The organism is Fodinibius sp. AD559, assembly GCF_052712805.1.
Map to the genome: position 1 here is coordinate 57,672 of NZ_JBQPVW010000009.1, position 57,671 is coordinate 115,342.

At 43.0% G+C, this 57,671-nt stretch carries 50 protein-coding genes and 1 tRNA gene (2 of these 51 cut by a window edge); 22 read left to right on the top strand and 29 right to left on the bottom strand.

Features of this window, described 5'->3' with window-relative positions:
- Window positions 1–1,364 carry the 3' portion of an ABC-F family ATP-binding cassette domain-containing protein gene (locus ACQ4LT_RS14100; RefSeq protein WP_445666701.1) on the top strand. It extends 682 nt beyond the left edge of the window, so 1,364 of the gene's 2,046 nt are visible here — the last part of the coding sequence; the start codon falls outside the window, past its left edge; the stop codon is at window positions 1,362–1,364.
- Window positions 1,365–1,441: 77 nt separating this feature from the next.
- Here the strand turns inward: ACQ4LT_RS14100 and ACQ4LT_RS14105 are convergent, their stop codons facing one another.
- Window positions 1,442–1,870: a VOC family protein gene (locus ACQ4LT_RS14105; RefSeq protein ID WP_445666702.1), complete on the bottom strand. Its 429-nt coding sequence runs from the start codon at window positions 1,868–1,870 to the stop codon at window positions 1,442–1,444.
- Window positions 1,871–1,947: 77 nt separating this feature from the next.
- Between ACQ4LT_RS14105 and ACQ4LT_RS14110 the strand changes: the two genes are divergently transcribed.
- A complete protein-coding gene (locus ACQ4LT_RS14110; RefSeq protein ID WP_445666703.1) occupies window positions 1,948–2,703 on the top strand; it encodes an alpha/beta hydrolase family protein in 756 nt (251 codons plus the stop codon).
- A gap of 80 nt (window positions 2,704–2,783) precedes the next feature.
- A complete protein-coding gene (locus ACQ4LT_RS14115; protein WP_445666704.1) occupies window positions 2,784–3,350 on the top strand; it encodes a superoxide dismutase family protein in 567 nt (188 codons plus the stop codon).
- Window positions 3,351–3,453: 103 nt separating this feature from the next.
- On the opposite strand, the gene ACQ4LT_RS14120 is transcribed toward ACQ4LT_RS14115, so the two are convergent.
- Complete coding sequence (locus tag ACQ4LT_RS14120; protein WP_445666705.1) at window positions 3,454–4,926, bottom strand: glycine--tRNA ligase; 1,473 nt, start codon at window positions 4,924–4,926, stop codon at window positions 3,454–3,456.
- Between the two features lie 181 nt (window positions 4,927–5,107).
- Here ACQ4LT_RS14120 and asd point away from each other — a divergent pair, with 181 nt between their 5' ends.
- Window positions 5,108–6,166 (top strand): aspartate-semialdehyde dehydrogenase, encoded by a 1,059-nt coding sequence (asd, locus tag ACQ4LT_RS14125; protein WP_445666706.1) that lies wholly within the window; start codon window positions 5,108–5,110, stop codon window positions 6,164–6,166.
- Window positions 6,167–6,233: 67 nt separating this feature from the next.
- On the opposite strand, the gene ACQ4LT_RS14130 is transcribed toward asd, so the two are convergent.
- Window positions 6,234–6,641: a hypothetical protein gene (locus tag ACQ4LT_RS14130; protein WP_445666707.1), complete on the bottom strand. Its 408-nt coding sequence runs from the start codon at window positions 6,639–6,641 to the stop codon at window positions 6,234–6,236.
- A 269-nt stretch (window positions 6,642–6,910) separates the two neighbouring features.
- On the opposite strand from ACQ4LT_RS14130, the gene ACQ4LT_RS14135 reads away from it, so the two are divergent.
- From ACQ4LT_RS14135 to ACQ4LT_RS14145, 3 genes are all read left to right on the top strand, one after another.
- Entirely contained in the window at window positions 6,911–11,800 is a 4,890-nt protein-coding gene (locus ACQ4LT_RS14135; RefSeq protein WP_445666708.1) for a lamin tail domain-containing protein, read from the top strand.
- A 100-nt stretch (window positions 11,801–11,900) separates the two neighbouring features.
- A complete protein-coding gene (gene murI, locus ACQ4LT_RS14140) occupies window positions 11,901–12,722 on the top strand; it encodes a glutamate racemase (RefSeq protein ID WP_445666709.1) in 822 nt (273 codons plus the stop codon).
- A gap of 5 nt (window positions 12,723–12,727) precedes the next feature.
- The gene (locus ACQ4LT_RS14145) at window positions 12,728–13,960 is read left to right on the top strand and encodes an NAD(P)/FAD-dependent oxidoreductase (protein ID WP_445666710.1); all 1,233 of its coding nucleotides are present in this window, start codon (window positions 12,728–12,730) and stop codon (window positions 13,958–13,960) included.
- A gap of 278 nt (window positions 13,961–14,238) precedes the next feature.
- Here ACQ4LT_RS14145 and ACQ4LT_RS14150 read toward each other — a convergent pair whose 3' ends face one another.
- Both ACQ4LT_RS14150 and ACQ4LT_RS14155 read right to left on the bottom strand, forming a co-directional pair.
- The gene (locus ACQ4LT_RS14150; protein ID WP_445666711.1) at window positions 14,239–15,567 is read right to left on the bottom strand and encodes a PhoH family protein; all 1,329 of its coding nucleotides are present in this window, start codon (window positions 15,565–15,567) and stop codon (window positions 14,239–14,241) included.
- Between the two features lie 110 nt (window positions 15,568–15,677).
- Window positions 15,678–16,472, bottom strand: a complete 795-nt coding sequence (locus ACQ4LT_RS14155; RefSeq protein WP_445666712.1) for a TrmH family RNA methyltransferase — start codon at window positions 16,470–16,472, stop codon at window positions 15,678–15,680.
- A 151-nt stretch (window positions 16,473–16,623) separates the two neighbouring features.
- On the opposite strand from ACQ4LT_RS14155, the gene amaB reads away from it, so the two are divergent.
- Window positions 16,624–18,153: an L-piperidine-6-carboxylate dehydrogenase gene (gene amaB / locus ACQ4LT_RS14160; protein WP_445666713.1), complete on the top strand. Its 1,530-nt coding sequence runs from the start codon at window positions 16,624–16,626 to the stop codon at window positions 18,151–18,153.
- 88 nt (window positions 18,154–18,241) lie between these two features.
- Here the strand turns inward: amaB and ACQ4LT_RS14165 are convergent, their stop codons facing one another.
- Window positions 18,242–19,183: a DUF3078 domain-containing protein gene (locus tag ACQ4LT_RS14165; RefSeq protein WP_445666714.1), complete on the bottom strand. Its 942-nt coding sequence runs from the start codon at window positions 19,181–19,183 to the stop codon at window positions 18,242–18,244.
- Between the two features lie 87 nt (window positions 19,184–19,270).
- The gene (locus ACQ4LT_RS14170; protein WP_445666715.1) at window positions 19,271–19,738 is read right to left on the bottom strand and encodes a phosphoribosyltransferase family protein; all 468 of its coding nucleotides are present in this window, start codon (window positions 19,736–19,738) and stop codon (window positions 19,271–19,273) included.
- 159 nt (window positions 19,739–19,897) lie between these two features.
- On the opposite strand from ACQ4LT_RS14170, the gene ACQ4LT_RS14175 reads away from it, so the two are divergent.
- The 8 genes from ACQ4LT_RS14175 (at window position 19,898) to ACQ4LT_RS14210 (ending at window position 26,864) form a co-directional block, all read left to right on the top strand.
- Window positions 19,898–20,191, top strand: a complete 294-nt coding sequence (locus tag ACQ4LT_RS14175; protein WP_445666716.1) for a hypothetical protein — start codon at window positions 19,898–19,900, stop codon at window positions 20,189–20,191.
- Window positions 20,184–21,377 (top strand): DUF2851 family protein, encoded by a 1,194-nt coding sequence (locus ACQ4LT_RS14180; RefSeq protein ID WP_445666717.1) that lies wholly within the window; start codon window positions 20,184–20,186, stop codon window positions 21,375–21,377. Before ACQ4LT_RS14175 ends, ACQ4LT_RS14180 begins: the two co-directional genes overlap by 8 nt.
- Before the next feature lie 52 nt (window positions 21,378–21,429).
- Window positions 21,430–21,500: transfer RNA gene (locus ACQ4LT_RS14185), tRNA-Gln, on the top strand.
- A gap of 68 nt (window positions 21,501–21,568) precedes the next feature.
- Window positions 21,569–22,501 (top strand): ribose-phosphate diphosphokinase, encoded by a 933-nt coding sequence (locus ACQ4LT_RS14190; RefSeq protein WP_445666718.1) that lies wholly within the window; start codon window positions 21,569–21,571, stop codon window positions 22,499–22,501.
- A gap of 17 nt (window positions 22,502–22,518) precedes the next feature.
- Window positions 22,519–23,232 (top strand): 50S ribosomal protein L25, encoded by a 714-nt coding sequence (locus tag ACQ4LT_RS14195; RefSeq protein ID WP_445666719.1) that lies wholly within the window; start codon window positions 22,519–22,521, stop codon window positions 23,230–23,232.
- A 27-nt stretch (window positions 23,233–23,259) separates the two neighbouring features.
- On the top strand, window positions 23,260–23,817 hold the full coding sequence (gene pth / locus ACQ4LT_RS14200; protein WP_445666720.1) for an aminoacyl-tRNA hydrolase: 558 nt from the start codon (window positions 23,260–23,262) through the stop codon (window positions 23,815–23,817).
- 36 nt (window positions 23,818–23,853) lie between these two features.
- On the top strand, window positions 23,854–26,055 hold the full coding sequence (locus ACQ4LT_RS14205; protein WP_445666721.1) for a sodium-translocating pyrophosphatase: 2,202 nt from the start codon (window positions 23,854–23,856) through the stop codon (window positions 26,053–26,055).
- 140 nt (window positions 26,056–26,195) lie between these two features.
- A complete protein-coding gene (locus tag ACQ4LT_RS14210) occupies window positions 26,196–26,864 on the top strand; it encodes a hypothetical protein (RefSeq protein ID WP_445666722.1) in 669 nt (222 codons plus the stop codon).
- Window positions 26,865–27,024: 160 nt separating this feature from the next.
- On the opposite strand, the gene ACQ4LT_RS14215 is transcribed toward ACQ4LT_RS14210, so the two are convergent.
- Window positions 27,025–27,768, bottom strand: coding sequence for an SAM-dependent methyltransferase (locus tag ACQ4LT_RS14215; RefSeq protein ID WP_445666723.1), 744 nt, complete (start codon window positions 27,766–27,768; stop codon window positions 27,025–27,027).
- Window positions 27,769–27,998: 230 nt separating this feature from the next.
- Here ACQ4LT_RS14215 and ACQ4LT_RS14220 point away from each other — a divergent pair, with 230 nt between their 5' ends.
- The 4 genes from ACQ4LT_RS14220 (at window position 27,999) to rnhA (ending at window position 32,054) form a co-directional block, all read left to right on the top strand.
- Window positions 27,999–29,252, top strand: coding sequence for an OmpP1/FadL family transporter (locus tag ACQ4LT_RS14220; protein WP_445666724.1), 1,254 nt, complete (start codon window positions 27,999–28,001; stop codon window positions 29,250–29,252).
- A 20-nt stretch (window positions 29,253–29,272) separates the two neighbouring features.
- Window positions 29,273–30,652, top strand: coding sequence for an SGNH/GDSL hydrolase family protein (locus ACQ4LT_RS14225; protein ID WP_445666725.1), 1,380 nt, complete (start codon window positions 29,273–29,275; stop codon window positions 30,650–30,652).
- Window positions 30,653–30,769: 117 nt separating this feature from the next.
- The gene (gene pyrF, locus ACQ4LT_RS14230) at window positions 30,770–31,609 is read left to right on the top strand and encodes an orotidine-5'-phosphate decarboxylase (protein WP_445666726.1); all 840 of its coding nucleotides are present in this window, start codon (window positions 30,770–30,772) and stop codon (window positions 31,607–31,609) included.
- Window positions 31,602–32,054, top strand: a complete 453-nt coding sequence (gene rnhA / locus ACQ4LT_RS14235) for a ribonuclease HI (protein ID WP_445666727.1) — start codon at window positions 31,602–31,604, stop codon at window positions 32,052–32,054. Before pyrF ends, rnhA begins: the two co-directional genes overlap by 8 nt.
- Before the next feature lie 150 nt (window positions 32,055–32,204).
- Here rnhA and tsaD read toward each other — a convergent pair whose 3' ends face one another.
- From tsaD to ACQ4LT_RS14295, 12 genes are all read right to left on the bottom strand, one after another.
- The gene (gene tsaD, locus ACQ4LT_RS14240) at window positions 32,205–33,209 is read right to left on the bottom strand and encodes a tRNA (adenosine(37)-N6)-threonylcarbamoyltransferase complex transferase subunit TsaD (RefSeq protein ID WP_445666728.1); all 1,005 of its coding nucleotides are present in this window, start codon (window positions 33,207–33,209) and stop codon (window positions 32,205–32,207) included.
- Between the two features lie 139 nt (window positions 33,210–33,348).
- Complete coding sequence (nadA, locus tag ACQ4LT_RS14245) at window positions 33,349–34,290, bottom strand: quinolinate synthase NadA (protein WP_445666729.1); 942 nt, start codon at window positions 34,288–34,290, stop codon at window positions 33,349–33,351.
- Between the two features lie 21 nt (window positions 34,291–34,311).
- Window positions 34,312–35,175 (bottom strand): carboxylating nicotinate-nucleotide diphosphorylase, encoded by an 864-nt coding sequence (gene nadC, locus ACQ4LT_RS14250; RefSeq protein WP_445666730.1) that lies wholly within the window; start codon window positions 35,173–35,175, stop codon window positions 34,312–34,314.
- 11 nt (window positions 35,176–35,186) lie between these two features.
- Entirely contained in the window at window positions 35,187–36,773 is a 1,587-nt protein-coding gene (gene nadB / locus ACQ4LT_RS14255; protein ID WP_445666731.1) for an L-aspartate oxidase, read from the bottom strand.
- Between the two features lie 246 nt (window positions 36,774–37,019).
- Window positions 37,020–38,993 (bottom strand): molecular chaperone DnaK, encoded by a 1,974-nt coding sequence (gene dnaK, locus ACQ4LT_RS14260; protein WP_445666732.1) that lies wholly within the window; start codon window positions 38,991–38,993, stop codon window positions 37,020–37,022.
- 164 nt (window positions 38,994–39,157) lie between these two features.
- On the bottom strand, window positions 39,158–39,583 hold the full coding sequence (locus ACQ4LT_RS14265; RefSeq protein WP_445666733.1) for an Hsp20/alpha crystallin family protein: 426 nt from the start codon (window positions 39,581–39,583) through the stop codon (window positions 39,158–39,160).
- Window positions 39,584–39,721: 138 nt separating this feature from the next.
- Window positions 39,722–41,008, bottom strand: a complete 1,287-nt coding sequence (gene aroA, locus ACQ4LT_RS14270) for a 3-phosphoshikimate 1-carboxyvinyltransferase (RefSeq protein ID WP_445666734.1) — start codon at window positions 41,006–41,008, stop codon at window positions 39,722–39,724.
- 3 nt (window positions 41,009–41,011) lie between these two features.
- The gene (locus ACQ4LT_RS14275) at window positions 41,012–44,002 is read right to left on the bottom strand and encodes a tetratricopeptide repeat protein (protein ID WP_445666735.1); all 2,991 of its coding nucleotides are present in this window, start codon (window positions 44,000–44,002) and stop codon (window positions 41,012–41,014) included.
- A 101-nt stretch (window positions 44,003–44,103) separates the two neighbouring features.
- On the bottom strand, window positions 44,104–44,772 hold the full coding sequence (locus tag ACQ4LT_RS14280) for a CBS domain-containing protein (RefSeq protein WP_445666736.1): 669 nt from the start codon (window positions 44,770–44,772) through the stop codon (window positions 44,104–44,106).
- Between the two features lie 24 nt (window positions 44,773–44,796).
- Window positions 44,797–46,086: a GTPase HflX gene (gene hflX, locus ACQ4LT_RS14285; protein WP_445666737.1), complete on the bottom strand. Its 1,290-nt coding sequence runs from the start codon at window positions 46,084–46,086 to the stop codon at window positions 44,797–44,799.
- Window positions 46,087–46,119: 33 nt separating this feature from the next.
- Window positions 46,120–46,707 carry a hypothetical protein gene (locus tag ACQ4LT_RS14290; RefSeq protein ID WP_445666738.1) on the bottom strand — a complete coding sequence of 196 codons (588 nt, stop codon included), beginning with the start codon at window positions 46,705–46,707 and terminating at the stop codon, window positions 46,120–46,122.
- A gap of 1 nt (window position 46,708) precedes the next feature.
- The gene (locus ACQ4LT_RS14295) at window positions 46,709–48,841 is read right to left on the bottom strand and encodes a BatA domain-containing protein (RefSeq protein ID WP_445666739.1); all 2,133 of its coding nucleotides are present in this window, start codon (window positions 48,839–48,841) and stop codon (window positions 46,709–46,711) included.
- Between the two features lie 112 nt (window positions 48,842–48,953).
- Here ACQ4LT_RS14295 and ACQ4LT_RS14300 point away from each other — a divergent pair, with 112 nt between their 5' ends.
- Window positions 48,954–51,617 (top strand): hypothetical protein, encoded by a 2,664-nt coding sequence (locus tag ACQ4LT_RS14300; protein ID WP_445666740.1) that lies wholly within the window; start codon window positions 48,954–48,956, stop codon window positions 51,615–51,617.
- Window positions 51,618–51,626: 9 nt separating this feature from the next.
- Here the strand turns inward: ACQ4LT_RS14300 and ACQ4LT_RS14305 are convergent, their stop codons facing one another.
- Window positions 51,627–52,523 (bottom strand): TIGR01777 family oxidoreductase, encoded by an 897-nt coding sequence (locus ACQ4LT_RS14305; RefSeq protein ID WP_445666741.1) that lies wholly within the window; start codon window positions 52,521–52,523, stop codon window positions 51,627–51,629.
- 78 nt (window positions 52,524–52,601) lie between these two features.
- Between ACQ4LT_RS14305 and ACQ4LT_RS14310 the strand changes: the two genes are divergently transcribed.
- Entirely contained in the window at window positions 52,602–53,063 is a 462-nt protein-coding gene (locus ACQ4LT_RS14310; RefSeq protein WP_445666742.1) for a MauE/DoxX family redox-associated membrane protein, read from the top strand.
- Here the strand turns inward: ACQ4LT_RS14310 and ACQ4LT_RS14315 are convergent.
- The 8 genes in view from ACQ4LT_RS14315 to ACQ4LT_RS14350 are tightly spaced (at most 22 nt apart) and all read right to left on the bottom strand, a layout consistent with a single transcriptional unit that may run on beyond the window.
- The gene (locus ACQ4LT_RS14315) at window positions 53,060–54,085 is read right to left on the bottom strand and encodes a dipeptide epimerase (protein WP_445666743.1); all 1,026 of its coding nucleotides are present in this window, start codon (window positions 54,083–54,085) and stop codon (window positions 53,060–53,062) included. The two genes, ACQ4LT_RS14310 and ACQ4LT_RS14315, sit on opposite strands and share 4 nt — an antisense overlap.
- On the bottom strand, window positions 54,072–54,893 hold the full coding sequence (locus ACQ4LT_RS14320) for a phosphatidate cytidylyltransferase (protein ID WP_445666744.1): 822 nt from the start codon (window positions 54,891–54,893) through the stop codon (window positions 54,072–54,074). The genes ACQ4LT_RS14315 and ACQ4LT_RS14320 overlap by 14 nt, the downstream gene beginning before the upstream one ends.
- Before the next feature lie 7 nt (window positions 54,894–54,900).
- Window positions 54,901–55,170, bottom strand: a complete 270-nt coding sequence (locus ACQ4LT_RS14325) for a putative signal transducing protein (RefSeq protein WP_445666745.1) — start codon at window positions 55,168–55,170, stop codon at window positions 54,901–54,903.
- 2 nt (window positions 55,171–55,172) lie between these two features.
- On the bottom strand, window positions 55,173–56,114 hold the full coding sequence (locus tag ACQ4LT_RS14330) for a lysostaphin resistance A-like protein (RefSeq protein ID WP_445666746.1): 942 nt from the start codon (window positions 56,112–56,114) through the stop codon (window positions 55,173–55,175).
- A gap of 22 nt (window positions 56,115–56,136) precedes the next feature.
- Entirely contained in the window at window positions 56,137–56,712 is a 576-nt protein-coding gene (locus ACQ4LT_RS14335; RefSeq protein WP_445666747.1) for a DUF4199 domain-containing protein, read from the bottom strand.
- Window positions 56,713–56,733: 21 nt separating this feature from the next.
- A complete protein-coding gene (locus ACQ4LT_RS14340; protein ID WP_445666748.1) occupies window positions 56,734–57,183 on the bottom strand; it encodes a DUF2085 domain-containing protein in 450 nt (149 codons plus the stop codon).
- Between the two features lie 7 nt (window positions 57,184–57,190).
- Complete coding sequence (locus tag ACQ4LT_RS14345; protein WP_445666749.1) at window positions 57,191–57,625, bottom strand: acyl-CoA thioesterase; 435 nt, start codon at window positions 57,623–57,625, stop codon at window positions 57,191–57,193.
- A gap of 11 nt (window positions 57,626–57,636) precedes the next feature.
- Window positions 57,637–57,671, bottom strand: the 3' portion of a protein-coding gene (locus tag ACQ4LT_RS14350) for an acetyl-CoA carboxylase carboxyltransferase subunit alpha (protein ID WP_445666750.1). 931 nt of this gene lie beyond the right edge of the window; 35 of the gene's 966 nt are visible here — the last part of the coding sequence; the start codon falls outside the window, past its right edge — the gene reads right to left on this strand; the stop codon is at window positions 57,637–57,639.

Consider the following 57,671-nt stretch of genomic DNA (forward strand, 5'->3'; position numbering starts at 1 on the left):
GGATTGAGCAATTTTTGAATGGCTACGAGGGTGCAGTCATTATTGTATCCCACGACAAAGCTTTTCTGAATAAAATTACCACACGCACGCTGGCGCTGGAACGGGGGGATCTGCACGATTATGCCGGGAATTATGATTATTACGAGGAGAAACATGCTGAGCGAAAAGAGCATCTGCGCAAGGCCTATGAAAACCAACAGCAGGAGATCAAGGAAATCCAGGAATTTATTGACAAGTTTCGCTATAATGCCAGCAAAGCCGCACAGGTGCAGAGTCGCATCAAGCAGCTGGAAAAAATGGATAAAATTGAGCTCGATGAGCGCGAAGAGGAGATCTTCTTCGAATTTCCTCCGCCCGAGCGCAGCGGCGCTGTCGTGATGAAGCTCAAAAATGTCCGTAAGCAATACGATGATAACGTTGTTTTTGATGATCTCTCCTATTCCATCGACCGTGGGGATAAAATTGCGGTTGTGGGTCCCAATGGCGCGGGAAAATCTACGATGATCCGCATACTTGCCGGACTTGAGGGTTTTGATGCCGGTGAACGTGAACCCGGTCATAATGTGACGACCTCCTACTTTGCCCAGCACCAGGCCGATGAGCTGGATCTTGATAAAACAGTCTTTGAAATCATGCGAGAAGCCGCGCCTAAAACCGATGAAACACGTCTACGTACTATTTTGGGATGCTTCCTTTTTCAGGGCGATGACGTGTTTAAAAAAGTATCAGTATTATCGGGCGGAGAAAAAAGCCGTCTTGCCTTGGCGCGCATGCTGGTACAACCGGCCAACTTCCTGATTTTTGACGAGCCCACCAACCACCTTGACATGCAATCCAAGGAGATCCTGCAGCAGGCGCTCGATCAATATGAAGGTACATATATGATCGTTTCACACGACCGCGATTTCCTGGATCCCATCGTAGACAAAGTGCTGGAAGTACGTCCGAATGAAACTAATACCTTTTTTGGCAATGTTTCATACTATCTGGATAAAGTGGAAGAACGAGAAGATACCGATAAGACTGAGAACCAACAAAATAACAGTTCGAATTCTTCCAATAACGGATTATCGCGCAAGGAAGAACGACGGCTGGCGGCACAGCGGCGGCAGAAAAAGCATGACAAGCTGAAACCATTGAAAAAGAAGATTGATCCGCTGGAAGAGGAAATTGAGAAACTCGAAGAGCGGAAAGATGAGATCGAAGATCTAATGGCCCAGCCGGACTTCTATGACGACGAAGTGCAGGTCAAGAAAATTTCAATGGAATACGAAAAGCTCAAAGGAAGGCTCGTTGAGATCTATGCTGAATGGGAGGATTTGGCAACGAAGATGAGTAAAATTGAAGAGGAGTTTAGTGAATAGTAGTGAGTTATGAGTATTGAGTAGTGAGAAAACTACCGTCTCAATACTCACTTCTCACTACTCATGACTACCAGCCATTACGTTGCAAAAATCTGGTCTTTATTTCGAAAAGCTTTGAACTCGAGCGCATTCCCGCTGGGGTCCTTGAAGAACATCGTAGCCTGTTCGCCGGGTTTGCCCTCAAATCGAACGTACGGCTCAATAATAAAATCAATTCCTTCGTTTTCCAGTCGCTCGGCAAGCTCCTCCCATTGCTCCCATTCCAAAATTAATCCAAAGTGCTTAGCCGGTACCGCGTGTCCGTCCACATCGTTCATGCTCGACTTACCGGCTTCTTCGGGACTTAGATGTGCAACAACCTGGTGTCCCCAAAAATCAAAGTCGATCCAATGATCCGAACTCCGCCCGGTATCACAGCCGAGAACATCCCGATAAAAAGTAAGGGTTTCTTCCAGATTGGAAACCGGAAATGCCAAATGAAAAAGTGGTGTGGGTTGATCTGTCATAGTAAGAAAATTCTTTTATATCTTATCTGTTATCTGAATGAATTCACAAGCAACAAAATATAAATCAATGAGGACTCATGCGATCAGAAAAAATCACGTTTAAAGGAGCCTTTGGAGACCAACTTGCAGCCCGGGTAGATCAACCTGAAGATAAAACCAAAAGTTATGCCCTTTTTGCCCACTGCTTTACCTGCTCAAAGAATTTTAAAATTATTAAAACCCTCAGCAAAACACTTACCACACACGGTATTGGCGTATTTAGGTTTGATTTTACGGGACTCGGAGAAAGTGAGGGCGATTTCGCCAATACCAATTTTTCATCCAATGTCGATGACCTTATTGCCGCATCAGAATATATGGAATCACATTTACAGAGCCCAGCTGTTCTAATCGGGCATTCGCTGGGCGGGGCAGCTATGATTCAGGCGGCTTCCCGAATTGCATCCTCAAAAGCGGTAGCAACTATTGCCGCTCCCAGTAGTCCCAACAGCATCAAAGAAAAGTTTGGGGCCAAGCTCGATACGATAAAAACCGAAGGTAAAGCAACTGTTACGCTGGCTGGACGTGATTTTACTATCAAAAAACAGTTTTTAGATGATCTGGATAAAAACAACATGGACGAGAAGATTAAAAACCTGGATCGCCCTCTTATGGTTTTCCATTCACCGGTAGATAACATTGTCGGAATCGACAATGCGGCTCACATCTACAAAATAGCGCGTCATCCCAAAAGCTTCGTATCTCTCGATGATGCAGATCATTTGCTCAGCAATGAAGAAGACGGCATCTTTGTAGCTGAAATAATTGCCGCCTGGGCGGATCGTTATTTTTAACTTTCATTGAATGCCAATACATTAGCTCTTGTTTAAAAGAATGGATTGAAACATTAACTCAAATAAAAACACATTTACTCATGCAATTATTAAAAAAGTATTTCCTGTCATTTGTATTGCTCTTTTTCGCTATAGGGTGTGCCCAGCAAGAGATGGAACAAGAGGAAACGACAACTGAGCCGGAAACTAATTTCACTAAAGCTGTTGCAGTTGTTCATCCCACTGATAATGGGGACGTGACCGGAACCGTCACCTTCCAACAAGAAGGAGATAGCGTGCGCGTTCAAGGTGAGTTTGAAGGTCTGAGTACAGGCAAACACGGATTTCATATTCATCAATACGGCAATTGCACAGCCGGTGATGGTACTTCTGCAGGCGGCCACTACAATCCTACAGGCAACGACCATGGATCACCAACGCAAGATAATCGCCACATGGGTGATATGGGTAATCTCGTGGTAGCTGATGGAGGTTCTGCCAGTATTAATTATGTTGATCCCAAAATTGAATTAAACGGTCCTAACAGTATTATTGGACGTGGAATTGTAATTCATGGTGGTGAAGATGATTTTGAATCACAGCCTTCAGGTGCTGCCGGACCACGAATGGGATGTGGAGTTATCGGTGTAGCTAATCCCGATGCTTAATCTCTATTTCGCTTAAATAAAAAGGAGTTCACTTTTGAAGTGAACTCCTTTTCTTATTTTAACTATTCTCCTGTATCAAGCGCAGAAACTTAACACTTCAAATCTATTCCGGTTTCCATCTCTTCATCTTCTCATCAATCACTTCTTTAAGCCGACTGACAGGAACACGATCCTGCGTCATATCATCGCGATAGCGGATCGTCACCGTATCTTCACCTTCCGACTCAACCCCATCAAAATCAACGGTAATACAGAACGGTGTGCCCGCTTCATCCTGGCGACGATAACGCTTACCTATTGATCCGGATTCATCATAAAGCACGTTGTAATCCTCGCGTAGATCATCCGTAATCTTATGCGCCAAATCCTGTAGCTTATCTTTTTTAATCAGCGGAAATATTCCGACTTTCGTTGGCGCCAACTGCGGATTCATCTTCAGTACCGTCCGGGTATCACCATCCACTTCCTCCTCTCGGTAGGCATCACACATCACCATCATGACCGTGCGATCAAGACCAATTGAAGTCTCAATTACATAGGGAACATATTTTTCCTGCTTCTGCTGATCGTAATACTCCAGCTTTTTGCCCGAATACTCCTTGTGCTGACTTAAGTCAAAATCAGTGCGATTATGCACACCTTCAACCTCTTGCCAGCCAATCGGATATTCATATTGAATATCGGCAGCCTGTTCGGCGTAATGGGCCAATTTATCTTCGGGATGTGGGTGCGTGCGGAGCTTGCTTTCACGAATTCCCAATTTCTTATGCCATTCAAGACGCTTGTTAAGCCAGTGATCATAACTTTCTTCGTCAGTCCCCGGCTCTACAAAATATTGCATCTCCATCTGTTCAAACTCCCGCATGCGGAACACAAACTGCCGGGCAACAACCTCATTTCGAAATGCCTTTCCAACCTGGGCAATACCAAACGGCACTTGTTGACGAGCTGTATCCATCACATTTTTAAAATTCACAAAAATCCCCTGAGCCGTCTCTGGACGAAGATAGACCGCATCGTCACCATCACCGCCGGAAGAAGTTGCCCCAAACTGCGTCTTAAACATCAGGTTAAACTGTCGCACTTCGGTCCATTCAAACGCACCGGATTCCGGAGCGCGAATCTCTTCATCCATTATAATTTTGTACAGATCTTCGCAAACCCCTTCGCGTGATCCCGCCGTATCGAGCTGCTCTTGCAGTTCATCCGCCTTATCTGCTTTACCATCACTACGTAGCTTTGCAATATGATTTTCAATCAGCATATCCGCCCGATAGCGTTTATTTGACTGCTTGTCATCAATCATGGGATCATTAAATCCATCCAAATGACCGCTGGCCTCCCACACTTTGGGATGCATAAAAATAGCTGAATCAAGCCCCACAATATTGTCATGACGCTGGGTCATCTCTTTCCACCAGAAATCGCGGATGTTCCGTTTGAGCTCTGTGCCCAACGGCCCATAATCGTAGACGGCTCCGAGTCCGCCATAAATTTCAGAGGATTGATAAATGAAAGCGCGGGACTTTGCTAACGATACAAGCGTATCTAAACTATCGAGTTCGGTAACTGACATGAACGTGCTAATGTTTGGGTTCAATAATGATTTTAAGATGCCCAAAGATAGAAAAAATTACTGCTTTAATTAATTATCCTTTTATCCGTATTTTAGGTGCTTTTGAAAAGCTTAATTGGGAATGCTTTTCCCATGAATTCCATTGACAAACCTAAACTATAGTTCAAAACAAAATCTATTTATGCATTCATATCAGGTTGGTCTACTCGGTGCTACCGGGGCCGTCGGACAAAAATTTATTCGCTTGCTCGAAAATCATCCTTGGTTCACCCTGAAAGTATTGGGAGCCTCAAAACGATCTGCCGGCAAAAAGTACAAACAAGCTGCCCACTGGATTGAAAAGACCGAACTGCCCTCGAACGCAGCGGAACTTACCGTTCAAGAATGTGATCCAGATAAATTCAAAGGAGTAGATTTCGTTTTCTCTGGACTTGATTCATCCGTAGCCGGAGATATCGAGCAAACTTTTGCTAAAGCAGGCATTCCGGTAATATCCAATGCGAAAAACTATCGCATGCACGATCAAGTGCCACTGCTCGTTCCCGAAGTGAACCCCGAACACGCTAAGCTGATCAAAAAGCAATCTTTTGATCCTAATGGTAATGGCTGGATTGTCACTAATCCTAACTGTGTTTCCGTACCGCTTTCAATGTCGCTAAAACCACTGCACGATGCCTTTGGCATTGAATCGCTTGTGGTTACCTCCATGCAATCCGTTTCGGGTGCTGGCTATCCCGGCGTTTCCAGTATGGATATCGTAGCTAACGTCGTGCCGTATATTGGTGGAGAAGAACCCAAAGTACAGACCGAAGCGACAAAAGTATTAGGTACACTGTCGGATAACTCGATCAATTTTAATGATTTTACTATTCAGGCCACAGCTGTGCGCGTCCCTACAATCGAAGGACATCTCCTTTCGGTATCGGTGAAACTGAAAAATCCACCATCCACTATAAAAGAAGCCGAACAAGCATTTACTGACTGGCAGAATCCCATTGCTAATCTGGATCTGCCCTCATCTCCGGCAAATCCCGTACGACTGTACAAAGAAGATCGCTATCCCCAACCCCGTCTTCATGCTGATCGCGAAGGCGGCATGCAAACAGCAGTGGGACGACTTCGAAAAGGTATGGTCATGGACTTAGGATACGTAACCATGGCCCATAATACTATCCGAGGTGCAGCAGGTGGAGCTATATTAAATGCTGAACTCTTAGCTGCAAAAGGATATATAAGTTAATTTTCATTCTTTAAACTTTATCCCTGCCAGAAATTTAAGTTCCGGCAGGGATTTATCATTTCAAACCTTACCCTTCCGTATTCTCACCATCCAATTCTTTAAGCTTGTGCTCAGAAAGATGAACCCGGGCTGACGAAACGGCATTTTGAGCATCATCGCGATCGGAGCGTTTAATCTTTAACTTCAACCTTCCCTGCTCGCTTCCCGGCAAGGTTTCAAATACTTTCATTGATGTCCCTTCCAGAATAATTTTTGCACTCCACCACCCTTTTTCAAAACGGATATCATCCAGATCAGCATAGGTGATCATAGCCGATTTAACACCGGAAGTTATTAATCCCACAATACTATCCTCAACTTCAAACTCCAGATAAAGTCCATCTTCTTTTACTTTTAATAATCCCTTTGCAACCTGGAAGCCATAATTAATATTCGGTATTTCAACGGGTACCGATGGGTTGGATGAGTAATTCATTAGGAGTGTTTTGGATTTATAACTAACGGTAAAAAGTATATAAAAAATTATCGAAAAAACTTTGTAAGGATTTACTATCTCAACGGTCTTACTAACAGAAACGCGTAAAAGCGTATAAGCCGTTGAAATAGAGAGCAATATCAAATGTCCTTCCGGGGTGAAACTGTTGAGAGCAGTTTCACCCTCTTTTTTTGTATCGGATGCTTTTTCTTGCCATTATTATTTTTCTCTATTATTCTTCTGGCAGACTATTCATCAAGAAAATCGGTATGATATACAAAAGCACGTTGGTTTTCCTTTTTATTGGGATTTTCATTTCTATTACATCATCTACCTTCGCTCAATCAGTCACCATTGATGAAGATTTCTCAGATGGGGACTTTACAAATAATCCTACTTGGACTGACGGTGAATCCAAACATACCGTAAATACCTTAAATATGCTTCAGCTGGATGCTCCCAGTGAAAGTGCTGAAGCTGTAATCCATACGGTCTCAACAGCCGCTTATGGAGAATGGGAAGCATATATTGAACTTGGTTTTAATCCATCAAGCAGTAATCTGTCAAGATTCTATATTGTAGTTGATAACCAAGATATGAAAGGTGATATAGATGGATATTTTGTTCAAATAGGTGATACTGATGATGAAGTGAGCCTCTATCGCCAGGATGGCAACAGTACAACAAAAATTATAAATGGAACTGATGGTATTGTTGATACTGATCCTGTAACTGTTCGTGTTCAGGTAACCAGAGATCTCAATGGAAATTGGGAGCTTTTTGCTGATCCCACCGGAAGCACCTCATATACCTCTCAGGGAACTGCAAAAGACAATACCTATGCCCAAAGTGAATTCATCGGTCTATTCAGTGATTATACCAGCACCCGATCCAATCTGTTTGAATACGATGATATAAAAGTCACTAAAGTTAATCCGCCACTGGATATACAAAATGTTACAGTCGTAGATAATCAAACTATTAATATCTCTTTTAATCTTGATGTTGATCCAACAACTGTTCAAACATCAGACTTTAGTATTAAGCCTAATATTGGAAATCCCAATATCACCAGTACTTCAGACAATGTCGTTCAACTCACATTTAATAATCCTATCCCCGGCGGAAAATATACCCTAAATGTCAGCAATATTGCTGACAACGAAGGCAACACCATCGATCCTAATACTGAGTATAAATTTCAATTTTTTGACTCCTATGCCCAAGGAGATATCATCATCAACGAATTTGTTTACGATTATCCGACAACAATCAATGAAGAATACATCGAGATCCGAAATACCAGCAGCAAATATCTAAACCTTGCCAATTGGCAAATAGTAGATAATAACAGCAGTTCCAGTTTAGGTTCGGATCCCATCGCCGTAGAACCCGACAGCTTCTTAGTTGTTTCAGCAGACACTACTGAACTACTTAATATATTCGGTAATCGAGCTTACCATCAGGCAAGCTTTCCTGCTCTCAATAATACAACACCTGATGCAGTACAATTAATTACCAATACTGGTGCTAAAGCAGATTCTCTAACTTATAACTCCGACTGGGGCGGCACGAATGTGGCACTGGAACGACGATCAGCATCAACGCCAAGTATTTACCATGAAAATTGGGGCAACTCTCCCAATCCTAACGGGGGGACACCGGGTACAACCAATGAGGTGACCAAAGATAATACACCTCCCAAACTCACTAATATAAATATCATATCTATCCAAACGCTACAAGCCGTTTTTGATGAGCGCTTGGGTCAACCCGGCAACTATAGCATCACCAACAACAGTATTTCATCAGTAAATCAAACGGCAGCTAATACCATCGAGCTCTCTCTGGGGTCCGGCCTACAAAATGCACAGGATTACACATTATCCATCGGAGATGCAGAAGATATTTTCGGCAATACAATATCTCCAACCGATACCTCTTTCACCTATTATGAACCGTCACCTGTGGATTCGGGAGATGTCGCTATCAATGAATTTATGTTTGCCCCGCCGGCAAACAGCTCTGAATATATCGAGCTCTACAACCATTCCACTAAATCTCTCGACCTGCAGGAATGGACGCTCAGTGATAACCGTGAAAGCTTTGAAGGGACAATTTCCAACGATCAATTTATTGTGCCGCCGGACAGTTTTGTGGTCATTGCCCCAGACAATACTATTGAATCAGAATATCCGAATATTGCTCTGATTACTATGGGAGATTTCCCCGCCCTTAATAACGGTGGCGACAAAATTATCATCCGGGACCAAAACGGTACGTTATTAGACTCTCTGACCTACACTTCAGATTGGGGCGGTGAGGAAATAGCCCTGGAACGCCGCACCATTAATATTTCAAGCTCTTATCAAAGTAATTGGGGCAATGCACCCAATTACTTTGGTACTCCGGGATCATCAAACGACATTGAACCTGACACCGAAGCTCCAACAGTTGAAAATTTTGAGATCCGAAGTAATACGGAATTAGCAGTAATATTTTCGGAACAGCTGGATGGAAATTCAGCAGAAGAAGTCAACAATTACTCTATATTAGGTTCGCTTTCTGTAGAAAATGCACAATTTTCATCTCCCGACACTGCCCTTTTATCGCTCAACAATTCGTTGCAAAATGCAACGACATACACTCTTGGCGTAGAAAACATTGCAGATCTGTTTGGTAATATAATGTCTGCTACCGATACCTCCTTTACTTATTATAAAGTATCCAATGCCGACTCTGGTGATGTCTTTGTTAATGAATTTACTTTTGTCCCTCCATCCGGAAGTACCGAATACATCGAAATTTATAATCTTTCTAACGAATCATTTAATCTTCAGGGATGGACCTTAAGCGATAATCGCGGTATTTACGAAACTATTACTAACTCACGTTTTATAATACCTCCAGATAGCTTCATAGTAATAGCACCTGACAATACGCTATTAACCAATCATCCCGATATTGCGCTGATAACAATGAGTAGCTTTCCAGCCCTTAACAACGGCGGTGATCAAATTATCATACGAAACCAAAATGGAATCCTTCTGGATTCGTTGCAATACACTCCCGACTGGGGAGGCGACGAGATAGCACTTGAACGACGTACTACAGATATTTCCGGAATATTTCGTGAAAACTGGGCCAATGCTCCCAATGGATTTGGTACTCCGGGATCCCAAAATGAAGTACTTCAGGATCAAACTCCGCCTTCTTTTGAAAATCTAATTAGCATTGGTAACAACAAGATTGAACTTAGATTTTCAGAAAAAATAGCTCCATTATCAGCAACAGATAAACAAAATTACCAGCTTTCCCCGTCTGTTGGAATTCAATTGATATCAGCACAAAATAAAGCGGTAACCCTATTCTTAGAACAGGAACTTACTGACGGACAAACCTATGAAGTGACAGCTTCAAATATCTCTGACATCTTTGATAATACGTTATCAAGTGCAACCCAAGACCTTAAATACCTCAAAATTGATAATGCCCGATCGGGACAAATCGTTATTAATGAAATATTGTATAACCCGGGAGTCCAAGGAACGGCCGATTTCATTGAACTTTATAATACCACGGATAACAATTTCGATTTAACCGAATGGGTGGTGGGCGATTACAGCACCGAAACAACCATCGAAGATCCCCTGCAACTTGAAGCCGGTGAATATCTTGTACTTACTGGCAATCAAAATTTTGCGGCCGAAATCCCCAATGGGGTAGCAATAAGCGGATTTCCATCCTTAAATAATAACACGCCTGATGATATTTATATCAGAAATAAAAACGGTGTAACGATTGATTCCTTGCGCTACTATCAGAGCTGGGGCAGTGATACCGATGGATCTTCTCTTGAACGAAAAGACCCATTAGCGGCTTCAAATGATGCCTCAAACTGGCAAACCAACAACTCTGATAACGGCATTTCGGCGGGCATCCAAAATGTTTCCTTCCAGAAGGATACCGATTCTCCGAAGATGATTTTCTCGAAGGTACTGGGGAATGGCGATTATAAAATCCAGTTTAATGAATTTATCCGTCTAACCGACGATGCTGCTTTTTATGCCGGAGAAGAACGTCTTTCAATTACTGACTTTGACTCAACCAATGCTGATGTCATTTCCCTGTCTTTTCCTACTTCTAAGAGTAATACCACCAATGCTAATAACACGACCATTCGGGCAGAAAATTTTAGTGATGTAAAGGGAAATAGGACCACAAGTTCCGAGATTTCGGTAGCTCAACCGTTACAAAAGGGGGATCTGGTTATCAACGAAATTATGTTTAATCCCCTGGCCGATTCTGATGACAATCAGCCCGATCAAACTGAGTATATTGAGCTGCGCAATACTCGGGATTATGCCATTTCTCTTGAAGGGCTATTTCTACATGACGAGCCTGACGAACACGGAGATATCCGCGACATACGACCGGTATCTACAACAGCAAAATGGGTTCCGCCGCAGGGACATGTGCTCGTCCATGCCGATGAGAGTACAAATTTTAAAGAAAGTCAAACCGCTACCTTTTTCAATCTTGAATCACCTAACAAGCAATCAATTATGCGGGCAGACCGCTCCAGTCTTAGCTTAGCTTCGTCAGATGATGCCATTTACGTAGCCGACAGTACGGGTACCACCATCGATTCCGTTTTTTATGATGAAAGCTGGCACAATCCCAATATTATTGATACTCGGGGCATTGCTCTGGAACGTATTGCACCTGGTGGCCCCAGCAATGATGACACAAACTGGGGATCCAGCGTAACTGAAAAAGGCGGGACACCCAATTCGGAGAACTCCATCTATCAGGAAAATGCTCAGATTCGCCAGGAAACAGGTATTAGTTTCAATCCCAATCCTTTTTCCCCGGATGATGACGGTTATGAGGATAATCTATTTATCAACTACAAACTTGATCACCAAGACTACCTGATCAAGGTCCGCATTTATGATCGCTACGGACGCCTGGTGCGCACATTGGCTGACGGAAAACAAGCCGGGTTTGAAGGACAGCTTATTTGGGATGGGCGAAAAGACGACAACAGTCGCAATCGTATTGGCATTTATATTGTTATTTTCGAAGCCCATGATAGTGCCTCAGGAAGTGATCTGAGCTTCAAAAAAACAGTGGTACTTGCCCGGAAACTTAATTAGGGATTGGAAATTTGAAATTTAGAATTAGGAAGTTGGATATTTTTCTTAGTTTTAGATCATTTACAGAAATTCCGAATTCTTGATCTCTTATTTTTATTAAATGAGTTCTGCTCCAATTGGCATTTTTGACTCCGGCTTCGGTGGACTGACGGTCATGAAGGATATCGTCAGCGAACTACCGCAATATGACTATCTCTATCTCGGTGATAACGCACGATCTCCCTATGGAACCCGCTCTTTCGAAACGATTTACCACTACACGCTGGAATGCGTTACATATCTTTTTGACCAAAATTGCCACTTGGTCATCCTGGCCTGTAATACCGCCTCGGCCAAGGCGCTTCGAACTATCCAACAAAAGGATTTACCAAATATTGATCCCGAACGAAGAGTACTTGGTGTTATCCGTCCCACTGCCGAAGTCATCGGCAACTATTCTGAAACCGGGCATGTGGGTATTCTCGGGACCAGCGGTACTGTGAACTCCAGATCATATGTATTGGAGATTAAAAACCAGTTCCCGGAATTGACAGTCCACCAAGAACCTTGCCCCATGTGGGTGCCACTTGTGGAAAACCAGGAATATGACAGTGAAGGTGCCGATTATTTCGTACAGCAATATATCGATAGGATCTTATCTCAATCCAAAGAAATAGATACCCTGCTACTGGCTTGTACGCACTATCCCTTGCTAATTGATAAAATAAAACAGTTTGTTCAAGACGATATCACAATTCTAAGCCAAGGTGAGATTGTCGCTAAGAGCCTCGCTGATTATTTGATCCGACATCCGGAAATTGAGGAAAAGTGTTCTCAAAACGGGACACGCAGATTCCTTACTACCGATTCGACCGAAGATTTTGATGCTCATGCCAACGTTTTCTGGGGCGACAAAATAACTTCTGAGTTCATCGATCTTTAAAAAATATGCCAACAACCAACAAACTTGCTGTTATTGGCGGTGGAGCTGCCGGATTTTTTGCTGCCGTCAATGCAGCACGCCTCAACCCCGATCTCAACGTCACTATTTTTGAAAAAAGTCGGGAGGTCCTTTCCAAAGTTCGTATTTCGGGCGGCGGACGCTGCAATGTGACTCACCACTGCTTCGACCCGGAAGTAATGTCCAGAGCTTATCCCCGGGGATCACGTGAACTCCGCTGGGCTTTTGAACAGTTTCAACCAGCCGATACGGTTTCCTGGTTTGAGGATCACGGGGTAGAGCTCAAAACAGAGAGCGACGGACGCATGTTCCCCACTACCGATGATTCGGCAACGATTATCAATTGTTTAAAGAGAGAAGCAGATAAGTACAACATCGACGTTCTTAACCGGTATCGCGTTGAAGCAGTAAAACCCACGGACGGCAGCCAATTTACGTTGTCTATTCGAGATCATGAATCCCAAATGTTTGATACCGTAATAATTGCTACGGGTGGTTCTAATCGCCGCAGCACATACCAGTGGCTCGAAGATCTGGGGCATTCTATTGTAGAACCGGTACCTTCTTTATTTACGTTCAATTTCAAAAAAAATATTTTTGAAGATCTGGCCGGCATTTCGGTGGCTAATGGATCTGTCAGTATTGAAGACACCTCCTATCAGCACGAAGGGCCCATCTTAATCACCCACTGGGGACTAAGCGGTCCGGCCGTGTTAAAAACGTCAGCCTGGGCAGCGCGATATCTCTATGAACAAAACTATGATTTTACTATTCGGGTCAACTGGCTGTATCCCCTTAATCTCCAAGAGGTTCAGCGAAAGCTTAAAAAGCTTCGAGATACCAATGCCCGCAAAACAACGCAGAAACAAGACACTTTTCCTATTCCTAACCGTTTGTGGAATCGCTTCTTGGAACTGGCTGATATTGATCCCAAAACAAGATGGGCTGACCTCTCAAACGAGAACATTCATCATCTTACCGAACAGCTTGCAAATGCAAGCTATGACATTGAGGGAAAGACCACCTACAAAGAAGAGTTCGTCACCAGTGGCGGCATTCCACTGGATGAGGTGAATATGGGAACGATGGAGAGCAAAAAAGTACCTAATCTTTATTTTGCCGGAGAAGTGCTAAATATTGACGGCATCACCGGCGGGTATAATTTTCAATCAGCCTGGACCACCGGCTGGATTGCTGCCCAGAATATTGGATCAGAATAACCACTTATTTTCATTGATCGAATAAAAACGAAAACAAAGATTTCTCACTACGTTCGAAATGACTCTGAATTTTAAAGTAGCATGTCATTTCGACCAAAGGTCTGTGCGTTTCAGACCGACGTGGAGAAATCTATTAGGGCACAATTTAACAGGGGAACAAAAAGCTATTTTATTAATTATATTTTGCAGCCATGATAGATGTCTCGACTACGCTCCGCTCAACATGACAATTCTTTTAAAATACCTCAAGTGCCACAAGTATTAAGTATAAATGTTGTTTACAATAACTTACTGGCCAGGTTTGCCAGCTCAGATCGCTCTCCCTTCTCCAGGTTAATGTGCGCATAGAGTTCACTATCATGCATGCGGTCCACCAAAAATGACAGACCGTTGCTCTGGGTATCCAAATAAGGCGTATCGATCTGGAAGATATCACCCGTAAAAATGATCTTCGTGTTTTCGCCCGCGCGGGTAATAATCGTTTTCACTTCGTGCGGCGTCAGGTTTTGAGCCTCATCCACAATAAAAATCACGTTCGACAAACTGCGTCCCCTAATATACGCCAGCGGTATAATGCGCAGCTTATCATTTTCCAGCATATCATCTATCTTTTGAAATTTTTTGCTGCTCTCCGGAAACTGATTCTTGATAAACGACAAGTTATCCCAGAGCGGCTGCATGTAGGGATCAATTTTGGAGCTGATATCACCTGGCAGATAGCCGATATCATTATTACTCAACGGCACAATGGGACGAGCCAGGAATATCTGATGAAAATTGCGTCGCTGTTCCAGCGCGCCGGCCAGTGCCAGCAGTGTTTTTCCCGTGCCCGCCGCACCGGTAATAGTCACCAGTAAATTATTAGGATTCAAAATAGCGTTCAGTGCAAAAGTCTGTTCCGCATTCCGCGGTGTTACGCCATAGGCCGTTTTCTTTTGTACCAGCTCTACCGAATCATTTTCCTTATTAAAATATCCCAGCGCCGATCCGGATTGCCCTTTCAGAATAAAAAACTGATTGTTATTGGGTTTCTCATCCTGTAAATCGGTATAAGGTAACTTTCCCTCTTCATACATCTTATTAATGATGGTATCGTTGCAGGCAACCTCTTTCTTGCCCTGATACAAGTGGTCAAGATCCTTGATCTGTATCGTCTCATAATCCTCGGCATCAATATTCAGCGACCGCGCTTTAATCCGAAGATTGATATCCTTCGAAACCAGAATCACCTTCTTATCCGGCTCCTCCTCCATCAGCTTAAGCACCGAGTTTAAAATGCGGTGGTCGTTCTTCTCATTTCCAAACACTTTTGAGGCATCAAGCTCGCTATCCTCATTACTAATAACCCGCAGTTTACCGTGCGTTTCTCCATTCAGGGGAATCCACTTCTGTAGTAAATTCTTGTCAGATATCTTATCAAGATAGCGGCTAAACTCACGGGCATGCAGATTTATGACATCATTCCCCTTTTTGAACGTATCGATCTCCTCGAGCACCGTAATAGGAATAGCAATATCATTTTTCTGGAAATTCTTTACCGCCTCAGAGTCATACAATAATACCGAAGTATCCAGAACATAAATTTTGTCTTTCTTGGATTTAGCCATACCAGAATAATTTAGATTGGAATAAACAGCCACACCGCAAATGTTTCTAACAGGTTATTGAATAAGCCAGCCAGAATCAATAGCTCACAATCATTCCTTATAACAAAATTTTAGGTTTTTCCGGATAAGTCATACAGTGCAATTGATGCAGCAATTGCCGCATTCAGACTCTCTACATTTTGCTGCCCCACCGGCGACGGAATGCGCACACTACTCCGATCCGCCGTTATCAGTTCATCACGAATGCCGTGGCCTTCATTTCCTACCACAATTACTCCCTTTTTTATGGATGATATTTCATGCAATGCCTTTGACTCGGCGCCGGCATCCAACAAAAAAACGGACCAGTTATGCTGTTCCAGCGTATCAAAAACCTCGGACAATTCCCCATTCATAAATGGTATCGTACCCGTTGCCCCTGCTGTCCCCCGCACAAGTTTGGGGTGAAACATATCCACCGTTCCCTTGCCCGACACAATGCCCGAAATTCCAAACCATCCCGCTGTACGAATTATCGTACCCAGGTTCCCCGGGTCCTGCAATCCATCGAGTGCAACAATCAGCCCCGATTTTTCAGCTAATCCCTCAGCAGTAGCCTCCGGAGGCATCTCACACAGGGCTAACACTCCCTGCGGGGTATCAGTATCCGACACTTCTACAAAAAGTTCTCGCGACAAAGTCGCAACCTCCAATTGATCTATCACATTTTTCCAGTCGGGCTGCTCCCAATACTGCTGGCTTTCATCAAAAAACAGTGCCCGTATTTGTATCTCTTGATTCGCAATTACCTGCTGTACTGCACGAGCCCCTTCTAAAAGAAAAAGACGCTCTTTATAGCGATACTTTTTGCGATTTAATTTTCGAAGAAGCGTCTGTTGACGATTAGATGCCGTTGATATATTCAATGTTTAGTTGCTCGGTTCTTATTAGCATTAAAATGGTTGATAAAAAATCGCACACCAAATATTAGATAAAATTATTTTTGAACTCAGCTTCATATCACGAAAATGATCCTTATTTTACTATCAAAATTTAACAAAACATGAAACCAAAGCTATGGATTTTCTCAAGAAATTAGGTATCGAAGGTACAAACCTGGGCACCAGTACCGGACAAAAGTTTTTTGGATCAGGAAGTGAAGAAACAATATCAAGTCGCACGCCGATTGACGGCTCCCAAATAGCCGACACTACTGTAACTTCCCGCGAAGATTACGATAAAGTGGTGGCCAAAGCGCAAGAAGCATTTGAAGAATGGCGGATGGTTCCTGCCCCAAAACGCGGTGAAATTGTCCGTCAAATAGGACTCGAACTGCGCAAACATAAAGAAGATCTCGGACGCCTGGTTACCTACGAAATGGGCAAAATATATCAAGAAGGACTCGGCGAAGTACAAGAGATGATCGATATCTGTGACTTTGCCGTGGGACAATCGCGCATGCTGTATGGAAAGACGATGCAGTCTGAGCGTCCCAAGCACCGCATGTACGAACAATGGCATCCACTGGGTATCACTGGTATTATTTCGGCCTTCAACTTTCCGGTTGCTGTCTACAGCTGGAACGCCATGATTGCCGCCGTCTGTGGAAATGTGATGATCTGGAAAGGATCCGAAAAAACACCACTGTGCGGCATTGCCGTCCAAAATATTATTGCCAAAGTATTAAAACGAAATGATCTGCCCGAGGGAATTTTTAACCTCATTACCGGCGGACGCGAAGTGGGTGAATGGATGACGGAAGATGAGCGCATTCCTCTTATTTCAGCAACCGGTTCTATTCGGATGGGTAAAGAAGTAGCTAAAACTGTTGGTGCTCGACTCGGCAAAACGATTCTTGAACTTGGCGGCAACAACGCGATCATTGTCTCCGAAAATGCCGATCTCGAAATGGCCGCCCGAGCAACGGTCTTTGGATCCGTAGGAACCTGCGGGCAACGCTGCACTTCTACCCGGCGCCTTATTGTCCACGAAAACGTTTTTGATGAACTGAAAAATCGCCTTGTTGAAATTTACAAAGATGTAAATATCGGCAATCCGTTGGATGAAGATACGCTGGTCGGTCCACTTATTGATAAGCAAGCAGCCGAGAACATGCAACAGGCTCTTGAGGAAGTTCAAGAAGCTGGTGGTGAAATTGTTTACGGTGGAGAAATATTGGAAAAGAAGAAGCTTAACGGAGGACATTATGTAAATCCCGCTATCGTAATTGCCGAAAACGAATACGATATTGTACAGGAAGAGACGTTTGCGCCAATCCTATATTTAATTAAATACAGCGATCTCGACGAAGCCATTGCCAAACACAACGGTGTTCGGCAAGGACTTAGCTCATCCATGTTTACGCTGAATATGAGAGAAGCTGAAACCTTCTTGAGCGCCCGCGGCTCGGATTGCGGTATTGCCAATATCAATGTGGGAACCAGCGGTGCTGAAATCGGCGGGGCTTTTGGAGGCGAAAAAGAAACCGGTGGCGGACGCGAATCCGGATCCGATGCCTGGAAAGCTTATATGCGTCGACAAACAAACACCATCAATTGGAGCGATGAGATGCCGTTGGCCCAAGGCATTGAGTTTGATGTAGAATAGGTTTCACTCATCGAAAATAACTTATACTAAAACAAAAAAGCCCCGAAATCGGGGCTTTTTTGTTACAAATATATATTTTGTGATTTTTTTAGAAAATACTGTACGAAAATCCGGCAGAAAGTACCTGCTTAATTTGCACCTCGCGATTAAAATCGCTGTCATATACCATCACAAACTGGAATGACATATTCAGGTAGTCATTAACTTTGCCAATCAACTCATTTGAAAAGTTAACATCGGTATTATCCACATGGCGCTGCAGGTTTGTAAATGTTTCCACTGTACTGATAAGACGAACATTTGATACAATTTTCTTTTCAAAATTCATCGCCAGTGAATATCCCGGCTCAAAGCGAAAACTTTCACCCGGTTCAAGTCCATATCGTGTAGACAAGGTGGTATCCGAAACAATAGTTTGTTTCATCGCCATACCGGCCTCAGCGGTAAAATAATCTTTCGGTTGAAATGAAATACCCGCTATCTGTGTAAAATAAGCCGGTGCGAAAAAGCGGGAAATTACTACCGGCGGCTCCTCAGCATAATCATAACCCTGATCAAATTGAGTACTGAAATTTATGTTCCCAAAAGCACTCCAACGCTCATCTTCAAAAATATAGCTGAACTTGTTATTTATAGCGATACGATCATTGGTCTTGCGAGTTCCCTCATCTTCTATTTGTGACTTACCGTATTTAAGGTTCGTATCCAGTGCATAAGCAAACTGGCCTTTTCGATATCTTGCATTAAAAACAGTGGAAGCAGTAACACTTATCGTATTTACCCCACCCTGGCTCCAGTTATCGTAGGATGCTTGGGAACCGCTTAAATCACTAACCCAGTCAACCTGCCATCCCCTCAATGTGTCTGCAACGACAACTCTGCTGTTAACATCAGACATATCCCGTACCGAAATATCAGAATCATTCTCCAGCAATCTACTTATTTCAATAGCTTCCTGACTTAAGACCGGCGAAGTAATCAAAAAAAATATACTGAGGAGGAGAGCAACAAAAGCGAAAAATTTATTCATGAAACTATAGAGAATTGTACTACCTGGGGTTATAAATTTAATGCATCAAATATATTGACATTTTTTCCTCTATAAAAGTTTCACTATTCAAGATTTTGTCAGCTTAACATTTTGTAGCTTTTTATTTTTTACGACCACCGAGACATGCTCATTCAATTTTGTAGGGAGCTCCATACCATAAAATTCGGCTTTTATAGGAAATTTACGATGACCGCGATCAACTAATACCGCAGTGTGTATCTCTGAAGGACTCATATAGTTTGAGATAGTATTTAGTGCCTTAAACATCGTCTTTCCCGAGAAAATAACATCATCCACAATAACAGGATAGCAATTTTTCGGTAGTTTTATGTCTTCCAAAACATTGTGTGTGCTTTTATCTTTCAAGGGGAGTTGAAAGAACCGCACCTTGCCATTAAACACAGGAGTTAAAATATTAGCCAGAGTGGTGGCAACTACATATCCCCGATCATTAATACCAAAAAGATCAATGGGACTATCCTCCGCATTATGCTCTGCAATTTCGTGTGCCATTCGGTTTAGGGATCGTAACATTCTTTCCCTGTTCATCAATACTAACTCTGATCCGGAACTCATTAACTTTCCCTTTTAATTAAAAATAAACAGTTGTAAATAATTTATAATAAACAAACAGCTTTGTACATTATTTATAATGAAAACAAAGTGACTTTAAAAGAAAAAGAGAGGTATATTATGAGTCGTAAAAGAAACTTGCTGTTATTTACCACCTCTTTTTTAGGCGGACTGGCTGCCGGCTTCCTGTTAACTCCAAGAAAAGGAGGACAAAACAGAACTTGGTTATCGGAAAACGTATTAGAACTAAAGCGATGGACTAAATCACAACACCGGACCGCCAAACGAAAAGGATCACAAGAAATTAATAAACTTGGAAAGAGTATCCAGCAAGGCATTCAACAAAATATCCCCGATCTTTACGAGGCCACCGATGGTATCCCGTTAAGCGATGATGATATTCTAAATGAATAAATCAACCCCTCCATATCACGAGAAGTTGCTGCACTGGATCTGGGCAAACCGCCATTTCAACTTTCGTAATATCAAAACAATTGACGACCAACAGATTCGGATATATGATACAGGGCGAATTAATAAGTCAGATGGCCCCGACTTTTTATCTGCGGAAATTACCGTCGATAATCTCCGATGGTTTGGAAATGTTGAGTTACATTGGTCGCTATCCGACTGGCGGGCTCACAACCACCACACTGATCCTAATTTTAATAGCGTCATTTTACACGTCGTTTTTAATTCTACCGAAAGCCACAGCCACAGGAGTGATGAAACACAGATCCCCACTCTTTGTTTAACTCCATACCTTTCCCAGCCATTACAGTCTTTCCTGGAACAATATCAGAGCAAACCCAAACTACCCTGCGCAGGTCAGCTTTCTTTTATATCGGACGAAGCTTTTGCCCAGCAGCTGCAAAAAGCCCACAAAGAATATTTTGAACAGAAAGTGGATGATCTACTGACTTTTTATGATGCATCGTTACCTCCATCAAAGGCATGGACTAAAATGCTTACTATTGGTCTCTTCGACGGCCTTGGGATATCCCATAATCGACATCAAATGCGCAAGCTGGCTAATCTTCTCTACGAAGAAAGCACCGATACTTTTTCTAAAAATGCGTTTCGCATCCGGGCTTTAAAACTTTCGGAGATCAATGCTGAAAGCAAAGACGACACCCAAAAAATCATCAACTGGAATCATAAAGGATGCCGTCCCGGCAACCATCCACGGCTCCGTATACAACAAGGTGCAGAGCTCTTTTGGCACATTTACGAACGTCCGTTCGAAGAATGGTTGCAGGATAATCCCCGGGAGTTGTGGGAAAAATTGCTCGATAATGTACAAACAAAACCCGGTCTTGGCCAGGAACGGGCATCTATTCTTTTTGGAACTGTATTTTTGCCTTCAATGTATTTCTTGGGAAATCTATTATTAAAAGAGGGCCTTAAGAATCGTTGCTGGTCGCTTTGGCAAGAACATGAGGCTCATATTCCCTCTTCACTGTTTAAACTTTTTGATAATGCCGATATTTCTCCTTCTCTATATAAGAAAAAGCTCGGATCTATCTATCAACTGCGATCCTATTGTCGTCCCCGCAATTGCCAGGAATGTAAAGTTTTTAAAAGTGTAATTTCTTCTTGATTCAGAACGTGTAAATTCATATCATCTGCATCTGTTGAAAAAGGCATGAGATTGCCCGGTCGTCTAATGGCAGGACAGCGGTTTTTGGTACCGTCAGTGGGGGTTCGAGTCCTCCCCGGGCAACAAATTACAAAGGATGACTTTATAGCCATCCTTTTCTGTTTTTTATAACTTCCTGAAAACTCGCTTCGTTGGATACGCCCTTAGCCATATTTGCCGGACGCAGCAATCTTGCTCTTTCAAGAGCTATTGCTGAAAAATACGGTACTGATTTAGGTGAAGTTACTATTAAGCCGTTTTCAGACGGTGAGCTCTATGTAAAGTATGAACAGAGCATTCGCGGCGAAGATATTTTCGTGGTACAATCCACCCCGCCGCCGGGCAACAACATCATGGAGTTACTATTACTCTTGGACGCTGCAAAACGGGCTTCGGCAAAGCGAGTAACAGCTGTAATTCCCTATTTTGGATATGCCCGTCAAGATCGCAAAGATCAGCCGCGTGTTTCTATTGCCTCTAAGTTGATGGCAAATCTACTTACCGAGGCCGGCGCTGATCGTATTTTAACAATGGATCTGCACGCAGCACAAATTCAGGGATTTTTTGACATTCCGGTTGACCATTTATATGCCAGCCGATTATTTATTGATTATTTCAACGACCATCCGATTGAAAATCTGGTCGTTGTTGCTCCCGATGTGGGAAGCCTGAAAATGGCCAGAGCATATGCCAAACGTTTGGGAGCTCGGCTTGCTTTTATTGATAAAAGGAGGCCTAAACAAAATGTAGCCGAGGTAATGAATATTGTCGGTGAAGTTGAAAACAAAAATGTGCTGATCGTCGATGATCTTATTGACACAGCAGGCACATTAACAAATGCCGCTTCCGCACTGAAAGATCGCGGAGCACTTAATATTATAGCAACATGTACGCACCCTATTTTATCAGGGCCTGCGTACCAACGAATTGAAGATTCACCTATTGATCAACTGTTGGTTACCGATACGGTGCCGCTTCGTAAACCTTCGAGCAAGATTAAGGTTTTGAGCGTAGCGGGTATTTTTGCTGAAGCAATACAGCGTATCCACACCAACGATACAATAAGTGCACTTTTTGACGATTAAATTAACGTTTTAGGATTATGATTACTCCAGAAGTAGTAGATTTAGAAGCAAAGAAACGAGAAACAGGCCGTAAAGCCGCTGACGCCCTTCGGGATGCCATGCGCGTACCATGTGTCATGTATGGACCTGAGGTTGAAGAAAACGTACATTTTTCGATCGATGAGCTGGAATTTGAAAAAATACTGAGCGAAAGCAAGCGTCAGATACTGAACATCACGGTTGATGGTGAGGAGTACAAGACACTTCTTAAAGACGTGGAATTTCATCCACTGACAGATCGTCCCGTTCATGCAGACTTTTATGTAATGGACGAAGATCACAAAGTAACATTAAGTGTGCCCATCAAGTTAGAAGGTACTCCTGTTGGTGTTACAGAAGGCGGCGGTCGTATTTTCCAACCAATGCATATCTTGCGCATTCGCGTTAAGCCCGATCTTATTCCTGGAGCTTACACGGTTGATGTTAGTGAATTAGAAATTGGGGATTCCTTACACGTCCGTGATCTCGAGCTTGAAGGAATTATTCCGCTCGACGATCTGGGACGAACGCTGGTAACCATTCGTCCTCCAAAATCCGAAGCGCTCCTTACTTCTTCACTTATTACCGAAGAACCAGAAGAAGAGCTCGAAGAAGGCGAAGAGGCACTCGAAGAAGGCGAAGAACTTGCAGAAGGCGAGGAAGCCGAAGAGGGCGAAGAAACCGAAGGCGACGAAGAAGAAACCGAACAATAGTATTGACCAAACCAGCGTAACTGCTTTATGCCGTTAATTATAGGTCTGGGAAATCCCGGAAGTAAGTACGCTGGCACCCGTCATAATATAGGTTTTGAATTTATCGATAAACTGGCAACATCGTTGTCAGTACGAATGGGGCCTGGGAAAGGCCCTTTTCATGTGGGAAAAGGAAATCATGCAGGACATTCGATTTACCTGGTTAAACCCACTACCTATATGAATAACAGCGGTGATGCTGTACGCCAGGCAGTTAATTGGTATAAAGAAGATGTTGGCAACTGCCTGGTTTGCTACGATGACTTGGATCTGGATGTAGGAACTATTCGTTTGCGTCCGGGAGGAAGTGCAGGCGGACATAACGGAATAAAAGATATTATCAATAAATTAGGGACAAATTCTTTTCCCCGACTGCGTATCGGGATTGGAAATGACTTTCCAAGAGGACAACAAGTACAACATGTACTTTCCCCCTTTTCTGATGATGAGCATACGACTATTGAATCAACCTTGGACAATGCGGTGGATGCCGCTCTCTGTTTTGTCAGAGAAGGCATTGATCAGGCAATGAACAAGTTTAACTAATCAACTACTAACTTATCCTAATAAACTAAAGCTGACATGAATACCTTAATAACCTACTTAATACCGGTTAGTGGTATACTTGCGCTACTGTATACCTTCTTAAAATCGTCTTGGGTTAATAAACAAGACACCGGCACTAAAAAAATGGCGACCATCAGCTCACACATACAACGTGGAGCGATGGCTTTTCTGAAAGCTGAATATAAAGTACTGTCAATATTTGTAATCTCCGTAGCCATTCTATTGGGAGTTACTGCCAATGCAGAAACATCCCACTGGCTTGTATCGGTTTCTTTTGTTGTGGGAGCATTCTGTTCCGGTTTGGCCGGCTTCATTGGTATGCGCGTTGCTACAAAAGCAAATGTTCGTACTACTAATGCCGCCCGCGAAAGTCTTGGCAAGGGATTAAATATTGCTTTTGCAGGCGGTTCCGTTATGGGACTCGGCGTTGTAGGATTAGGTGTTCTGGGTCTTGGACTTCTCTTTCTCATATTCGGTGATATGTTTGGAACCGGTAACGCAGCAAGTGTCAATAAAGTATTGGCTATTGTTACCGGATTCTCTTTCGGCGCTTCCTCTATTGCCCTATTTGCTCGTGTAGGCGGCGGTATTTATACCAAAGCAGCCGATGTTGGTGCCGATCTTGTAGGAAAAGTTGAAGCAGGTATTCCCGAAGATCACCCTTTAAATCCCGCTACTATTGCCGATAATGTTGGAGACAATGTTGGCGATGTTGCCGGAATGGGAGCCGATTTATTTGAATCGTATGTAGGATCTATTATCGGTACTATGGTATTAGGCGCTGCATTTATGGCTAACCCGGAATGGGCAGATAACTTCAATGGTCTTTCTGCTGTACTCCTTCCACTTGTTTTGGCAGGTACCGGAATTTTAACTTCCATTCTCGGAACATTCTTCGTCCGTGTTAAGGAAGGTGGAAACCCACAAACCGCATTGAATATTGGTGAATTTGTATCGGCTGCCGTAATGCTTGTAGCTTCTTATCTGCTAATCCAGTGGATGCTTCCTACAAGCTGGACCCATACCACTATTTTTGGTGATGAAATTGCCATTACAAGCATAGGTGTTTTCTGGTCAACAATATTTGGGTTAGCGGCAGGATTACTTATTGGACTAATAACCGAACACTACACCGGAACTGGTACAGGACCTGTAACCGGAATTGTAGAACAATCTTCAACCGGTGCTGCTACAAATATTATTGCGGGTGTTGGCGTAGGAATGATTTCTACTGCCATTCCCATCGTAATTATTGCTACTGCAATGATTGCTTCATACGAATTTGCCGGTCTATATGGTATAGCTATCGCTGCAGTAGGAATGCTCTCCAATACCGGTATTCAACTGGCTGTTGATGCCTACGGACCTATTTCTGACAACGCAGGCGGTATTGCTGAAATGTCGGAATTGCCCGACGAAGTACGCGAACGCACTGACAAGCTGGATGCTGTTGGTAACACCACGGCAGCCATCGGAAAAGGATTTGCCATTGGCTCTGCTGCGCTTACAGCGCTTGCATTGTTTGCCGCATTTATCACTTCTTATAATGCAACACACGAAGTGGCATTAACCGGTATTAATATCACCCAACCCAAGGTTATGGGGGCTCTTTTCATAGGAGCAATGTTACCCTTCTTATTCTCTGCACTTTCCATGAAAGCGGTAGGACGTGCTGCTATGTCAATGATTGAAGAGGTTCGACGTCAGTTCAACGATATTCCAGAACTGCGCGCCGGACTTGATGCCATGTCCCGAAACGAAGGCACCAAGATGGAAGACTGGTCTGAAGAAGATCAGGATACCTTTGAAACGGCTATTGGAAAAGCTGAGTATGAAAAATGTGTTGAAATTTCTACCACGGCTTCACTCCGTGAGATGGTTGCTCCCGGCGTTCTTGCTGTGGTCGTACCGGTCGCTTTCGGATTCCTTGGCGGAGCCGAAATGCTCGGCGGACTACTTGCCGGCGTTACCGCTTCTGGTGTGCTAATGGCACTTTTCCAATCAAATGCCGGCGGTGCATGGGATAATGCCAAGAAAATGATTGAAGAAGGTTATGAGTACAACGGAGAAATGCTTAAAAAAGGCTCCGATGCTCACAAAGCTTCTGTTGTTGGTGATACCGTAGGCGATCCGTTCAAGGATACCTCAGGTCCCTCACTCAATATTCTTATTAAGCTTATGTCGGTTGTTGCTCTTGTAATTGCAACAATGATCTAAGTTAAGATAGTTAAGATTCTAAAGCCCTGTCCCGACTTCTTGGGATGGGGCTTTTTTATTTGAGTTTATTGGGTGATACGTAATGCCTATCTTTTCCCATAATAAGACTTTTTGCGGAATACGAAACATGCATCACTTTTATGGATATCTTTAAGCTATTCTTCAATCACGACCTTCGTCTGGATAAGCTGGCCAAACGCAATGCCAATAAAACCAAAGAAGAGGTTGAGGCTACACTTGATGATTTTATGCAACCGGATCCCACCTATTCCAAATTTTACATCACCGGCACCCTGCTTGAAGACGAAAAGTTTGGGATCAACGTACTTTCAAAAAGTAACGCAATACTTGATAACCTCGGTTCTGCCTTCAAGAACTTTCAGTTTACCTCCACTACAAACAAATCATTTGATTCCTTTAGAGAAGGATTGGAAACTATTCATATTGGAGAAGCTTTAGTAATATCAAATAACAGCGAGTTACCTGAAATAGATTTAGCATCCCTATCTCTCGATACCGAATCAAAAGTGGGACATAAAAAAGATGAAATAAGAACGGTGATTGAGTCGGGAGCCTATCTCTTATATAAAGAACCTGCCCATCATGGATTTGACCTCCATTTATTTTCTGAGGAAAACATTTATCCGGTTCTTTTCAAAGCGTTCAAACCTTTGGTTGATAAAGAATTTCGATTTTTCAGCATCAATAACAAACGTATGCGATCAGAGCGACATTTCTACTTCGAAACATGGACATTAGATAATCCACCGCACGGTGCCGAAGAGGTTTTCTCTGAAACTATTCTATAAAAAGTTCGATAGGAAATATTTTCACTGATCTTTTTGATGGAGAGGGGGAATCCGGTATTCGTATACAGAGTACGGTATTTCAGCTCGCCTTTTCCCAATAGGGTATTTTCAACAGATAACATCCATCCCAATCCGAGGCAAATACCATTTTAGCCACCACTTATTTTGATAATCTACTAATTATCAGCAGTCGTGGACTCGTTTGGGGATCAAAGTCGCTGCCTTGGTAATCCCCGTTTACATCAATAATCTCCAGGTTCCTTTTATCCATCTCCTCTTTAAACCAATCTAACCCATACAATTTCACACGCTCCCAGTAAACACGCGGTTTATCCAATTTGTCGCCTGCAAATGCAATATCTTTGTGGATAGCTCCATTTTTGACGTAGCGCTTAATCTCATATCTAATCTCCTGAAACTCTCCCTCTTCCTCAGGCACAAAATCCTGCTTTACTTTTTCAGCATTTAAATAGTCGAGCACAAAAAGTCCCTCCTCTTTTAGCATTTTTGTAACACTATCCAGCACAGAAGCATTTTCCTCATCACTTTTAAAATAGCCAAAAGTCGTAAATAAATTTACGACAGCATCAAATTGCCGGGGCAATGGATCTCGCATATCACGAACTTCAAACTGCGTATTTTGCAATCCCAGTTCTTCTGCTTTCTCTTTAGCTGTTTTTATCGCTTCCGGTGACAAATCAATACCGGTGATCTCATAACCGCGCTTTGCCAGATTGTGGGAATGCCGTCCCCGGCCACAACCCAAATCAAGAATAGAGTGATATTGCTCTGATAACAGCGTTTCTTCTAAAAAATCAATTAGCTGTTCTGCTTCTTTCTCATCCCGATCCGCATACAGTTTTTCGTAAAGGGGACTGTCAAACCACTCTTCAAACCAATCCATAAAGCTATTTTATTGCTATTTACACTATTTAATGCACGAATGAAGTAAAAAAGTACGCTTATTGCAAACTGATACTTTTATATTTCCTTAGCTTTTAATTTTTTATAGTTAACAGTGTTAACATATTATATTTAAATAACTTACATTTTATTGTTTTTTACTGTATAAATTAACAGGGGAAACTCACCATTAGAATCCATCGCTTAATCTCAACTAAATATATTGAACCTATGCGAAGATTAATTGCCACCATATCTCTTATTTTATTGTGTTCGGGATCCGCTTTTTCCAGCGGATTTTCGATCTATGAGGCCAGTGTACGAGCCAATGGAGTGCTCGGCGCTTTCTCGGCCTATGCTGATGACGCGTCAACCATCTTTTATAATCCCGCCGGTTTAGGTGGATTGGAAGGAATAAATGTCACTGGCGGGGTTACCATGATTGCTCCTCGCTCTACCTTCCGTAACCTATCCCCCCTGGCTCCCACCGGTCAAAAAACTATAATGGAGAAGCAGGAATTTATGGTACCTAACTTCTACGGATCATATCAAATAACCGATAACCTAACGGCTGGTATTGGTGTAAATGCTCCCTTTGGGCTGGGTACAAAATGGCCCGAAAACTGGGTAGGCAGAGGTTCTTCCATTGAAACCAGCATCGAAACTATCTTTGTGACACCTGCCGTAGGATATGAACTATCTGATACGGGCATTGGTAATATTCGTATCGGTGCCGGATTGCGTATTGCTGCTCATGGAAAAGTTAAATTGAGCCGTGCTGTAACGAGCTTTTCACCGGAAGGTACTTTTGCTCTGGATGGAGATCTCAAAGAACCAGCTTTCGGATTTAATGCTGGCGTTCAATACGAACCCACTGATAAAATTACTTTCGGATTCACCTATCGAAGTGAAGTGACAACTGAGTTTGAAGGCGATGCCACTTTTGAAAATCTTAGTGTGGGCTTCCCCTCTTCGGCTCAAGGCGGTGCCGAAATCACGCTGCCCGCAAGTTATGTAGTTGCTGTTAATGTAGAGCCCATTGAAGGCTTAAGGACCGAACTCGACTACGTTTGGTGGGGCTGGTCAAGCTATGATGAATTAGCTATTGAGTTCGATCAACCTGTGCCAGCTCTCGGGGGCAGTACTATTGTAAATGAACGCAATTACAAAGACACATGGCAGCTGCGCTTTGGCGCCGAATACACCGAACTTCCTGTTGAAGGCTTAACGGTTCGCGGAGGCATTGCTTATGATGAGAATCCCATTCGCGATCGTTATGTAGATCCCACGCTGCCCGACTCCGATCGCTGGTTGTTTTCCGGTGGAGTAAGCTATCAGGTTACTGATTACTTTGCTGTTGATGCCTCATATATCTTTATCCGGGCCAAGCAGCGAAAAGTGACCAACACCCATGAAGGCGGCATTGACGGTGTTTACACTACCTATGCCAATCTTCCCGGTCTCGGCTTCACACTGAATTTATAAATGATTAAGGATATTACACTATGAGTTATTTAAAAAAATATATTAAAGGAATACTCTCGCTGGCGTTATTGCTGGCACTTGTAACAGGTTGTAAAGATTATCAGGATCTCGATGTTGATCCCGTTGATACCGGCGATGCTGATTTCTCTTCGTATGTAGCAGTAGGTAACAGTTTAACAGCGGGCTTTCAAAATAATGCCTTATACCAATCTGGCCAGAAATACTCATTTCCCAATCTACTTGCTCGACAAGTAAATCAGTCTGAAAACTTTGATCAACCGTTGGTTAGTGATCCGGGTATCAGCAGTGGTAACGGTCGAATCGAATTAACAAATTTAGAGCCGGTCGAAACGACCACAAATAGCTCTATGGGGTCACCAACCAATCAGGCTGAAAAACCCTTCTCTAACTTAGGTGTACCTGGTGCTGTACTTGTAGATTACGTCAACCCTAACAACTCCGGAGACCTGAAAGAACGTGCTACCAACGAAAGTCATCCTGCGTACAATCCGTTTTATGGTATTGTAATGGAACAGTCAGAACTTGCAAAAGATGCACCAAACTTGCACAATCAAGTTGCCAAACAACAACCAACGTTTATTACCTTCTGGTTGGGTAATAATGATGTGCTTGGATTTGTCACTTCCGGTGGTGAAGGACAATCCATTACTGATCCCAATAACTTTTCTCAACTTTATCAGGGATCAGTTCAAGCCATGGCTTCAACCGGTGCCAATGTCGTTGTTTATACCATACCTGATGTAACAACAATACCCTATGTCTTCTACCTAAGAACACAATTAGAGCAACAAGGCGCTATAGTATTTAACGACGAGACTCAGAGTTATCAACTCGTTACAGAGCAAGGAAATCTCGATATTTATATTGAGACTGATGGAGGATCACGCGTAATGCGTCAAGCTGACTTTCCACTACTTTCAGCCCAGTCTTACTTTGCTAAAGTTCAAGCTGAAGAAATTCAACCTCCTGTTCAACCACAAACAGCAATTCCCGATGAATTGGTACTTGACGGACCTGCAGGTGGACCTCAAGGTAGCTCTGAACTTGAACAGGCAGCCGGTGCTATTCAACAATATAATGCTACCATTGAAAATTCAGCTTCATCAGCTGGATTTACTGTTGTCGATATCAATCAAATCTTTGCTGAAACTTTTAACTCATTTCAAAGTTCCGGTGGAGAAAACGGCTATCAAACTAATGATCTAAATCTTCGCCCTGTACCGGGAGAACTATTTAGCTTTGACGGCGTTCACCCTACCAACAGGGGATCGGCTGTCATTGCCAACGAAACCATTGAGGCTATTAACAACTCGATGAATGCTGGAATTGAGCAAATAAACGTTTCTAAAATTCCGGAAGGGTTTCCCGTAGCAAATTGACACACAATTCCAATTAATTTTCAAGCGGAGGGTCTTCCCTCCGCTTTTTTTATTTACAGAGATTTCGATTCCTCCCTGCCCTTTGTATCTTCCGCTGAACTTAAAATGATTTACAGTATGACTTTTAACGCAAAACTCAAAGCGGCCGTACAGGCTACGCAATCTACCCTTTGTGTAGGACTCGATCCCAACCTGGAGTTGATGCCGGATCCTATTACTTCAACGGATCAATCCGATCCCCAAAAAGTGGAAACGTTTCTAAAAAAAGTAATCGACGTAACCGTAGAACACTGTGCCGCTTATAAACCGAATCTCGGATTTTTTGAAGCACTGGGGGCTGATGGATTGGATACGTTTGATGCCATCTTAGATCATATCCCGGAAAATAAAATTATAATCGCCGATGCAAAGCGGGGCGACATCAGCTCTACTGCGGAACATTACGCCAACGCTTTTTTTCAGCATTTTGACATAGATGCGGTAACCCTTAACCCTCTGATGGGCTTTGAAACACTGAATCCATTTCTGAATGATATCTCTAAAGGAATTTATGTACTTACGTTAACTTCGAATCCCGGAGCCAAAGATATTCTGCTCAAACAATTAGCGGGCGGACAGACGGTATCCAACTTCATCGCCAAAGAGCTAAACAGGAAACAGCAAGACAGCAAGACATCTATCGGGATGGTTGTCGGAGCAACCAAGGCCAGCGAATTAGAATTGGTTATCAAAGAATTCTCCGCATCACCGCTGCTCATTCCAGGCGTTGGCAAACAAGGCGGCTCAATTTCTGCATTGAATAAATCATTGGAACAACACACGGCCATTCCCCTTATCAACTCCAGCCGAAGTATTATTTATGCAGGTAAAAACGCAGCCAATTGGAACCGACAGGTAGCTGAATCTGCAAAAAATTTAAAAACGAAATTAGCTCCAATAACAAAACGCTATGTCTAAAAAGAAGAAAAAAACGGTTATAGTATTTACAGACGGCGCATGCAGCGGAAATCCCGGTCCCGGTGGTTGGGGAGTCTTGTTGCAATGGAATAACAAAGAACGCGAAATAACCGGCGGGGCTGATCATACTACCAATAACCGCATGGAGATGCGCGCCGTGATTGAGGCTTTAAATGCTCTCAATCAACCGTGCCATGTAAAAATTCACAGTGATAGCGCTCTTATCGTCAATGCCTTTAAACAAGGCTGGGTAGATGCCTGGCTGAAACGCGGATGGAAAAAAGCCAATAAAAAACCGGTCGAAAATCAGGATTTATGGGAGGAAATGCTCACAGCCATGCAACCGCACGATGTGGAGTGGATAAAAGTTAAAGGGCACTCCGATAATGAGCGGAATAATCGCGTGGATGCGTTAGCGGTCGAGGCTTCGAAACGTTTTCAATAACAATGTCATTCTGAATTTGTTTCAGAATCTATCAGTCGAATCAAACATTTCAGATCCTGAAATAAATTCAGGATGACACGAAATAATTCTATGTAGAAAATCGTAAGTGAAAGGTCTAAAGAGAGGAATTTAACTTTAGATTCTCTACTTTTAACTTAAAACTTGTTTCAAGTTTGCAAAAGGCTTCATATCCATTTGTGCATACATACCTCGCTGAGCCATCATATAGCCCGTGATGGCAATCATGGCCGCATTATCGGTGCAATAGGCTAATTTAGGGATATGCAGCTCACAACCAGTTTCCAAAGCTAATTCATTGGCTTTTCTTCGCAACATAGAATTAGCCGATACTCCTCCCGCCAAAGCGATGGTCTTTACTCCGGTATACTCAATAGCATTACGAAGCTTCTTCACCAACACCTCCGTAATCGCATACGATACACTGGCACAAATATCATCCAGGTGATCTTCCAAAAATTGCTCTCGATTATCCTGATCTTCCAGGAAGTATTTAACTGATGTTTTGAGTCCTGAAAAGCTGAACTCAAAATCGTTATCCAACATCGCCTGCGGAAAATCATGGAAATCAGGATCTCCATACTGTGATCGCTCATCAATAACCGGTCCCGCCGGATATGGCAAACCCAAAATCTTTCCTATCTTATCAAAGGCTTCCCCGGCGGCATCATCACGGGTTTGTCCCAATAGTTGATGCTCAAAAGGGGCTGTAACATAAACAAGCTGGGTGTGTCCCCCCGATACGGTAAGCGATACAAACGGATATTCAGGCTGATCATCAATAAAATTGGCATAAATATGGGCGTCCATGTGGTTTACTCCCACCAGCGGGATATTACGAGAAAGACATAATCCCTTAGCAAAACAGAGGCCCACCAACAGTGATCCCATCAGCCCCGGTCCCTGCGTTACCGAAACAACGTCAATATCGGATAGTGGAGTATTCCCCTCATCAAGTGCCTGCTGTACGGTGTGCCAAATGGTCTTGTGGTGCGCGCGCGAAGCCAGCTCTGGCACTACCCCGCCGTACTGTTCATGAACCGCCTGAGAGGCTATTATATTCGACTGAAGCCCATCATCGGTATAGACAGCAGCCGCCGTCTCATCACACGATGATTCAATGCCTAAAATATTCATATCTATCACAATTGCTTTTGAAACAATGTACAAAGCTGTGCAAAGAAAACACGAACTATCACAAAGATTATCTAATAAAACTTTGTGAATTTTTCGTAAGTTTTCGTATCACAATTTCATTTAAATTGAGAAGTTTTAGTTACGCAATACTCAGCATTCGTTCGATTGGCAGATGGGCACGCTCGGCCAACTCCCCTTCTACTTTCACTTCGTGCTGCTCATACTTCAGTGAATCATATAATTTCTCAAGCGTGATCATCTTCATAAACTCACAAACCGCATTTTCATTGGCCGGATGGAATTTTTTGCCCGGATTTTCTTTCCGCATGCGATGCAAAATGCCGGTTTCCGTCGCCACGACAAACTCATCAGCATCCGACTCTTGAGCTCGGTTCAGCATACCACTTGTAGAATGGATATGCCCATCTTCGCAATCGAAGTACATCGCTGACTTCATCATGCACGAGGTTGAGCATCCGCACTCGGGATGAATCAACATCTCAGCTTCGGGATATTCTTCCTGCTTATCAGAAAGATTCAGCTCTCCAATCTTTTCGTGAACGTGGCAAGCGCCATCCCAAATATTGAGCTCGCGACCGGTAACCATCTCAATATATCCACCCAGGAACTTATCGGGCAAAAATAAAATCTCTTTATCTTCCGGTATCGTATTAATCACATCCACCGCATTTGAAGAAGTGCAGCAGTAGTCGCACTCTGCTTTTACCTCAGCTGTTGTATTGATATATGTCACCGTAACAGCATCGGGATGTTCTGCTTTCCATTCGCGCAGCTGTTCGACGGTAATACTGCCGGCCAGTGAGCAACCGGCTTCTAAATCCGGGATAAGCACCTTTTTATCGGGAGAAATGATTGAGGCTGTTTCGGCCATAAAATGGACGCCGCAAAAGATAATCATCTCGGCATCGGTTTTTGCCGCTTGATGCGAGAGGCCCAGGGAATCACCAATATAGTCGGCAATATCCTGTACTTCGGGGACCATGTAATTGTGGCCCAGAATCACGGCATTCTTTTCTTCTTTCAGTTCTTTTATCCCATCAATTAACTCTTGGGTATTCATAATAACTATTCCGTTTTCATTCTATTTATAAATTTCTTGTAACTGCTGACTGATATCAAAAGCGGTCACTGAATGTGTCAGTGCTCCAACAGAAATATAGTCAACTCCTGTAGAGGCTACTTCTTTAATCCTATCCAGGGTAATATTGCCGGAGGCCTCCGTTTCGGCTTTTCCATCTATTAACTCCACCGCTTTCTTCATCATAGCAATACTCATATTATCGAGCATAATGATATCAGCACCTGCAGCCAAGGCTTTTTTGACCTCTTCTAAACAGGTCGTTTCAACTTCAATGCGTACAGCAGGGGCATTCGTACGAACACCCTGTACGGCAGCTGCAATACTTCCGGCTGCTACTATATGATTATCTTTAACCATCGCTAAATCAAAAAGCCCCATACGATGATTCGTCCCCCCGCCGGCAGCAACGGCCTGTTTATCCAGCAAGCGCAGGCCTGGCACTGTTTTTCGCGTATCTAATACCTTGGTATCCAACTCTCCGATCGCTTCTACATATTGTCGGGTCGTTGTTGCAATACCCGACATACGCTGGGCAATATTCAATGCAATACGTTCGGCCGTCAAGATAGCACGGCAACTTCCCTTTATTGTCACGAGGGGTGTTCCCTTTGATACCTTTTCTCCTTCATCTACATGAGGAGACCATTCAATTTGAGGATCCAGCTTTTCAAATACGCGCCGGGCAACCGCAATTCCTGCAATTACACCTTCTTCCTTTGCAATCCAAACCGCTTTGGCTTGGCAACCTTCATCTACAACAGCATCTGTAGTCACGTCGCCGCTGCGCACATCTTCCTCAAAAGCACGTTCAATGAGTGCTTCAATAGCGTCATTTTTTTCTAATGTTGTTTCTACATCCTTCATTCTTCAAATACCTATGCCGACAGTGTTTCTAAATTTTCTTTCTGGTAGTGAATTGGGGCTGATGAGGACTGCAACTCAGGAAAATCACTGCGTGTATGAACGCCCCTGCTTTCTTCTCTTGCTAAAGCAGAACGACTAATAAGTTTTGCTACCTTAATTAAGCCTTTCGAGCGAAGGTAGTAATATTCTTTGTCAACCGGTGATAACTGACCTTCCAAAATTGCCAGCCTTTCCAATGCTTTTTCTAATCCTTCTTTGCTGCGCCTTATCCCCACATAGTTACTCAACAATTCTGCCGCCTGTTGCTGTAGTTCAGTAAATAAGCTCTCCTGCTCATCATCGATCTCAAATTTCGTTGACACCGTTTGTTTGTCTACCGATATATCATTTTCCTTAGCAACATCAATTGCTCGCTTACTAAATACCAGGCATTCCAGTAACGAGTTACTGGCCAGTCGATTAGCCCCATGAATACCTGTTGCAGCAACTTCACCGCAGGCGTATAATCCTTTAATGAATGTCCGCGCATGAAGATCCGTTTCGATACCCCCAATACAGTAATGAGCAGCAGGTGCTACCGGAATTCCTTCATCTCGCAGGTCAATGCCCTGTTGCTCTATACGCCGAATTAACGTTGGAAAATAGTTGCGCAATTCATCAATATCCAAGTGGCTTACATCCAAGTAAACATAATCTGTTTCCTGATTCTGTATCTGCCTGAAAATCTCTTGTGAAACGACATCACGCGGGGCTAATTCTTGCTGGGGATGTTCTGCCATAAAACGTTCGCCGGCCTCATTATACAACCGGGCCCCCTCGCCTCTTACTGCTTCACTAATTAAAAACGTAGATCCATCCCCCGCATAAAAAGCCGTTGGATGAAACTGTACAAATTCAAGATCGCGTAACGTAACCCCGGCATTATATCCCAGCCACAAACCATCTCCCGTTGAAGTATGTGGATTGGTGCTTCTTTGATAAAGACCCGAGTACCCGCCGGTTGCTAATACTGTAACCGGACTTTGAACCTTTAACAACTGTTCTTTTTTATACAAATAGGCACTGGCTCCCGTACATCGATCACCATCAGTACATAATTCGTAGGCAAAAGCATACTCAATAACTTCGATATTCGACTGTTGCTGTACCCGTTCGGCAAGAAATTCAACCAACGCTTTCCCGGTAGCAGCACCATTAGCATGAAGCACTCGTCGGTTGGAATGCCCTCCTTCCAGACCAAGTTCAATATCTCCGTTTTCAGTATCGAATGGCATTCCATGCTCAATAAGTTCTTGGACTCGCTTGGCCCCCTCCTTAACAAGAATATCAACAGCCTGCTGATTACAGATACCGCGCCCTGCCTCAAGAGTATCATTCTTATGGCTTTCGTAGCTGTCCTGATCATTCAAAACAGCGGCAATACCACCTTGCGCCCAATAACTGCTGCTGGCTTCGAGGCTCGATTTGGTGATGAGTATTACATTACCGTATTGACTGGCACGCCAAGCCGCATGTAGGCCGGCTGCACCACTACCAATGATAAGGAAATCGGTTATTGAGGTGTTGCTGTTCACTTCTTGGGGGTAAATAAAATTCAATCAAATATAAGGCATTATATGCATCTCACCTAACATCCCACCCCTTTACTGGAGTTTGGTAGCCAAGTGCCCATACTCTTTTTGTTCTATCATTTTCCCAGTTTATTTGCGCTCAAGAATTGGGGGAAATACATTCACATTGTGGCTAACGAAAATAATAAACCTCCATCATTATTATTATAAAAAAAAAGCCCTCCATCAGTAAGATGGAGGGCCTCAAATCAGTGATAAATCTTCAGCTGATGATTATTCTTTGTCCTCGTCATCGACGACTTCAAAGTCAGCGTCAACAGCATCTTCATCTTCTTCACTATCTTGATCAGCTTCGGCGCCAGCGGCTCCGTTTGGAGCTCCGCCTCCGGCGGCTGCTCCTGCAGCGGCTCCCGGTCCGGCAGCACCAGCTCCGGGTTGACCTTGGGCAGCGCCCTGATAAATCTCTTGCGAAGCTTCTGACCATGCGTTATTCAACTCTTCCATGGCATCATCGAGCTCGTCCACTTTCTCTTGATCGTGGAGCTCTTTCACTTTCTCAAGAGCAGCTTCGATTTTTTCTTTGTTTTCGTCAGAGATTTTATCTTCGTGCTCATCAAGCTGCTTGCGTGTTGAGAATACAAGACTGTCTGCCTTGTTTAATTTCTCAGCACGCTTGCGAATTCGCTCGTCTTCCTCTTCGTGCTTCTCAGCTTCTTCTTTCATCTTCTCAATTTCTTCTTCGGAAAGACCAGAAGAGGCCTCGATACGAATACTTTGTTCTTTGCCTGTTCCTTTGTCTTTGGCACTTACGTTGAGCACACCGTCAGCGTCAATATCGAATTTAACCTCAATCTGAGGCACACCGCGTGGTGCCGGTGGAATACCATCCAAGTGAAAGCGTCCAAGCGTTCGATTGTCCTGAGCTTTTGCACGCTCACCCTGCAGCACGTGGATTTCTACGCTGGTCTGGTTATCAGCAGCAGTAGAGAATGTTTCTGTCTTGCTGGTCGGGATGGTCGTATTTGCCTCTATAAGCTGTGTAGACACTCCGCCGAGCGTTTCAATACCGAGTGACAGCGGCGTAACATCAAGCAGTACAACATCATCAACATCGCCGGACATTACACCGCCTTGAATAGCAGCACCTACAGCTACAACTTCATCGGGGTTTACGCCCTTGCTTGGATCTTTGCCAAAGAAATCTTTAACAATTTCTTGAATTTTTGGAATTCGGGTAGATCCACCAACCAAGATAACCTGGTCGACATCATTCTTCGATAGATTTGCATCGTCCAGAACCTTCTGGCAAGGATCAAGCGTCTTCTGAACCAGATCATCAATCATCTTTTCAAACTGCGAACGAGTGATGTCAATGTTCAGATGTTTGGGTCCGGAATCCGTAGCCGTAATAAACGGCAGATTCACATTCGTTTTTTGTGAACTTGATAGCTCAACCTTGGCTTTTTCGGCAGCATCCTTCAATCGCTGCATCGCCATTGGATCATCCCGGAGATCGATCCCCTCGTCTTTCTTAAACTCTTTAGCCAAATGATCAATTAAACGAGAGTCAAAGTCATCGCCACCTAAGTGAGTATCACCACTTGTAGATTTTACTTCAAACACGCCGTCACCGAGCTCAAGAATAGAGATATCAAATGTACCACCACCAAGGTCGTACACAGCAATAGTCATATCCTGATCTTTCTTATCAAGACCATAGGCCAGTGAAGCAGCAGTTGGCTCGTTTATAATTCGTTTTACATCGAGACCGGCAATTTCTCCGGCTTCCTGAGTAGCTTTACGCTGTGCATCATTAAAGTATGCAGGAACCGTAATAACCGCCTCCGTTACATCATCTCCAATATACTCTTCAGCCGTCTGCTTCATCTTCTGAAGCACCATAGCTGAAATTTCCTGAGGAGTATATGTGCGGTCTTCAATCTGAACGCGGGCCGTATTATTATCGCCCTTTACAATTTCGTAAGAGGCTTGCTTGGCTTCTTCCTCCACTTCGTCGTAGAAGCGGCCCATGAAGCGCTTAATTGAAGAAATCGTTTTTTCCGGATTTGTTATCGCTTGTCGTTTAGCAGGTGCACCAACTAGGCGCTCACCGTCTTTGGAGAAAGCCACAACCGATGGGGTTGTTCGACCGCCTTCTGAGTTTTGAATAACAGTAGGCTCATTTCCCTCCATTACGGCAACGCAGGAGTTGGTTGTACCTAAGTCAATTCCTATAATCTTACCCATAATAGTAGTTTATTATTTTTTGTTGTTTGTTTAATTCTTTGTGCAATTTCTTGTATTTCATGTCATCCCGAACTTGTTTCGGGACCAATGAAAATGAATAATAATTCGTTTCGCAGTGCTGATGCTGATCCCGAATACTCGGGACAGCGCGACACTCAAAATCTTTATTTAATCGGAATCGATTCTGCATCACTGAGAACATCCGATTTGGGCATTGTAATTGTTAATACCCCATTTCGGAATACCGCATCGATTTCAGCAGTATTCACATTTTCAGGCAGCGCAAACGAGCGCGAAAACACACCCGTCGAACGCTCCTGACGACGATAGACCTCAGAATCATCTAACTCTTCAGCCCGTTCGCCTTTCACTGTTAAAACATGCTCTTTCAGAGCAATATTAATTTCTTTCTTTGACAAACCGGGCAAATCCAATTCAATCGCATAGGTTTCATCACTTTCTACAATATCACACGCCGGAGTAAAATCATGTCCTCTATCTTCAAGAGGTACAATACGTTCTACAAAGTTTTGTATGTCTTTTCCCAGCTTGTTCAACTGTCGCTCAATATCAACTGTAAAATCATTCATGGATTTACCCATTTGTTTCATATTCACTTTTATATGAGCAATCACAATGCCAAGCTATAAAGGTGGGGTACTTTTATGACGTATTGGCATTATTACGTCATCAACAAGAGTGAATTGTCAGATTTGCGGATTGGCCAATCAATTCGTCAGAAGTGACAGATCATCCCAGAATGAGGGGTAAGAAATGGCAGTACATTCGGCATGCTGTATTTGGGATGATTGATCTCCCATCATACTCAATACTGCGGCCGACATAGCAATGCGATGATCATGATAACTTTTAAAGGATGCCGATTCCGACACAAAATTGGGATCGCCTTTGATTTCAAATCCATCCTTATACTCGGTAAAGTCGGCACCGGCTTTCTCAAGCATCTCAGCCATCGCCGCTAAGCGATCCGTTTCTTTATGACGCAGTTCTTCGGCGCCGGATATGCGAGAAACACCATCGGCATAAAGCATAGCTATCATCAGAATTGGAATTTCATCAATGCAGTTGGGAACTATTTCTTCGGTAATTTCAACAGGCTGCAACTCTGAACTTACCACGCTTAAATCTGCTACTGGTTCTGCTCCCTCATCGTGCTCATTGCTCACGGTAATTGCAGCCCCCATTTGTTTCAGGATATTGAGAGCGCCAAAACGGGTTGGGTTCATTCCTACGTTAGGCAGTGTAATTTCTGCATTGGGATGGATGGCTCCTGCTACCAACCAAAAGGCTGCAGCCGAAAAATCGTTGGGAATACGATACGATTGCTCGGGAATTCCATCTTCCCGAGATGAATAGATATGCTTCTTTTCTCCTTTTTCTTCAATTGTCAGATTTAACAATCGTTCGGTATGATCGCGACTGGGAAGCGTTTCTATCACTTCGGTCTGCTCATCCCCAAATAATCCCGCCAGCAATACACACGATTTCAGCTGGGCACTCGGGATGGGCAAAGGAAAATGCAGCGGCTTTAATGATCTTGGACGACTAATGTCCAACGGAGCAAAATCATCTTCCCGAGCGGTAATTTCTGCTCCCATTTCGGTAAGCGGGTCAATAATCCGTTTCATCGTACGAGCTGAAAGTGATTCATCTCCCACAAGACGCGCCGGAACTCCCGATCCCGCAATAATACCGCTCAGCAGACGCATCGTCGTGCCGGAGTTTCCACAGTCTAAATCCCCTTCCGGTAGCTGCAGTCCATCTCTACCTGTACCTTCGACTTCCACCGTATTGCCATCCTCACGAATTGCTACTCCCAATCCACGCATGCACTCAATTGTACTGTGGGGATCGGCGGCAGAAGAAAAGTTACGAATAGTAGACCTGCCTTGGTGCAACGAGGCAAACATCACTGAACGATGTGATATTGACTTATCAGGTGGTAGTTTTATTGTTCCGTTTAGGGCGCGAGCAGGACTAACTTCTTTATCCATAATCTACTGTGAATCCAATAATTGCTGTGCATCTTTCGCCTGTGGGGTACCGGGATAATCTTCGATCAAAGTATTGAGTGTGGAACGAGCTTCTCCCCGTTGCCCCATTTGAATGTAGCTTTCTGCTTGCCGTAACAACGCCTTGGCAACCCAATTACTAAACGCCTCATACAAAATATTTACATTGGCATAAGCCTTGACAGCTTGCTTATAATTACCCTGCTGTTGATGAATTTCTCCCAGATAGTATTGGGCCTCAGCTCCCACTTCCGTCGTATTCGATTCGGCGATGGGAGATAACAGCTCTTGTGCTCGTTGATAATCCTCTTTTTCAATAGCAATTTTCGCCAGCCCTACCTTGGCAGGCTCATAGTCAGTATTATCATCCAGAGCTGCCTGGTAATACTTTTCGGCTTCAGACAAATTATTCATCGCCAATTGCGCATTCCCCATGCCGATATATGCTTCTTGCCGATACTTCTGTTCCTGCTCGACAAGTTGACTAAAATATTCAAATGACTGTTTATATTTTACCCGCGAATAAGCAATGCGTCCCAATGAGGCCAGGGAAGGTCCCACTCGTTCTGAATTTGGAAATTTTTCGACAATCATCTCATATTCATCCACAGCCTTGGCAATTTGATCGGTCTGCTCATAAGCATTGGCTAAATTAAAATGGGCATCAGGCAGTAGCTCCTGATTGTTGGTGATCCTGATATATTGCTGAAATTCATCAATAGCTGCTTGGTAATTGCCCGACTGCATACGGTTATCAGCCTGACGAAATCGAAGTCTGTCAGCCATCGAAGTCTGCGGATGATCAGCAATAAAATCCTCCAGAATAGCTGAACTTGAATCGGATTGTCCCATCGACATCTGCGAATATTGAATGCCGTTCACCGCTTCAATAATATACTCGCTCTGCGGATATCCCTCCATCACATCTTTATAAGCGGCAATAGCTTTTTCGTAATCACCGGCATTATAATAGGCATCACCAATATTGTATTGCGCACGCGCCGCCCATTCCGTATTCGGATACTTATTAATAACCTTCTGGAACTCTTCGACTGCCTGTGTATAATTTCCGGTATTTAAATAGATATAGGCAATATTATACTGGGTCTGCTCCACAAACTGACTGTACGGATAAATTCTAAGAAACCGCCGGAATGTTGTTACCGCTTCGTAGGTCTGTTCATCCCGATAGTAACTGTTCGCCATTTGATACATTGCATAATCGCCACCGGGCTCCGCTCCTATCGCTTCCTGATAATAGGAAATAGCATTTTCATAGTCACTAATTGCATAATAGGCATCTCCAATTCGCAATTGCGTATCAGTATCATAGGGATATAATGCCACGTCCGGCGCTTCATAATCCTGATAAAAGGTTTTGAATGGATCAATAGCCTGCTTGTAATCACCGTTTTTAAAATAGCTCCAGCCCAGTGCATAATTAGCCGGACCAACCATCTCATGATCGGGATAGCGATTAATAAATTCAGCAAACTGTTGGGCCGCCTGTCCATATTGCTGCAACTGGTAAAGGGCATCAGCACTCCAGAAAAGAGACTCTCGTCCCAGTTCAGTATCGGGTGCTTCAGTGTATACTGATCTAAAAATGGGCTGGGCCTGTTCATACGCATGATTACTATACTGAACCCATGCTTTTTGAAACTTGGCTTGGCGCTTTATGGCCGGATCGACATCCGTAACTTTCTCGGCTGCCTCAAAAGCCTGTAAAGCTCGGGTATATTCTTTATTCGCAAAATAGGCTTCGCCCAGTAAGGTATAGACCTTCCCTTTCCAGTCCAGCTCGCGATCACTCCGGACCAACGGTAGCAACGCATCAATGGCCTCGGTATGTCGACCAACTTCGTAAGCCGTAACAGCCCATTCATAATAGGCCCGCTCCACCCAGAGCCCTTCTTGAAAGCGATCTCCAAAAGTACGGAAGGTATTTAATGCATCAGCATATCGCGAACCAAGCTTTTCATTAACGGCTTTATAGTATAGGGCCTTTCGGGCCGTTTCATCATCTCCCTCAGCCGCTTTGCCAAACTCATCGGCAGCCCAGTGGTAAATCTCCTGTTTATGATACAACCATCCCAAGCCATAATGAGCTACACGTACTTCATCGGTCCCCTCATTAAGATTTATATACTGTTTGTAATACCTTGAGGCTTCATCATAATTACCCAGATAATTACTGCTTTCTGCAATTAAATAAACCGCTTTGGAACGCTGCTTATCATCAAGATGAGGTATTGCATTTTTAAGAGCTTCTATAGCCTCTTTGTAATGCCCCTGTTGGTAATAGGATTCTCCTAATGCAGTACCCACGCGACGGGCCATTTCGTTATTGGGATAGCGGTCTTTTAAAATTTCGAAGGCAACGCTTGAAGAGTCGTACTTATTTTCACTCAGATACAATCGTCCTCTGGCATATAATGCCTTGGGGGCCCATTCGCTTTTGGGATACTCCTCAGTCAACGTCATAAAATGCTGGCGCGCCTCCACAAAATTACTGTCGGATGCAGCTGATTCTCCCATCCAGTAATAGGCCTTGGCCGACTCCTTTTTATCCAGTCCTAATTTTAGGGCACGGCTATAATACGTTTCGGCCTGTTTGTAATGCCCTGCACTATCGGCCTGTTGGCCGAGATCAAACAGGAACTTCGAAGAATAAGGGGAGAATGGATAGTCATCGATAAATTCCTCAAAATATACTGACTTATTTGTGGTATCCGTTTTTGCCTTGGCGCGTGCTAAATAATAATTAGCTGTTGTAACAAGCTGATGATTCTCGTGATTCTCTAAAAAATGTTTAAATTCAGTAATAGACTCTTCAAAAAGTCCCTGATTAAAAAGAGTAACTGCATTATCAAAATCCTGAGAAACCGACTCCTGTACTTCTTGTGCATGAAGTTGCAAAAATCCGGTGAGTATACTGATAAGTAGTAAGCTAATTATTCGGCGCACGTTTACCATTGATCAAATAAAAATTCAGGGTTTCTATTATTACTGATAATATATCAAGAATTGCAGTTTTGTTCCGCAAATACAAGAAAGGAATTCCATTATACATAGATTTACATATCTATGTACTTAAGCAGTTCATCAGCTCGGTATTCCAAATCATTTTCGAGCACTGTGCTCTCTGATTCAGAGATAACAGAATATCCATACCGTTTTAGAGCAGCCGTTACGCGAGATATATCTTTCAAGTTCAGCTTTACTGATACTTCAAATGCCTGATGATTACCATCGGAACTTTCTACCGCCACGCCAAGTATTTTAGCACCTTCGGCCTCAATAATCTGCACAATTTCAGAGAGTGAAAAATCTATCGGCTCAATTTCTATTGTCAGTACAGACCCTTTTTGTTCGAGGTTCAACATCTTGGAGATCGCCTCCAGGATCTGCTGTTTGGTAATTACTCCCAGAAAGGTCCCTTCCTTATTCACCAGCGGAAGCAAATTTAACTCATACTGCAACATCAACCGAACACCTTCAAAGATGTGCTGACCTTCAAAAATTTTGACAACCTTATCCATTTGTAGGTCTGAAATCTGCTGATCGTCGTCTGCTCGTGAAAGCTGCTCTCGATCAATCTGACCAATAAGCTTTTGGGTAGTGGGATCCACTACCGGAAAAGCATTTACCTGTTCTTCTTTCATACGGTTCCTTACCGCATCAACAGTATCGGTACCTCGGAGAGGTTTAAAGTCTGACTGTGTTATGGATTTATTTGCAAGCATCGGTAGATAATATAATACGATTTATTACATAACTGATTCAGCCGTATCAATATTGTCGAGTATTGCGTTAAGCCGCATCAAATCTGCTTTATCTATACTAAACGTAAGCTTTATATCTGAACCTTCGTATTTTTTTTCTATAATATTTGCTTCGCGATGTAAAAACGCTACCCCTTCATATTTCGCTGCGGGGATGGACATGGTTTTTGTAACGAAATCTTCCTCAATAAGTTCCTTGATTCTATTTTCCAGCTTATCAAGACCAATTCCCCGCTCGGCAGAAATAAACACCGCATCGGGATAAGCCCGCTTCAGCTCGTTAATACGATGCGAATCAATGGTATCCATCTTATTAAATACGAGCAGACTCTTTTTATCGTTTACCTCCATATCCTCAAGGGTATCATCTACCACATCGATATAATCCTGAACCACCCGTGCAGAAGCATCTACTACATGTAACAAAATATCACATTCACGCACTTCATCGAGCGTGGATTTAAAACTGGCGATAAGATCATGCGGCAACTTTCGAATAAATCCAACAGTGTCTGACAGGAGTGCTTCGTGATTGCCAATTTCGTACTGACGCACGGTGGAATCGAGCGTAGCAAATAGACGGTTTTCAGCCAACACTTCAGTATTTGTTAATGCATTCATTAATGTAGACTTACCAGCATTGGTATAGCCAACAAGTGAAATACGTACTTTATCGGACCGGCCCTTACGCTGGGTCTGCCGCTGCTGATCGATTTTATCAAGCTTATCTTTAAGCGTAGCAATACGTTTGTCAATCATCCGGCGGTCCATCTCGATCTGGGATTCACCGGGACCACGAGTACCGATACCACCCTGCTGGCGCGACAAGTGTGTCCAAAATCGCGTTAATCGCGGTAATAAATATTGAAGTTGTGCCAGCTCTACCTGTGTTTTAGCAGCTGCTGTTTTTGCGCGCGAAGCAAAAATATCCAGGATCAATCCGCTGCGATCCAATACCTTAGCCTTTGTCTCCTTCTCAATATTTCGAATCTGTGTTGGCGAAAGGTCATCATCGAAAATAAAGGTATCCACATTTTTTTCTCCCTTCATCGATTTAAGCTGCCGAAGTTTACCGGATCCAACATACGAAGAGGGATCGGGGTGCATTCGGTTTTGTAAGACCTTGTCTACCGTCTTACCGCCAGCGGTATAGGTGAGCAGCTCAAGCTCATCCAGATATTCCTCAGCTTGGATACGCGGAGTTTCGGGTCCATAAACACCTACGAGAATGGCCCGCTCTTCAACAATGTCAGAATTTCGTATCTCTTCAAACAAATGAGTAAAATCTAAAAGTTGTGATTAATGTTGCTACAGCTCTTTAAACTGCTGGATATTTATATCTTCCTTAACATAACAACGAATTCGCCGCCCAAGTTTATGGGAAATTAATTTTTTAAAAGATTCTTCACGGTAATGGGGTACATCCAGCTCCAGCCGAATAAATTTCCCGGGACTATCGCCTTTATCGACACTATAAATGAAAATATAATGTATATGTGTTTTATGTTCGGTCTCCACAAAATCGCGAATCTGGTGCCAAGCTATGGTTTGCGACGGTTCATTTACATTTTTTACGATGCCGTGATCGGTAACAAATCGCTTTGTTGCCAGGTAACTGGCCGTAAACCAGCAAAAGCCCAGCCAGCTATACATCCCTGCTAATAATATTTCACTTGTTGCTTCGCGGTATATTGCTGTACCACCCGCTATAAAAACGGTAATCATAAAGAGGGTTGAAAACAGCGGGTATCCTCCCAACTTACCAGTCTTCCAGCTCAACCTCACATTACGCAACCGAATAACATTCACTACAGATATGGTAGCCAGTACAGCCGCACCCAACGTAAAGATGCCCAACATAAACCAAAGCATAATATCTGCATTAGTATTTATCATATTATATTGATGTTGATTCGGCCTTGTATAATCGCGTAACCAAAGTTTCTGTAACTAAAAAAAGCAATGCTATCCAAATAAACCAATTCCAAATTTCTTTTCCGAACACAGAAGATCCCAGTTGTTCATCCAATTTATCATTTGAGAGATCACCTGCAGCAATAATATCGGGCGTATGGGTCTTATCATCCAGTATGTTTTGCCATTGCTCTTTATTTAACGTATCAAAGTGTGATTCCATTATATCTTGATTTACAGCTACCTGCATTTTCTGGTCACCAGCCGATATTTCTAATATTCCAGGTTCCCATTCCCTTCCCTCATACACTATTCTCGTACCATCAGACTGTCGCTGAACCTCCGGTTTGTAATGCTTCCCATTTATCGAAAGTGTAACATCCGTTTCTGATATGGATTCCACCCATTTAAAGGTACTACCAAGATAATGCTGCTGAAGACCGCCTCTTTCGGGTGAAGATGCATACAATATGGTTCGGTAATACATGGGAGCAAAAAGTGGATTTACCGGGAAGTTTGACCAACCGGGATCAGCTCCCAACGTAGAAGTAAGTAACATTCCGTCCCCAAACCTGTGTTCGGCAAGCAAAACATCATCGTTTGCAGCTTCTAACAAAGTCAAACTATTGGAGTTTGAGGCAGGTTCATAATGGTAATAATAGAACAGCGAAGGCAAGTCAACCCGAAGTTCCTCATCCTCTTTTTTATCAAAGATACCATCCAAAACAGGATGTCCCTCTTCGAGTTCTCCCATTTTTGTAATGGTTTCAAAGGAACCGTACTCTCCAACCACATTATCAAAGCGACCAGCATTAAAAAGGGAAAAGAATTGATTATAGCTTTCTATTTCTCCCTGTTCAGAAGGAAAAAACAAAATTCCTCCTCCATCTTGAACATATTGGCGCAGCCCTTGATGCCAATATGAAGGAATACTTGTAAGTCCATTTAATATCAATCCATTGTAGTCTGTCCATTCCTCCTGCTCAATGCCATCTACCTGTTTTTCTTCAAATATGATACGGGCATTTGTTTGCATCGCTGCTTCTAATGTCGGGGCTATATACGATGTAAAAGAAGAGGACTCCCTGTTATTGTTAACTAATAAAATTGACCGCTGCCGGGGAATGTGTACTACAAAATGTCTTGTGTTATCAAAATCTACTTCGTCTCCTTCCAAAAAAATTTGGCCTGACAGATATCCAACTTCTTCCGGAACGAGCTCAAATAAAAATTCTTTGGTTTCTCCCGACTCTAACGATGTTTCATATTGGCCTGTCATCTCCCCTTCTATCTGCAACGAAACAAATTGATTGGCAACAGCCACATCACCCGTATTTTCAACTTCTACCGATAATGTTATCGGCGAACCCGGACTTAACAACTGACTCTCAAGAGAAACTGATTTGACAGCCACATTTTGTTGTTTGACCTCTTCCAGCTGGATAAGCTGCACTGATATCGACTTTGCTTTAGTCTCCTCACCAAGTTCAAGTTCTTCCAAACTTGATAGCTGACTACTCTGCCCATCAGAAACGATATACAGCACCGACTGGGTATCCCGTACATCCTTAAGCTGCTTATACATCTCCTTAAACTGACCTGCAGTGTAATTCCCCCGATTAACTGATGTAATATCATCCAGCAGTGTAATCGCCCGACTACCACCAACAAAACCGGTATTTGTTGCATCAGTAATATTTGTCGTTTTTATAAGAAATTTATCGTCGGAGTCCCCGTTTCTTATTATTCGGTCAACGATATCTTTGGCCTGCTTAATAAGCGGACCATTGGTTCCGATTCGGCTCATGCTCGCACTGTTATCAATCAAAATAGCAACAGATCGGGATTCGCCGGAACTTGCTGAGCCCGTTATAGTTGGAGGTAAAAAGGGACGGGCCAACGCAAGAGCTAAAAACAACACAGCCAACGTTCGCAGCGCAAGCAACAAATATTGTTTGATTCGTATACGACGAATTGTACTTTTACGAAGCTCATTAAAAAAGGAAAGGGTTGAAAAGGCAACTTTTTGTGGCCGTTTCAAATTAATCAAATGAATAATAACAGGTAATGTTACGGCCAAAAGGCCCACTAAAAATAAAGGATTAAGAAAGTTCATTTATACCAAAATTGTTACTTTTGCAGGCTTAAAATAAAATTGCCTATGCATAAGCTATTAAATAAACAGCGATATTTTAATAATTATTACGGAGAAAAATTTAGCCCCATTCATGAATACGTTTAAAGCTGCAGGACTCTTTTTATTTATCATTTTATTTTTAACGTCATGTTCAAATATTCCCGATCGCGAGTGGTCGGAGGCAGTACCAGAAGAAGCACCTTTTGTAATCATTCCCGATGAAGAAGCTTCGCTTAATTCAGTCCTTGATGCTTCCCGCACTCCTTTGTTGGATGATATTACTTCCTCAGCCGTTCAACTATTATCACGAATTGATTCTACAGCCCAGTCCCCGATTCCATTAAATGCTATTACACTTTATCCAGACGCTGATAATCAACTTGCCATTGTTTGGATGGCACAGGCCTCCGGCGGGTTTATAAAACGAATGCAGAATAACTTTTATCTGGATTTTGCACAAAACCAGTACTCTTTTAACAACGTCAAAATACATATTTTACATCTCGGGGATCGGAGACTTTTTGCCACGCAGCTTCATGACGATCTATTTATATCCGAATCAAGCCTGGCACTTGAAGAAACCATCCGAGCATATATAGGTACTCATCCACGGGCAAATCTGTCTGATATCACCCCCCAACCGGGGAACATCCTCATGAATACGCCCTCTCTTGACAAATGGGCTAAACAACTGTCCATGGTTACCTACCGCCCGATGATTAAAAATGCCCTCGAAGGTACAGAGCCAACCGTATTATCCGTCACGCAAGAAGGCGAAGGGCAGGGTAGCATGCTTGAACTTTCCGGCACCGTCCCGCTCAACGATAAGGTTCAATCCGATCTGGTAGCGGCCGTATCATCTACTAATGCACCTATTATTTTGGATCATTATATTTCGTCTAATGCAGCGGCTGCGGGACTATTTCGTCTTGAACCACGAAGCGTACCTCCCACCTCTCTGCCCGACACTACGCGCTTGGATTCAGTTCTCATCGACGATCAAATTGCATATTCGGATATTGCCAAGACACTCGAGCCGGAGTTTTCGCTGGTAATGTATGCACAGTCTGGATTCCTTTCTACCGGTGAACATCTCTTTCTGCGAAAAATTTCGGATGTGCCCGCTCTGCGACGAGCACTTAATTCACTGGCTCGTAATGATCACGTACAACGTAGTGGCGGTACATATGTCATTCAGAGTAATGTCGTTGCCCAACTAATAGGAAGCTCATTTTGTACATTCCAGAATTTTTATCTGGATATTATTGGAGATGTTGTTGCGATCTCTAAACGTAAAGGACTTGTCGAAGGCGTTTCCTCTGACCGCAGCCGTCGTCGTACCATGTACTATGAGCAGACATTTCGGGATATAAAAGAAGATCTTCCCGAAGAAATAAGCGGATTTTTTATCGGTAACAGTGATTTTTATTCATTTATAGAACCGTTTCTCTCTCCCAACAATTATCTTAATGCGCTCACTTCAAAATTTGATCTCCTAACTGCATCGACGACTGCAAATAGTGACAATAATTTTTCCTTCAGTTTAAAAGCGTATCAAACAGAAGACCGTTCAGCTCCTTATCAGGAGAAATGGCTATTCCCTACAGGAGCAGACTTAACGGGTAAACCAATTTTAGCTGATATTGGTGGCAGTGACAAAAATGAGGTCATTTTCGCTACGAAATCCGGCAACTTATATGCATTAGCAGCTGATGGAACGGTAGTACTACAAACCAATACCGGATCTGATACACCGATTGGATCTCCCGTTGTTTACGATTGGTATGGAACCAATCAAAATGTAATTCTGCTGGCAGCCGGAAATAAAGTATACGGGTGGGATGACAATGGAGAAATGCTTCCCAAGTTTCCTTTTGAACTCAACGAACAAATTACTTCGCCATTAGTCGTAGAAGATATCAACCGAGACGGACTGCCTAATGCTATGGTTGCTACGGCAAACAGAAAACTACACCTTATGAATGGTCGTGGTGAAAACATAAATGGCTGGCCTATTACATCAAATGCAGAAATTAGAACTACCCCAACAGTTACAAATTATCAAGGCATAACAACTATTTTTGCATTTGCTGAAAATGCACTGCACGGATGGCGGGCAAATGGCAATGAAAGGAACGGCTTTCCAAAATTTATTAATGCCTCATTAAATGGTTCCCCTGTGATATATGATAGTAATATTTTAGGCAACGCTGCCGACGGTTATCTTTATTCCATAGGACCCAATCAGCTATTTGCTGATTCCCTTAATGTCTTTGAGGCAAGTACCGAATCTTCTGATATCGAAGCCGTATATGCCTCAAATAGTGCATTAGTGGGAACTCCTTCTGTTCATAATTTAACCGTTCAGGATGGAGAACGAACTTATCGCGAGCCAATGATTTTAACAATGAGCTCAAATGGCTCGGTGTTTTTAATCAACCAGGAAGGACAGTTGCGATTTACTCAAAGTATGGGGCAACCGGCTGCACCAATGTTTTCACCCTTTGTCTCAGATATTGATAAAAACGGACAAGATGATGTTGTAGCATTAGCAAACTTCGGGCGCCTCTACGCCTGGGAAATAAGGAATGGCGAACGTATTTATTCGGTCCCTACCAGCGGCATGCAATATCCAATTGTCACAGATATCGATGGCGACGGATACAATGAACTGATTGCCCAAACGCGGGAAGGACTGCGCACGTGGACGATCTTCGGTACAGATGAAGAAGATAGCGAGGAATCCGAAGAGTAACAGCCACAGTTACAAGATATCCCCTAATGCCTGTCGCAGGTAACCAAACTTAAACTCAAATCCGTGTTGCTGCAGCTTTTTGGGCTGCATGCGCTTGCTCGTTATTACAGGATTTGCGGCTTCTCCCAACACAATATCCAACACAAATTCCGGCACTCTGAACAGTGATGGACGATGCAATTGTGACGCCAGCTCACTGGCAAATTCATTCATCGTAACCGGATTAGGAGCATTTAAGTTATACGGACCTTCAAGCTCTTCATTTTTAAGCGGATATATCAATCCTCGGCACAAATCCAGCATATGAATCCACGGAAAATATTGCTCGCCGCTGCCTATAGGACCGCCCACAAAAAGCTTGAAGGGCAGTAACATCTGCTCCAAGGCTCCACCGTCTTTTTCAAGCACAACGCCAATACGCGGATTGGCCAAGCGAACTCCATATTCGGTCGCCGGTTGGGCGGCTTTTTCCCAATCCACACATACTTTTGATAAAAAGCTGTCTCCGGCAGGGGCCGACTCATCCAATACCGTATCTCCAGCCGGCTCGTAATAATCAGCTCCCGAAGCAGAAATCATTACTGAGGGTGGATTGTCCGCATCTTTAATAGCTTCAACAAGTTGTTCCGTACACTCTATACGACTGTTATAGATCTTCTCTTTCACTTCGTCGGTCCATCGCGTTCCAAATATTGAGGATCCTGCCAGGTTTATAACTGCATCTGCTTTCTCCATTTCCGGCACAAGATTATCATCCCAAGAAACAAATTGCTGATTTTTTGCCGTTTCATCCTCATATTCTTCAGGAGACCGGCTCACAATAGTTAAAAAATGACCATCTTGAAGTAGCAACGTTCGCAGATTAGACCCTATGAATCCGGTACCACCTGTTATTAAAACCTTCATAAATATTTTTCTTTTTTATTTGTATGAAGCTATTACATTTAGAATCTCAGTAGCATTCCATTAAGAATCAGTTCTACAATGAACCAATCATATCTTAGCAAAGCAATAACCGTCATTCGTTTACTCCTGGGTATTCTATTCTTGGTTTCAGGAATAGGAAAACTTATCAGCGGTTCTGACGCCCGATACCTGGTAGAACTGCTGGCTACCGAATTCTACTGGCTTATTGAGTACGGAACTGCTATTGTAATTACAACATCCATTATTGAACTCGTACTGGCTGTCTTTTTAATCTGGAATAAATTTCTAAAATGGGCTTTGGCAGGCACTTTAGCTATGCTCATCGGCTTCTCTTCTGTGCTTTCGTACTTTTATTTTCAGGGGATGTCAGTAGAAAATTGCGGCTGCTTCGGCGCTTTTGGTTTTGCCTCAGGACTGGAATTTACCCTGATCCGAAATACGGTACTTATCCTGCTTACTATCATTGCATTTGTACTGATCGCAAAAACAAAGTCCACGCAAACTGGCGATACTTTCTAATTTCGAGATACACCTAATCCCGGCAAATTTGAGAGCTTTATTCTTTTTTCATCTGTAAGCATCAATCCCGAAAAGGGATCATTGCTAATCAGTAAATGGCCATCGAGATCCACATAGTCGGCCCATGTTCCCAGTAACGCTCCTGCAGATATCCCCAGAGAACTTTCGATCATACATCCAATCATCACCTCAAGGTTTCGCTCACGAGCCTTATCAATTAACTTAGAAGCTTCAACCAAACTACCCACCTTCTGAAGCTTAATATTAATGCCATCGAACTGATCAGCTATTTCATCCATATACTCTCTGCCCACAAAACTTTCATCCGCAATAATGGGTAATGGTGACCATTGTTTTAACTGAATCAGTTTTTCTTTGCATGAGGCGGGCATAGGCTGCTCAATAAACTCCACATTTTGATCAGCTAAAAAACGGATCTGCTGTTTGGCCGTATCTAAATCCTCCCATCCTTCATTGGCATCTATCCGAATAACTTGATCTGATACTTCACGAATGCCTTTAATAATTTCTATATCCCGGTCGGTTCCCAGCTTTACTTTTAATATGGGATAATCTTTTGCTCCTTCTACTTTTTGCTGCATAAGATCAATATCATCAAGGCCAATAGTAAAAGAGGTCGGCGGCGTTGTTTGTGAAGGGGCATCCCATAATTTCCATAGCCGTTGCCCCTGGCTTTTGCCCCACCAATCCAGCCACGCCATCTCTACGGCTGCCTTTGCTGACTGTACGGATTGATCTATTCGTTGAAGTTTCTCCCAAAGTACCTCGGCAGAATTCACCTCATCAAAAAATGTATCGGGGAGCCTTTCCAGGAAAGAAATGACGCCCTCCGCATCTTCATTATATCGACTATTGGGCCCTGCTTCTCCCAATCCCGTAATACCATCGGCCGTTAACTTCACCAATACATTGGGAACCGTTTCTTTAGTTCCACGTGCTATAGTAAATGGATGAGAAGGCATGAGTTCTAATTTTTCAAATTCGAGCTTAAAACGAGACATATCCTAAAATTTTAAGTATGTATAGGTAAAGATAAAATACGGGACTTGCTAAAATGAGAGCATCAAAACGATCGAAAAATCCACCGTGTCCGGGTAAAATATCAGAAGCATCTTTAGCATTGGCTGCCCGCTTTATCCTGCTGGCTGTTAAGTCCCCAATGGGACCAAATATGCTAATCAGCAATGTAACCGGAGCCAACACGAGCAATGATACCGAAAGTTCAATCGGAACGGCATAGTAACCAATGGTCAATCCGACCAGTGCTCCAAGAATCCCAAAGAAAAACCCTTCCCAGGTTTTGTTAGGGCTTATGGCAGGAGCCAGTTTCTTTTTTCCAAGATATTTACCGCCAAAGTAGGCAAATACGTCATTCCCCCACACCATCAGTAGCAAGCCTATCGTCAATGCAAACCCTATTTCTGTAGCTCCCGTATTCCTAATCAAAAGAATAGCCAGTAATCCCAGTGGGGCATAAATGCCACAAAAGAAAGTACCTATTACCTGTTTTAAAGCCTGATCCCCGGATTTAAAAATTTGAATAGCGATAAAAAGCAGAAATATTGCCATTCCAATAGCAAGTGCATGGGGCAGATAGGGACTCAATAATATCCACATGCCAATGGTGTATGGGAAGAAATTATCCGGCTCAAATCCGGCCCCTGCAGCCAGCATAGACAGCTCTCGCTGAATAAAAAGAGCAACGAGAATAATTAATCCAACAAAATAAAAGTCACCAAGCCATGTGATAAAAAAAAAGAAAGCCGCAGCCGGGACAGCAAATAGAATACGTTTAGTAAGCTCAGTCACAGATCAATTATTCTTCTTCGTTGGTTCCTTCTTCCGGAGGCTCGAATTCTGCGAGGGCTTGGCGTGCCTCCTCTTCATATTCATCTGGCACATATAAGTAAACCATTCCCATTTCACCATAATTTACACTAAATGAGGAATCTCGTTTGGACAAAATGTTAGAGGGGATATCGAGGCTGGCAAGGTAATTCTTAGCACTTTCAACTTCATATTCGGTACCGCCCTCCATAACACAAGCCCAGTTTTCAACATCGTTTGGTTCAGAACCGTCTAACATAATTAACCTCCAATATTGGTGTGAATTTCATTTCTGTTATACATCCAATATACAATATAAGCAGAAATTAACAGACTGATTATTACAGCCCAAAGGGGTGGCATCGATTCTGGTGTAATTTCGGCAAAAGCAGATTCGGGATAATAGGTCCCCACCAATACACTCCCGCCATTATTAACGAGATGTGCAACAATAGCCGGTATAATACTTTCCGAGATCCAAGTGATATAAGCGAATAACATGCCCAGTGTTGCCAGCGGAATTAAATTACTAAGCTGAATGTGATATAACCCAAAAAGCAATCCTGATACAATAATGGCCGGCCAGATCCCCCAGCTTTTTTCAAATGCCCGCATAACATATCCACGATAAAGAGTTTCCTCACAAATTGCCGGTACCAGTGCTACATGAAACAAGGTAAGCATGAGCATATGATCGCCACGCAGATAGTTTTCGATCATCTGCATTTGCGTATTTTGCATATTGCTAAACACCTCGGGCACTGGAATAAGGGCATTAATCCAAGATAGAAACCAAATAGTAGGTTGTATTGCAATAATTAATACAACCGTTATGGCTGATTTTTGAAGGGTATCGGGCTGAATAGAAAACCGAAGAAACTTTTTTCGTCCCCCCCTGGAGCTATGCAATCGGGCAAAAAACCAAGTTGCCAATCCCAGAAACAAAATCTGTCCGGCCGAATTACCAATAAAGAGCAGATCCAGATTCTCTGTAAACTTTGACATCATCTCGTTGGCATCTGTGCTTATGCCGCTCTCCATTAACATCAATGTAATAGCCACAATCGAGGCTGTAACCTGAAAGAGGATAAATGCCGCTATGATCCAAAGCAAAGCCAACGCCCAATCCGAAAACCCATTGCGCTCAGCCCATGATTGATAATTAGAATTGAATATATCCGATTCAGATAAATTATTATTCACTAACTTATTTTTTCCACCTTAATTATCCTTCCTGCTTTCCAAACACTTTAGCACCAATCATCCCGGTTAAAACATTCAAAATACCATACATGGGAAGATTATATAAAAGCTGTGTACCAATACTATTTTGATTGCGCATACTCTGAACGGTAGAGTCAATCATCTGCTGCTTCTGGGCATCGGGCAAGTCTGCCGCCTCAAAATTAGCAATAACACTGTCAATTGCTTTTTGGGTCATATCGGGATCTATAACTTGCCAAAATTGATTTAGTAGTACCATAACTACCGTAATAGCAATACCTGTAAAAAGGCCAATAAGTGCTCCTTTTCCCAATTTCAAACTAACATCATATTCATTGGCATAGTGCCAAACTGCTAACATCCCCCCAAAAGCACCAACAAGACAAACTAAGACCCATAGTGATATCTGAACCGGAGAAAATAACGATCCGGTAGGCTCCGAATTAATCATTGCATAACTCGTTACTAACGACAGTGCAAAAACAATAATCCCAAGAATTACTCCTGCTATCCCTACTGATGTCCAATACGATGGTTGATTATTCTGCTCTGCTTGTTGTTCTGCTACTTCATCCATAATGATCCCCTTTTATTTTAGTTATGATGAAAAAAAATCTCCGACAAAAATGAGGGCTGCTGAGCTTCCCATCATCCCGCCTAATACTGCTCGTGAAAACAATGTATTTTGCCAGAGTCCAGAGAAATCTCCTGCAGCGTCAATAAAATTAAATAATAATATAACTACTAAAATTCTCTTTATATATGCCGACCTTGTTATATTTATTGACGACAAAATGGGCAATAGAACCCATCCCAAAGCAAAACCGGAATAAATCCCAATACACCTGCTACATACAGCCATCGGTTGTCCGTTAATCCAAAACGAACGGTCGGCAATTTGATGACATAAACTATGAAAAGTCTGATGCTGCCATTGGACAGGCCACGGGGCTGACTGGTTAAATAATCCGCCTCCAATAGCAACAAGTACTACAATAAAAGCCAAGCATAATACCGATCCATATAATATTGGCTGGCGTATTTGCATAACAGTATCAATCGCTGACTACTTCCTTTAATCCGTTTACAAAATCAGAGGGAGCCCGGCACGGCTTGCGGGTATCCTCCTTCATAAAACATAGCTCAACTTCCCCTTGAATATGTGGAACTTCCCGTCGCTCAGTTTTAACATAATAATATGTTTCGAGCCGAACGGTGGGGATATCAAACAGCAAGACTTCTACATCCATCAGCTCGTCATAAAAAACCGGTGATTTGTAATCTACTTGTGTGTGGATTACCGGAAGCATGATGCCATTTTGCTCTAATTTGGCATAAGGTAACCCAAGGGACCGTATCATCTCAGTACGCGCTTCCTCAAAATATTCCAGGTATCGACCATAGTAGACATACCCCATTTGATCGGTTTCACCATATCGACTGCGCAGCTGGTGGGTGTAACTAAAAATAGGATCTTTATCGGGAAACAATGGACTCTCGTCTACTTTTTGTTAGATACTTTTTTGAACTCACCCA

Bases quoted from the DNA above. Each gene is read 5' to 3' on its own strand.
- ACQ4LT_RS14105 (WP_445666702.1), bottom strand. From the start codon at position 1,870: ATGACAGATCAACCCACACCACTTTTTCATTTGGCATTTCCGGTTTCC.
- ACQ4LT_RS14110 (WP_445666703.1), top strand. From the start codon at position 1,948: ATGCGATCAGAAAAAATCACGTTTAAAGGAGCCTTTGGAGACCAACTT.
- ACQ4LT_RS14115 (WP_445666704.1), top strand. From the start codon at position 2,784: ATGCAATTATTAAAAAAGTATTTCCTGTCATTTGTATTGCTCTTTTTC.
- ACQ4LT_RS14120 (WP_445666705.1), bottom strand. From the start codon at position 4,926: ATGTCAGTTACCGAACTCGATAGTTTAGATACGCTTGTATCGTTAGCA.
- asd (WP_445666706.1), top strand. From the start codon at position 5,108: ATGCATTCATATCAGGTTGGTCTACTCGGTGCTACCGGGGCCGTCGGA.
- ACQ4LT_RS14130 (WP_445666707.1), bottom strand. From the start codon at position 6,641: ATGAATTACTCATCCAACCCATCGGTACCCGTTGAAATACCGAATATT.
- ACQ4LT_RS14135 (WP_445666708.1), top strand. From the start codon at position 6,911: ATGATATACAAAAGCACGTTGGTTTTCCTTTTTATTGGGATTTTCATT.
- murI (WP_445666709.1), top strand. From the start codon at position 11,901: ATGAGTTCTGCTCCAATTGGCATTTTTGACTCCGGCTTCGGTGGACTG.
- ACQ4LT_RS14145 (WP_445666710.1), top strand. From the start codon at position 12,728: ATGCCAACAACCAACAAACTTGCTGTTATTGGCGGTGGAGCTGCCGGA.
- ACQ4LT_RS14150 (WP_445666711.1), bottom strand. From the start codon at position 15,567: ATGGCTAAATCCAAGAAAGACAAAATTTATGTTCTGGATACTTCGGTA.
- amaB (WP_445666713.1), top strand. From the start codon at position 16,624: ATGGATTTTCTCAAGAAATTAGGTATCGAAGGTACAAACCTGGGCACC.
- ACQ4LT_RS14165 (WP_445666714.1), bottom strand. From the start codon at position 19,183: ATGAATAAATTTTTCGCTTTTGTTGCTCTCCTCCTCAGTATATTTTTT.
- ACQ4LT_RS14170 (WP_445666715.1), bottom strand. From the start codon at position 19,738: ATGTTACGATCCCTAAACCGAATGGCACACGAAATTGCAGAGCATAAT.
- ACQ4LT_RS14175 (WP_445666716.1), top strand. From the start codon at position 19,898: ATGAGTCGTAAAAGAAACTTGCTGTTATTTACCACCTCTTTTTTAGGC.
- ACQ4LT_RS14180 (WP_445666717.1), top strand. From the start codon at position 20,184: ATGAATAAATCAACCCCTCCATATCACGAGAAGTTGCTGCACTGGATC.
- ACQ4LT_RS14195 (WP_445666719.1), top strand. From the start codon at position 22,519: ATGATTACTCCAGAAGTAGTAGATTTAGAAGCAAAGAAACGAGAAACA.
- pth (WP_445666720.1), top strand. From the start codon at position 23,260: ATGCCGTTAATTATAGGTCTGGGAAATCCCGGAAGTAAGTACGCTGGC.
- ACQ4LT_RS14205 (WP_445666721.1), top strand. From the start codon at position 23,854: ATGAATACCTTAATAACCTACTTAATACCGGTTAGTGGTATACTTGCG.
- ACQ4LT_RS14210 (WP_445666722.1), top strand. From the start codon at position 26,196: ATGGATATCTTTAAGCTATTCTTCAATCACGACCTTCGTCTGGATAAG.
- ACQ4LT_RS14215 (WP_445666723.1), bottom strand. From the start codon at position 27,768: ATGGATTGGTTTGAAGAGTGGTTTGACAGTCCCCTTTACGAAAAACTG.
- ACQ4LT_RS14220 (WP_445666724.1), top strand. From the start codon at position 27,999: ATGCGAAGATTAATTGCCACCATATCTCTTATTTTATTGTGTTCGGGA.
- ACQ4LT_RS14225 (WP_445666725.1), top strand. From the start codon at position 29,273: ATGAGTTATTTAAAAAAATATATTAAAGGAATACTCTCGCTGGCGTTA.
- pyrF (WP_445666726.1), top strand. From the start codon at position 30,770: ATGACTTTTAACGCAAAACTCAAAGCGGCCGTACAGGCTACGCAATCT.
- rnhA (WP_445666727.1), top strand. From the start codon at position 31,602: ATGTCTAAAAAGAAGAAAAAAACGGTTATAGTATTTACAGACGGCGCA.
- tsaD (WP_445666728.1), bottom strand. From the start codon at position 33,209: ATGAATATTTTAGGCATTGAATCATCGTGTGATGAGACGGCGGCTGCT.
- nadA (WP_445666729.1), bottom strand. From the start codon at position 34,290: ATGAATACCCAAGAGTTAATTGATGGGATAAAAGAACTGAAAGAAGAA.
- nadC (WP_445666730.1), bottom strand. From the start codon at position 35,175: ATGAAGGATGTAGAAACAACATTAGAAAAAAATGACGCTATTGAAGCA.
- dnaK (WP_445666732.1), bottom strand. From the start codon at position 38,993: ATGGGTAAGATTATAGGAATTGACTTAGGTACAACCAACTCCTGCGTT.
- ACQ4LT_RS14265 (WP_445666733.1), bottom strand. From the start codon at position 39,583: ATGAATGATTTTACAGTTGATATTGAGCGACAGTTGAACAAGCTGGGA.
- aroA (WP_445666734.1), bottom strand. From the start codon at position 41,008: ATGGATAAAGAAGTTAGTCCTGCTCGCGCCCTAAACGGAACAATAAAA.
- ACQ4LT_RS14275 (WP_445666735.1), bottom strand. From the start codon at position 44,002: ATGGTAAACGTGCGCCGAATAATTAGCTTACTACTTATCAGTATACTC.
- ACQ4LT_RS14280 (WP_445666736.1), bottom strand. From the start codon at position 44,772: ATGCTTGCAAATAAATCCATAACACAGTCAGACTTTAAACCTCTCCGA.
- ACQ4LT_RS14290 (WP_445666738.1), bottom strand. From the start codon at position 46,707: ATGATAAATACTAATGCAGATATTATGCTTTGGTTTATGTTGGGCATC.
- ACQ4LT_RS14295 (WP_445666739.1), bottom strand. From the start codon at position 48,841: ATGAACTTTCTTAATCCTTTATTTTTAGTGGGCCTTTTGGCCGTAACA.
- ACQ4LT_RS14300 (WP_445666740.1), top strand. From the start codon at position 48,954: ATGAATACGTTTAAAGCTGCAGGACTCTTTTTATTTATCATTTTATTT.
- ACQ4LT_RS14305 (WP_445666741.1), bottom strand. From the start codon at position 52,523: ATGAAGGTTTTAATAACAGGTGGTACCGGATTCATAGGGTCTAATCTG.
- ACQ4LT_RS14310 (WP_445666742.1), top strand. From the start codon at position 52,602: ATGAACCAATCATATCTTAGCAAAGCAATAACCGTCATTCGTTTACTC.
- ACQ4LT_RS14315 (WP_445666743.1), bottom strand. From the start codon at position 54,085: ATGTCTCGTTTTAAGCTCGAATTTGAAAAATTAGAACTCATGCCTTCT.
- ACQ4LT_RS14325 (WP_445666745.1), bottom strand. From the start codon at position 55,170: ATGTTAGACGGTTCTGAACCAAACGATGTTGAAAACTGGGCTTGTGTT.
- ACQ4LT_RS14335 (WP_445666747.1), bottom strand. From the start codon at position 56,712: ATGGATGAAGTAGCAGAACAACAAGCAGAGCAGAATAATCAACCATCG.
- ACQ4LT_RS14340 (WP_445666748.1), bottom strand. From the start codon at position 57,183: ATGCAAATACGCCAGCCAATATTATATGGATCGGTATTATGCTTGGCT.